This is a genomic window from Amycolatopsis sp. NPDC051758, from assembly GCF_044453095.1.
Taxonomy (GTDB): Bacteria; Actinomycetota; Actinomycetes; order Mycobacteriales; family Pseudonocardiaceae; genus Amycolatopsis.
The window spans coordinates 28793-84550 of record NZ_JBITCJ010000021.1 but is presented as its reverse complement, the minus strand read 5'-3'; the positions used below and the strand labels follow the sequence as shown (position 1 = coordinate 84550).

Here is a 55758-nt window from a genome sequence, read left to right as displayed (position 1 = left end):
CCGTCGGCGCCGGGCTCGGGCCGGCCGTCGCGGTAGAGGAACGCCCCGGAGATCACCCAGTCCGCGTGCGTCACCCCGCTGCCGAACTGCCAGCGGCCGGTGAGCCGGTAACCGCCGGGCACGATTTCCGCGCGGCCGTTGGGGAACAGCAGCCCCGCGGTCACCATGTCGAGGCTGGGGAACATCTTGTCGGCGACGGCCCGGTCCAGGAACGAGGCGTACAGCCCGGTGTCCGAGCCGATCATCGCGCACCAGCCGGCGCCGGTGTCCCCGTAGGCGAGGGCTTCGATCACCTCGGTCTGCTCGATCGAGGTGAGCTCGGGCCCGCCGCGGTCACGGGAGAACCCCATCCGGAACACCCCGGTGTCGCGCAGCAGCTCCACGACGTCCGCGGGCAGCCGCCGGGCCTGTTCGATCTCCTCGGCGCGGTCACGCAGCACCGGGGCGAGCGCACGGGCCCTGGCCAGGATCTCCCCGGCGGTCGAGGGCACGGCCAGGTCGTCGCCACCGGAGCGGGCGGGCAGTGGCTCAACGACGGTCATCACATCACTTCCTCACGGGCAGTCGAGCTGCTGGTCGCGGACTCGGACCGGCCGCGTGGAAGTCATTCAAGCCACCGGGTGGATTGGCAGAAACCCTTGTCCATGCTGGAAAATCAATAGCGCATGAATCCGGTTGACAGCGCGGTCGCACGCGCTGGACCTGGGGAAGGTGGCGGGCTCGGCGCGTGGTGAAGGGGACGTTCGGTGCGCGTGGTGGGAGGAAGGGTCCCGTCGGCTCGCGCCGGGCGGCGCGGCTTTGCTGGCGGCGCCGCTTCGCGCTCCCGGCGCGTTCGCTCCGCTCAGCCGGGTCGAGGTAGTGGTCCTGCCTCCGGCGCCGGACCGAGCCTGCCTCCCCTGCCAGGGCCAAGGCTTCTCAGCACACAAAAAAGAGCCGCGACGGACCCGGAGGTCTCGTCGCGGCTCTGCCGGCCCGCTGGGGGAAGGTCAGCGGGTGACGGCGCTGTTGACGGCGCCGAAGTCCAGCCCACCTTCCAGCGCGCCGTAGGTGCCCTTCTCGAGCAGTTCCGCGGCCGCGCGCTCGGCGACCGCGTAGGCGGCCTGGGCGATCGCCGTGCCGACGCTGATGCGCCGGACGCCGACCGCTTCGAGCTCGGCCACCGTCGGCGCGCCCGGCCACACCATCACGTTGACGGGCAGCGGGCTCTGCTCGACCAGGGTGCGCAGCGTGTCCAGGTCGATGAGCCCGGGCACGAACAGGCTGTCGGCGCCCGCGCCGACGTACGCGCCCGCGCGGGAGAGCACCTCGTCGAGGCGGCCTTCGGGCTCGCCGATCCCGAACAGGTAGACGTCGGTGCGGATGTTGATCCACAGCTCGGGCAGCCCGGCCTCGGTCGCCGCCTCGCGGGCGGCGCGGACGCGTTCGACCTGGGCGCCGACGTCGAAGAGCGGACCGCCCGGCGCGGTCGAGTCCTCGAGGTTGATCCCGACGGCGCCCGCCTCGACGACCGCGCGGACGGTCGCGGCGACGTCGGCGGCGGACGGGCCGTAGCCGCCCTCGATGTCCGCGGTCACCGGGACGTCCACGACCCGCACGATCCGGGCGACCAGGTCCGCCATCTCCTCGCGGGTGAGGCCGTGGCCGTCGGGCTTGCCCGCCGACCAGGCCACACCGCCGCTGGTGGTGGCGATCGCGGCCGCGCCGGCCTGCGCGATGATCGCCGCGCTGGCCGCGTCCCAGGCGTTCGGCAGCACCAGGGTGCGGTCGTGCAGGGAGCGCAGGTTCTCGGCGAGGCTGCGCTGGGTGCTGTGCATGAATCTCTCCTCGGGTTTTCTTCTTCGGTGCCGGGGTCAGGCGACCTGGACGGGCACGCCGGCCGCGACCAGGTGGGAGGCGGCGAACGCGCGCCAGGGCTGCCACCGGACGGCCAGGGCGACGCTGTCGTCGAGGATGCCGTTGTCCAGCAGTGCGGTGCAGAGCGTCCGGTCGGCGCCGGGGAAGGCGTCCGGGTAGCCGCGCCGCAGGGCGATCTGGTGGGCGGTGCTCTCGCCGAGCCCCGGCACGCCGGTGAGCGCGGTGACGAAGTCGGTGAGCGACGGGCCGGCGTCGAGCAGGGTTTCGTCCGCGGCGACGGCTTCGGCGAACGCGCGCAGCGTCCGGGCGGTGGTCGGCGGCAGCCCGGCGCCGGTCAGGTCGGCCGTGGCCAGGACGCTCGCGGCGGGGAAGAGGTGGGTCAGGCCGTCGTCGAGGCCGGGCACCGGCTTTCCGGCCGCGGTCACCAGGGCGGCCAGCTGCCGCCGGACCCGCGGGCGGGCGCTGTACTGGCTCAGCACCGCTTCGACGGCGACCTCGAACATGCCCCACGCGCCGGGCACCCGCAGCCCGGGCCGCGCTTCGAGCAGCGGTCCGACGACGGCGTCACCGGCCAGTGCGGCCCGCGCGGGCCGGGTGTCGGTGTCGACGCCGAACATCGTCCCGACCCGGTCGACGACGTGGATCAGACCTTCCCAGAACGGCAGGTGCGCCCGCAGGAGCAGGTGGTCGTCACCGCCGCGCTCGACCTCGATGACCCCCGCTTCGCCGTCGAGGCTGATCGTGCGCCGGTACACACCGTCGCGCACCGACTCGACCCCCGGGACGGCGTGGTCGTCGAGGTAGGCGGCCAGGGTGTCCCAGTCCAGCGGCGGCGCGAAGGGCAGCCGCATGGCCAGCCCGCCGTCCGCGGCGAGCCGGTCCGCCCGGCGCCGCCGGTTGCGGAGCTCGACCGGGGAGGCGCGGAAGACGAGCTTCATGTCGCGGTTGAACTGGCGCAGGCTGCCGAACCCGGACGCGAACGCGACGTCGGCGACCGTCAGGTCCGAGTCGTCGAGCAGCCGGCGGGCGAAGTGGGCCCGCCGCGACCGCGCGAGCTGGTCCGGCGTCACGCCGAGGTGGTCGTTGAACAACCGGCGCAGGTGCCGGGGCGAGACGGCGAGCCGCTCGCCCAGCCCGGCTTCGGTGCCGGTGTCGAGGGCGCCGGCGATGATCATCTGCACCGCGCGGCAGACCAGCTCGGGCGCGTCGGCGCCGACCGGGCCGGCCACCCGGTACGGGCGGCAGCGCAGGCACGCCCGGAACCCCGCCGCTTCGGCCTCGGCCGCCAGCTCGAAGGTCCGCACGTTCTCGGCGAGCGGCTTCGCGCCGCACCCCGGCCGGCAGTAGATGCCGGTCGTGACGACGGCCGAAAAAGTTGTCATGCCCCAGATTTAGGGGATCAGGCGCCGGGACGCTAGCCACATCCGGACATGACAGGAAGCAACTCGATCGGCCGGCTTCCGGTGACGAACTCCCGTGGGCATCGTGTCCGGATCTGGCCAGACCCGCCCGGCCCACCTCGGCCAAAGTTCCCCTCGACCCGCGGTGTGCTCCCACGCCGCACTACAGAGAGGCTTTCCCATGCTGGCGAAGGTGTTCCCCATCCCCCTCAAGCCCGGCAAGCAGGCCGAGGCCGAGCAGCTCGTGGAGGAGTTCGCGCCGCTGGGGCCCGGTCAGGAGGAGGGCACGGTGTCCTTCCGCGTGTACCGCGACCCCGCCAAGGCCGACTACCTGCTGTTCGTCGAGCACTTCGCCGACCAGGCCGCCTACGACGCCCACACCGGGTCTTCGGCCTACCAGAAGCTGATCGCCGGCCAGTTCGCCGACCTGATCCTCGAGTTCGTCGAGATCGACCACGAGCTCATCGTCAGCCTCTGACCCGGGCTTTCCCGCACCCCACGGCCGGACGCAGCAACCGCTGCGTCCGGCCGGTCGCTTGTGCAGTGGAATACGTGGCGTTTCTTACATGTTCTCCGGTATCCCGCAACTCGGAGCGGGTGGAATTTGATTTTCCGGTGGAGACAAGTCTCCCGGTCAACTCCCGGGGCGGCTGGAATGGGCAAGTCCGCACGACGGCGCCGCCGAATCCGTGCGGGACAACCCATCCGCTAGCCCTGGAGGCACGGCCGTGACCGAGACCATCGACAAACCCACCGGCGTGCTGGCGGTCCTCCGCCGCACCCCCACCCCGGTCCGCTACCTCCTCGCCGGCGTGCTGGTCAACCAGCTCGGTGCGTTCGTGCAGACCTTCATGGTGCTCTACCTGACCGTCCGCGGTTTCTCCGCGGGACAGGCCGGTGTCGTCATCGCCGCCTACAGCATCGGCTCGGTGCTCGGCGGCCTGGCCGGCGGCGAGCTGGTCCACCGCGTCGGGCCGCGCGCCACCATCACCACGGCCATGCTGGGATCGGCCGTCGTCCTCGCCCTGGTGCCGCTGTTCAGCCGGCCGGGGCTGTTCGGCCTGCTGCTCGTCGGCCTGCTGCTCGCCGGTCTCGCGACCCAGAGCTATCGGCCCGCGGCCGCGGTGCTGCTGAGCGAACTGATGCCCGCACCCGACCGGGTCATGGCGTTCTCGATGATGCGGATCGCCCTCAACCTCGGCGCGGCGCTGAGCCCGCTGCTCGCGGCCGCGCTGATCCTCATCGACTGGGACCTGTTGCTGTGGTTCGACGCCGTCACCGCGGTGGTCTACGGGCTGATGGCCTTCCGCCTGCTTCCCGCGCTCCGGATCGAGCGGGACCCGGTCGAGCCCGGTGAGCCGCGCCCGGGCGGCACGCGCACCGCGTACGGCACCCTGTTGCGGGACGGCCGGTTCTGGTTCTTCCTGGCCTCGGTGCTGCTCGGCTCGATCATCTACGTCCAGTACACCGTCGCCCTCCCGCTGAAGATCAGCGCCGAAGGCCACTCGACCGGCCTGTACAGCGCGGTGCTCGTCACCGCGTCGGTCGTGCTCATCGTGTGCGAGCTCAAGATCACCGCGTACGTGACGCGCTGGCCGGGGTACGTCGCCGCGACCGCCGGCACCGCGCTGATGGGCCTCGGCGTCGCCGGCTTCGGGATCAGCGGCGGCTCGGCCGTGGCGCTGGTCGCGTGCACGATCGTGTTCGTCTTCGGGATCATGGTCAACGGGCCGACGATGTTCGCGTACCCGTCGACATTCCCCACTGCGGTGAAAGCGCGATACATCAGTGCTCATCAGGCCACTTTCGGGCTGGGAATGGCGCTGGGGCCGTTGTTCGGGGTGGCCGCGTGGGTGACGTTGGGTAACGGCGTCTGGTGGTTGTGCGGAGTGCTGGGCGGCGTCGCGGCCCTCTGCGCGTTCCTCGGAATGACGGCATCGCGTACCCGGGTCGTCACCGCCTGACGCAGGGCCGATGCCCCGATGGAGTAACCGGGTCATCGGCCGAACGGGGGTGCCCGGCGGCCGGTGACCCGGATGGACTCCGTTCACCGCAACCATTCGGACGCAATTTTGGTCGCCCGATCAGGCAATTGTCGCTCGTTAATGAAGTATGAAATTGGCAACGTCTTAACTCTGCGTGGAAGTCGTTCACACGAAAAGCCTAACGTGACCCCCGAACGGCGGTAGAGACCAGGCACCGATTCGGAGACGCTGAGTGAGTTAGGGGAAGGAATCTCAATGGGCAGACCCGAAAAGCCGGTCAACGCAGCAGGTGGTGTCGCAAGCCAATTCGCACAGGAACTGAGGGCCTTGCGCGCACAAGCCGGAAATCCGACATACCGTGAAATGGCACGTTCGGCAATGTTCTCGTCGTCCGTCCTGTCGAGCGCAGCGAGTGGCAACCGGATGCCGTCGTTGCAGGTCGCGCTGGCCTTCGTGGCAGCGTGCGGCGGAGACGAGCAGACCTGGCGGCAGCACTGGTACGCCGCAACCGGAAGCTATCCGGAGCCCTCCTCGAGAGGGCGAAAGGAAAGACAGCCGTGGGTGCGGTGGCGCGGGGGCGCGCTGCCTCACCCGGCACAACTGCCGCAGCGGCCGCGCGGCTTCACCGGCCGCACGGCGGAGCTGGCCTGGCTGAGAACGCCCGGTGACACGCCCGTCGTCATCAGCGGGCCGGCCGGGGTGGGGAAGAGCGACCTGGCCCTGCACTACGCACACGCAGTGGCCGCGGAACGGCCCGACGGGCAGCTGTACGCCGACCTCGGCGGGCTCCGGCACGGCGGCACGGTGTCGCCGGCGCCGGCACTGGCGGACGTCCTCGACGGGCTGCTGCGTGCACTGGGGGTCCCGGACGAGCAGCTCGGCGGGAGCTTCGACCACCGCGCCGGGCTGTATCGCACACTCCTGGCGGAACGGCGGCTGCTGGTCCTGCTGGACAACGTCCGGGACGAGTGCCAGGTGCGGCCGCTGCTCGCGGAGACCGCCACCAGCACGACCCTGCTGGTCAGCCGCAACCGGCTGCTGGGCCTGCGGGACGTCCGGCGCCTGCAGCTGGCACCGTTGTCCCGTGGTGATTCGATCGCCATGATCACCGCGGCGGCGCCGCACTTCGCGATCGCCGGGGGAGCGGAGCGCGACCGTCTGGCCGGGTTCTGCGGGGACCTCCCGCTGGCCTTGGACATCGCGCTGCGCAAGCTCGCCTCCCGTCCGTACCTGACCTTGCGGGGGGTGGTCGAACGGTGGTGCGACCACCGGCAGGCACTGGACTGGCTGAGCATCGGCGACCTGTCGGTGCTCGAAACACTGCGCTCGGCGTACCACACCCTGAGTCCGGCGGCTCGCGAGATGCTGTGCTGCCTGGCCCGGTCGCCGATCACGGACCCGATACCCGTCGCGACCGATCGTGACGAGCAACTGGTCGAAGAGATAGCCGACGCCGGCTTGCTCGCCCACTGGCACCACGGCGCGGAGCGCCTGTTGTCGCCGCTGGTGCGGGCCTTCGTGCTCGGCGTCGTGGAAAGCGCCACGGATCACGGACTCACCGTCGCCGGCTCCGCGCCGGCGGCCTGACCACACGGGGGCTGGGGGCGGCCGGGCAAAGATGCCCGCCGCCCGACCTTCCGTTCCTTTTTTCGTCCGTGTCTTTTCTTTAATTGTCCTCCGTGGCCAAGGGTCGCTACCAAGGTGGCCGATGACCTGTAATTACCGGAAGAAGAACGGTGTTCCGCGATCCGCTCGCCGAACGCCCATGGGCTTCTCTTCCGGAAGGACATGGCCATGCTCGAGGATCGGATTCCGGTACGCGTGACCGAACCCGAACGGCTCGTTCCGCCCGGTGTGCCACACCGCCGGGGGCTCGCCTGGAAACGGGTCCGGGACTACTCGACCTACCTGGCCGCCGCGGCCGCGACCCTGTTGCTCGCCGTGGCGATCTGGCTCTCGGCGCACGTGGACCCGGGCCCCCGGTGGCACGAGATCGCGCTGTTCGCCCACCTCGCCTCCCTCGTCCTCGGGCTCGGCGCGGTGCTGGTGGCGGACTACTTCTTCGCCCTCTGGCTGTTCCGCCGCGTGACGTTCGCCGAGGCGGTGCAAAGCACTTCCCGGCTGCACCTGCTCGTCTGGTCCGGGCTGACCGGGCTCGTCGCGAGCGGGGTCCTGCTCCAGCCGGACCTGCGGTCGCCGGCCACCCTGCTGAAGCTGGGGTTCGTGCTGGGGCTCACCGTCAACGGCGTGCACACCGCGGTGCTCGGGCGCCGGATGGCCACGGTCGAGGGCACCCCCGGGATCCGCCTGCTCGTGCGGGGCGGCGTCGCCACGGCCATTTCCCAGATCTGCTGGTGGGGTGCCGTGCTCATCGGTTTCCTGAATGCGACCCGCTGAATCGTCCGTTGATTGTTCGTCTTTTGTTCCGTTCATCGTTTCCGGGTGCTCCGGAAACGCGACACCCCACCGGGATCGAACACGTGTTGTCCTCTATCGTTTCCGCCGCGCCCGCAGAGCTGTCCGGATCTGGCCAGACGAACGGCACCCGCGAACGCCACGCTGAGTTCACCCGGCCGCCCCAGCGGAATACGGCCGGGACATCCACGAAGGGAAGGAAAAATGATCACCAAGTTCTCGCGCGTCCTGGGACAGGCCCGGCGGGCCGCCAGTGCGCTCAACCGGTCCAGCACCATCGGCCAGCGGCTCGACGAAGCCCGCTCGAACGCGGACTACCTGCTGACCATCGAGCTGTTCCGGCTCCGCGGCATGGGCTGACCGGCGCGCCGTTCGCCGGGTTCACCCGGCCGTCTCCGGACGCCCGGCGCCGTGCGTTCGGACGCGGCGCGGCGGCGGAGCGGGCCACGACCGGCCGGGCCCCGCCCGCGGGGCCCGCCACCCGTCCCGCCCGCCCGACGAAAGAGCCACGATGACCAGCACCGTTCCCGCCGTCACCGCACCCGCCGCCGCCACCCGGGAGAAACAGTCCCACCGCCGGCTGCTGATGTGCTCGGCCAAGCACTTCCGGATCGACTACGAGATCAACCCCTACATGCACGCCGACGTCCAGCCCGATCCGGCGGCCGCGGCGGCCGAGCACGACGGCATCGTCGCCGCGCACCTCGCCGCGGGCCGCACGGTGGAGTTCGTCGACGCCGACCCCGCGTGCCCGGACATGACCTATACGGCCAACGCGGCCGCCGTGCGCGGCGACCGGGCCGTGCTCGCCACCCTCCCGCCGGAGCGGGCCGCGGAAACGCCCCACCACCGCGCCTGGCTGGAGGCCAACGGGTTCGACGTCGCTGATACGCCGTACGCGTTCAGCGGCCAGGGTGACGCCTTGGCGTGCGGCGACCTGCTGCTGGCCGCGCACGGCCAGCGCACCGACATCCGGGCGCACCGCACGCTCGCCCGGCACCTCGGTTACGAGGTCGTGGCCCTGCGCACCACGAGCACCCGGTGGTACGACCTGGACCTGGCGCTCGCGGTGATCCACCCCGGGCGCACGCTGGCGTACAACCCGGAAGCCCTCGACCGGGCCAGCCTGCGCACGGTGCGGGGGCTGGGGCTGGACCTGATCCCGGTCCGGCCGGCGGAAGCGGCGCACTTCGCGCTGAACCTGATCAGCGACGGCCGCACGGTCACCATGACGACCGGTGCGCCCCACCTGGCGGCGGACCTGCGGTCGCTGGGCCTGACGGTGGTCGAGCTCGACACGACGGAGCTGCGCAAGGGCGGCGGCGGCATCCGCTGCACGGCCCTGACGCTCGACAACCCGGCCTGACCCGGGCGCCGGCTCGGGGCACCCGGGTGCCCCGGGCCGGCGGCAGGCAGGCTCAGGTGGTCAGGCTGATGGCGGCGTCCGGTTCGGCGACCCGGAAGCTGAAGCTCTCCTCCAGGTACAGCGTCACGTTCTCGGCGTCGTGGTGGCTGTAGCCCACCGCGAGGTCCTGGCCCAGCTCGAGCAGGAAGTCCCCGCCGTCGAGGCTCAGCACGAGGGCGCCGTCGAGGCCGGGGGAGCGCACCACCTTGCCGCCGCCGAGGACCCGGCGGATGTGGTCGAACACCAGCTGCCCGCCGTGCTCGGTGCTCTCCACGATCCGCGTGTACCCCGCCGGGCCGATGGCCAGGCCGTACGGGCCCTTGATACCGGCCTGCCGCAGCTTGTCGACGGCACGGGCGACCACCCCGGGGTAGGCCTCGGGGTCGTCGCCGAGCGAGGTCGTGGGGTACGGGCAGGTCTCGGTGATCCCGGTGATTCCGGCGTCGGCCCAGCCGTGGAACACTGCCCGGTTCTCGATCAGCGCGATCTGCTTCGCCGCCCGGTCGAGGTCGTCGAACTCCAGGTCGTCGGCACCGCGCTCGGCGTCGTCCAGCTCGGCGCGCGACACCGTGAACGGCACCCGGACCTCGGTGAGCGGGAGGACGCGCCGCTGCCGCACGACGACCCCTTCGCCGGCGTCCGGCAGGGACGCCGACCCGAGCGTGGTGGTCCGGCCCAGGTCGGTGGCCGAGTGGCGCCAGCCGTGCGGGCCGGCGACGTCGACCAGGCGCCGGGCCGCCAGGTGGGTCTGCAGCCGCTCCCGGGCCTCGGCGTCGACCTCCCGCCAGCCCGCGTCGGAGATCGGGGCGAGGTCGCGCATCAGGTGGTTCATGTCAGTCCTGTTCCTTGAGGCTGCCGATGCCGAGCGAGCCGTCGGCCGGGCGGTCGCCGAGCTGCTCCTCGACGTACTCCTGCGGGTCGATGTCGCTGACGTCGAGGTCGCGAGCGCCTTCGTGCTGCAGCTTGAACGCGGTGAACCGGCGGCCGAGCTCTTCGCGCAGGCCGGGGTCGGCGTGGCGCCGGAAGTCGGCCAGCCCGTCGTCCTCCTCCTCGGCCATGTGCTCGCTGTTGGCCATCCGGGCCTTGCGCACGGCGGCGAACCACGCGGTGCTGCCGACCGGGTGCAGCGCGGCCTCGTGCACCCCGTCGCGGATGTCGTTGTGGTCGCCGATCGCGTCGAGCGTCTCCGCTTCGGCGTCGTCACCGCGGCGCAGCAGGTGGGGGTAGAAGATCTCCTCCTCGGCGCGCGCGTGCACGTCGAGCAGGTCGGCGAGCGGCTGCCAGACCTCGGCCAGCTCGGCCGCGTCGGTGAGGTCGTCGAGCCGGGCGAACTGGCGGCGGAACCAGTCGTGGTCGTCCAGGATCAGGCTGGTGATGTCGGCCATCCGCGCTCAGCCCCGGGGCGGGGCCGGCCGGGGGCCCGCTGTGGTGGTAGGTGCCATGCCGCTTTTTACCCCAACCCCGGCCCCGGAAAACACCACGAAGCCGCGCCGACCTCGGCGCATGTCACCCGGACGGGTGCCCGGCCGTCGGGGTCAGCCGGACTCGGTGAGGTCGGTGGTGGCGGCCAGCTCGGTGACCACCTTCAGCAGCGCGCGCAGCGCCGGGGACTCGGTGCCGGGCAACCAGACCATCTCGGTGGACACGCGCTCTCCGGCCAGCGGCACAAAAACCACCCCGGTGCGGCGCAGGCTGCTCGCCGACCGGGCCAGCCGCGTCACCCCGACCCCGGCGGCGACCAGGCCGAGCAGCCCCTGGACGCTCGCGTCCCGGTGGACCACGTCGGGGGTGAAGCCGGCCGCGTGGAAGGAGTCGTCGAACGCCCGGTGCCACGGCTCCCACGAGCTGCGCGGGGTCAGCACCCAGTGCGCATCGGCCAGTTCGGCGAGCTTCAGCTCGGAGCGGTCCGCGAGCGGGTGTCCTTCGGGGAGGACAGCGCACACGGGCTCACTGGTCAGGGTCCGGCTTTCCAGTCCGTCCACCAGCGGCGGCCGGGTGAACGCGACGTCGTAGCGCTGTTCGCGCAGGCCCTCGACGAGGGGCGCGATCGTCGTCTCCTCGGTCGTCAGCCGCAGGTCGGGCAGCTCCCGGCGGACGGTGCGCACCACCGGCGGGAGCACGGGGTTCGTCGTGGTGGCGAGGAAGGCGAGGCGGAGGCGGCCGACCTCGCCGCGCGCGGCCCTTGCCACGACCTCGAGCGCTTCGTCGGCCCGGGCCAGCACCGCGCGGGCTTCCGGGAGGAACAGCTCGCCGACCGCGGTCAGCCTGGTGCCCCGGGTGTCGCGGTCGAGCAGCTGCACGCCCAGCATCCGTTCCAGGAGGGTCATCTGCTGGGACAGCGCCTGCTGGCTGATCACGAGCCGTTCGGCGGCGCGCGTGTAGCTGGATTCCTCCGCGACGGCGACGAAGTACCGCAGCTGCCGCAGATCGGGGGTCACAAGAAAACCTTACAACCACGACAGGGAACCGGTGTTGGACGCCGCCGGGCCGGCGGGACGACGATCGAAGTCGTTCACCACCAACAAGAAAGGTCAGGAATGACGAACGACACACCGGGCCGGGTCTGGCTCGTCACGGGCTGCTCGACCGGGTTCGGCCGGGAGATCGTGCTGGCCGCGCTGGCCGCCGGCGACCGGGTCATGGCCACCGCCCGCCGCCCGGAAACGCTGTCCGGCCTGGCGAAGGCCGGCGGCGACCGGATCGGCACCGCGGCCCTCGACGTCACGGACCCGGCGTCGGTCCGCGCGGCGGTCGAGGCGACGCTGGCCGAGTTCGGCCGCATCGACGTCCTGGTGAACAACGCCGGGTACAGCGTGCTCGGCGCGGTCGAGGAGACGTCGATGGAGCAGTTCCGCTCCATGATGGACGTCAACTTCTTCGGCGCCACGGAGCTCACCAAGGCCGTTGTGCCGGTGCTGCGCGAGCAAGCGAGCGGCACGATCGTGCAGATGAGCTCGCTCGGCGGCCTGATCACCTATCCGGGCCTGGGCGGCTACAACGCCACGAAGCACGCGCTCGAAGGTCTCAGCGAGTCGCTGGCGACCGAGCTGGCGCCGCTCGGTATCCGGGTGCTGCTGGTGGAACCGGGCATGTTCCGGACCCGGTTCAGCACCAGCGTGCAGTTCACCCCCGAGAACCCGGCCTACCGGGCGACGTCGGGAGAGCTCCGGCGGATGGTCGAGGGTGTGGTCGGCCAGGAGCCGAACGACCCCGTGAAGGGCGCCGCGGCCATCCTGAAGGCGCTCGACGCCGAACCGCTGCCCCTGCGCCTGCTGCTCGGCGACGACGCCGTCGACGGATTGCGGGAGCACCACGAGGCCCTGCTGGCCGAAGTGTCCACATGGGAGGAGCTGAGCCGGTCGACGGCGGTGTAGCTCAGCGCAGCCGCGGCAGGAGGGCGAGCCAGGTTTCGGCGTCGGCCCGGTCGGGGTGGATCGGCAGCACGCGGTCGAGCCGCAGGAGCCGGATCGGGCGCAGCACACTGCGGTGCGTGGCGATGATGGCGCAGGGCAGCCCGCGGGCGTGCGCGGTGGTGACGGTGTCGAGCAGGACGGCCAGGCCGCCCGAAGAGCAGAACTCGACGCCGGTGAGGTCGATGATCAGCGCGCCGGGGCTCAACGTCAGTTCGTCCCGCAGGCGGTCCTGCAGGTGCGCGGTGACCGACAGGTCGATCTCACCGGCGACGGCGACGGTGGTGTGCTCGCAGGTCGTGGTCACCGTGACGGTCGTCGGGCCGCGGTGCCCGGAAACGACGTCGCGGGGGCCTCTGGTGGTGGCGGTTTGGAGCATGCGGTGGCCTCCTCGGGGACGGGAAGCCGGACAGCTGTGGCCTCCCGCAGTGCCGGTTCGCCTCGGTGCGGGCGGAACCGTGCGGGTGGCGGCTGTGGATTCAACCGCGGCGTCGCCGACCGGTGGGGACGTCCGGCGCCTGGCCCGGCGATCCTGCGCCGGGCACAACCGTCTACTGCCCAGCCGGCCGCCGGCTCAACCCTCCCCGGGGCCCGCGGCTAAACGTGGGCGGTCTTCCGGTCCGACTTGCCGACGACGTCGAAGTCGCGGGCCTTGCCCGTCGTGTTGAGGTGCGCGATGTCGGCCTGCTCGAAGTCGACGTCCATCACCGGTGTGTCCTTCTCGAGGTCACGCCGGTGCTCGCTCGGGATGCCCCAGTCGTAGCGCTTCTGGATCTCGACGTGGTACTCGACCTGGTCACCGTGCTTCTCGCCGACCAGCCGGTACTGGAAGTGGTTGAACGAGTAGTACCAGTCCTGGCCGCCCTTGCCGTCCCGCGCGAGGTCCGGCGCGGTCGTCTTCCAGCCGGTGGTGAACGGCCCGTCCGGGCCCTTCCCGGCCGCGGCCACGTCCTTGTCGACCTGCTCCTGGAAGGAGGGCAGGTCGTCCAGCATGTCCTGCACCGGCGCCTCGACCGTCGTGCCGTCGCCGTCGAGGTAGTGCTGCAGCAGCCAGGCCGCGTGGTCGTTGCCCTGCTTGACCAGGCCGAGCAGGACGACGTTGTGCAGCTGGTTCCAGACCCGGCGGTCGTGCTCGGTGGGCGGGAGGACGCCGTAGCGGCGGTCCTCGGTCTCGAAGTTGTCCTGGGTGCCGAAGACGACCTTGAGGTTGCGGGCGAGCTCCTGGTCGATTTCGGTGGCCTGCTCGAGATGTGCCTCGATCTTCTTCGTCAGGCCGTCCGCGATCTCGGCCTGCTCGCCGAGCGCGTCGAAGTACCCCGGCGACACCCCCGGCGTGTCGTCCCAGGTGACCTTGCCCTCGGCGGTGACGGTCATGCCCTGTTCCCGCGCCTGGCGCTGCAGGTCGAGCACGGCCCGCTGGTGGCCTTCCAGGCCCTTGAGCCCGGCGGTGCCCTCGGCCCCGTCGGCTTCGACGTCGATGTACTTGCGCAGTGCCTTGACCTCGGCGTCGATCGCGTCGAAGTCCCAGCGGACGCGGGCGCAGTACTTCGTCGCCGCGTCACCGCCTTTGCCCGCCCAGTCGCCGTCTTCCAGCGGTGTCACGACGGCGGTTTCGTAGCTGTCGCGGATCCGGTGGAGCTTCTCGTGGACCATCGCCCACTGCTCGGCGAACTCTTCCAGCCCGGCGACGTCCAGTTCGGTCAGCTGCTTGAAGTCAACCACGGGGCTGCTCCCCACCCACGGCGTAAGCGCCGGCGGAGTCGGTCTTCGTGTAGGCGCCGGCGCTCAGCCGGAAGTTCTCCGCGCCTTCGGTGAGCCGGCGGCGGAGCAGGCCGCCCAGACCGTCCCAACGGGACTGCATGTCGTCGACGCTGCCGGCGAACTCCCAGCCGGGTGCCGCCCGCCGCAACGGTTCGAAGGTGTCGTCGGCCGCACCGCGCAGCGCGTCGACGGCCACCGCGGTCTCGTCACACGCATCGGCGCGCTGCCGCAGCCACGACGGCGTCACCCCGATGTCCGGCCCGCCACCCCACGGCGGCGCCGGTTTCGGCGACGGCCCGGGAGAAGGTGACGGCGTCGGTCCGGGTCCGGGCTTCGAGCCGTCGTCCCCTGGGGACGGTGGTGGGGGTGTCAGCCCGGGTTCCGGGGTGGGCTCGGACAAAACTCGCCAACCACCCGATTCCACCGCCACCACAGGACTCCCTCCAGAAGACCTTCCCCAGGTTACGACGTGGATCTTCGTGGTCCGGTTCCCGGGGAGCGGGGGGGTTCAGCCCGGGGGAAGGACGTCGGTGACCGCGGTGCTCAAGGTGGCCGCCGTGTCGCACGGTTTCGTCCCGGGCTTCGGCGCCGAGACCGCCACGTGGATCAGTTCCACGATCGTCCCGCCGCGGCTCAGGGGGTAAGACCGGAAGACCACCTGGACCGCGCACCACCGTTCGCCGTTTTCCCCGGTCACGAACCGCGGGTGGCCGGAGCCGGGTGGCAGCGGGGTGCCGGTGGGTGGCTGGTCGATCCGGTCGAACCGGACGGTCACCGTGCTGCCCGACTCGCCCGGCCACTGGCACGACCAGTTGCCGAACCCGGGCTGCGGGGGGCCGGAGAGCGTGCCCGCCGGTGCTCCGGACAACAGCCGACAGGCGTCCGCGTCGATGAGGGAGAGCCCGGGTGGATGGCTGGTCCGCGTCGGAAGTCTTCCCTGCCGGAGAACCGCCGCCGCGTGCGTCGCCAGGGTCTCGGCGAGGCGGCAGCGATCCGCGGCCTGGCCGACGACGGAGATCCGGGCCGAGACCTCGTCGGGTGGTGTGGTGCGTTCGCAGGTCCAGGCCCCCCCTGTGCGAGCTGCCTCGCGGTCTGGTTGCCCGACGAGCAAGGTGAGCCCGATCGTGGTCACCCGGTGGTCCCGGTCCATGAGGGTCGCGGTGCACCGGTCGAAGGGGCCAGTAGTGTTGTCGAGCTCGGTCCGGCCGAGCGCGTCCAGGGCCGCGGTGTCGAGCAGTCCGCAGGGGTCCGGTTCGGCGTGGTCGATGGCGGCACTGCCGGACAGGCCGGAGGTGGAGAGGCTCGGCTGTACTCCGTTGAGCGCGAAGAATCCCGCACCCAGGATGGTCAAAGTGGCGGCCGACAGGGCGGCGACGAGCCCTTTTCCCCATCGGTGCGACCCGGTTCGCCTACGGGCCGGCCGCGGGGCCCGGGCGACGTAGGAGTCGGCGAATTCCCGGGGCTCGGACGCAGGGGACAGGTCGGCCAGCGCGCCGAGCAGGGGGAATCGGTGGGCGGTGAGTTCCCGATCCGGCGGTGAAGTGTCGGCGAGCGCGTACAGCAGGCGCCTGAGTGGTGAGGTGGGCACGATCTCACTCGCCTCCGACGATTTCCCGTGCGGGCTCCGGCGGCTCCGGGGGCAGCAAGCGAATCGCGTACTGCGAGGCTTTTTTCACCACGACCGGCGCGCCGACGCCGAACCCGAACGCGGTCAACCCGTTCGAAATGATCGCCGTGGTCGCGAGCGCGGCGGTCGAAGCGGTGGCGATGCCGAGGTGCAGGGCGATCGAGGCGGCGTAGATGCCGCCGCCCGGCCCGTCGGGCGGGGTCCACGGCCACTTCTTCACCCGTTCGCTGACTTCGAGAATCAGCAGGGCCCGGTTCGCCGCCGCGCCGATCAGGCCCCACAGGGCGTACTGCCACATGGTGGCCAACATAGTGTCGGAACTGCGCGCCTATCGCGGCGAATCGGTGAGCGGATCGTTTCCGGCGTCGGGTGGAAACGACGATAAATCGTCGAATATTCGGTTGTCTGTGGAACTTGTGCCGGTGAATATCCGCCAGCCGGGTCACGTGCGCAGGGGTGTCACCGCAACAACCGGGCGAGCCACACCACTTCACCGGCGGCCTCGGTGGAAACGTGGTCCCGCTCGAACCCCAGCTTCTCGAGGACACGCAACGACGGAGTGTTCCACGCGCCGACCGTCGCCCAAAGCCGTTCCCGCCCGGTCGCCTTGGCGGCCTCGAGCACCGCGCCGGCCGCCTCGGTCGCGTAACCGCGCCCGTGCACACGCCGGAACAACTCGAACGCGATCTCGGGCTCCTCGACGGTCGAACGGCCGATGACCAACCCGCAGTAGCCGATGAAGTCGCCTTCGTCGCGGCGCTCGATGGGCAACAGGGCGATCCCGGTTTTTGTCGTTGCGGTGAGCTGTTTGGTGATGAGTTCCCGGATGTGCTCGGCCGTAGGTGTCCCGTTGCCGCGCTCGGTGTGCAGGGCACGAAGGCCCTCGGTGTCCGATTCGGCCCACGGTCGCAGGAGCAGCCGCTCGGTCTCGAGGTGGCAGGACATCGTCTGGTACGGGGACATGCCCCCACTTTGTAGTAACGTGAGCCGCGATGACCACCGGGACGGCCTCGCGCCACACACGGATCGGTGACCCGGTGCGCTTCTGAACGCCGCGCGGGCGCCGCCCCCGTCGTGTTGATCACACGCTCGACCGATCAACCACGACAGGAGAAACCCATGCCCGGCAAGACCTTGCAGATTCCCACCCCCGACGGCCAGGCCGACGCCTTCGCCGTCTTCCCCGACGACGGCGAGCGGCACCCCGGCGTGCTGCTCTACACCGACGCCTTCGGGATCCGGCCCGAGATCGAGGCCAAGGCCCGCGAACTGGCGGGGCACGGGTACGCCGTGCTCGTCCCCAACCTCTATTACCGGCACGGCCCGGCGCCGGTGCTCGACCTCCCCGCGCACATCGGCGAGGACGTCCGGCCCGCGGTCATCGGCCGGCTGATGCCGTTGATCGAGGCGCACACCACCGAACGGATCCTGCGGGACGCCGATGCCTACCTCGAGTTCCTCACCACCCGGCCCGAGGTCGGCGCCGGGCCGGTGGCCGTGCTCGGTTACTGCATCGGCGGCGCCCTGGCGATGCGCACCGCGGCGGCCCACCCCGGCCGGGTGGCCGCCGTTGCCGGGTTCCACCCCGGTTTCCTGGTCACCGATGCACCCGACAGCCCGCACCGCCTCGTTGCCGGGATCACCGCCCAGGTCCACCTCGGCCTCTCCGAGAACGACATGTCGGCCGACGCCCTCGGCGAGCTCACCCGGGCCCTCGACGCCGCGGACGTCCGCCACACCACCGAGATCTACCCCGGAACGGTGCACGGCTACTCGATGTCCGACACCGACGCCTTCAACCCCGTCGCGCTGAAGCGCCACTGGGATCGCCTGCTCGCGCTGCTCGACAGCACGCTGGGTTGACCGGGCTCAGGCCTGCAGGCTCCGGATCGCCAGCGCCGCGAACCGCCGTGAAGCCGCGAGGCGGGCGGGGGCCGAGGTCGCCTGGATGCCGCTGTTGGCCATGAGCACGAGGAGCACGTCGTCCGGGACGACGTCGGCGCGCAGGTGACCGGCGTCCTTGGCGCGGTAGGTCAGCTCCGCGAGGGACTTCGCCCCCTGCGCACGGTCGGCGGCGAAGTCCATCGCGCGGGGGAAGGCCGCCATGAAGGCCGCGGTGAAACCCCGGTCGTGGGCGTGGAGCTCGAAGAGCTTCTCGATCACCACGCGGAAGCCGCGCCACGGGTCGGGGTCGGCCAGCCCCTCGTCGACGATCGTGTAGCAGGCGCGCATCTGGTCGGCGAATGCCGCGGTGACCAGCACTTCCTTGGTCGGGAAGTGGCGGTAGAGGGTGGCGGGGCCGACGTCGGCGCGGCGGGCGATCTCGCGCATGGGCACGTCGAGGCCGTCGACGGCGAACACCGCGCGGGCCGCGTCGAGGATGCGCTCGCGGTTGTCCTGCGCGTCGGAGCGCAGGATCCGGGGCAACTGGTCGGGCACTCTCTCACTTTAGCCAACCGGACGCCCCCGTCCGTTACGGTGCGCTGGTGAAAGCGGTTGCGGTGCAGACGTTCGGAGGCCCCGAGGGCCTCGCCATCATCGATCTCCCGGCCCCGGAGCCCGGCGCCGGGCAGGTCCTGGTCACCACCGAGGCCATCGGCGTCGGCGGTGTCGACACCCTGATCAGGAGCGGCGCACTCGCCGCGTACGGCTTCAAGGACGGTCACGTCCTCGGCGGCGAGGTGGCGGGCACGGTGGCCGCGGTCGGCGACGGCGTCGACCCGTCGTGGCTCGGCCGCCGGGTGTGGGCGTTCGCCGGCGTCGGCGGCGGTTACGCGGAGCAGGCGATCGCCCCGGGGGAGACGCTCGTGCCACTCCCCGCGACGACGTCGGCCGTCGACGCGGTGACGCTCGGCAGTTCCGGCATGGTCGCCCACTTCGGCCTCCGCCACGCCCATTTCGCCCCCGGCGAGTCGGTGCTGGTGCGCGGCGCGGCGGGCGGCATCGGAATCATGACGGTCCAGCTCGCGGCCCGGGCCGGCGCCACCGCGATCGCGGTCACGACGTCCTCGCCCGAACGCGGTGCCCGCCTGCGCAAGCTCGGCGCAACCCACGTGCTCGACCGCGAAGGAGCGGGGGAGGGGCCCGCGGGTTACGACATCATCATCGATATCGTCGCCGGCGCGGACCTGCCGTCGTTCTTCACCAGGCTCAACCCCAACGGCCGCCTGGTCGCCGTCGGCGCGCTGGCGGGCGACCCCCCGGCGGACTTCGCGACGAAGCTGTTCACGGCGTTCCAGAAGTCGCTGTCGTTCGCGACGTTCAGCGCGAACACGGTGCCCCAGTCCGATCGCCAGGTGGCTACGGCGGAACTGTTCGCCACGGCCGGCCGCGGCGAGCTGGACGCGGTGGTGCACGAAGTGCTGCCGCTGGAGCAAGCCGCACTGGCACACCGGAAAATGGACGCCGGCGAAGTGTTCGGGAGAATCGTGCTCGTGCCCTCCTGAAGGCGGCGTACGTTCAGTCGATCTTCCCGGTCTCGCCCTCTTTGATCAAGATCGCCTCGTCGGCACCTTCGGTGCGCACGTAGTAGCCGTTCCCCGATTCCAGGACGAGACTGAACACCGGCTCGCCGGTGGTGCCTTCCTGGAGCTCGAGTGAAGAGACGACGAGCTGCTTCCCCTGCTCGCTCGCCAACCCTTGGGACAGCATCAATTCCTCGGCGGCGACGTACCTGCCCTCGCAGAAGACCTGCTGACCTTCGGTGACCCGGATCCGGCCGTTGATCCGCACGAACCTCGTCGCTTCTCCTTTGATGACTTCCGAGACCGGTTCCTGGAGAACTACGTGCTTCCTCGAGTCGTAGGCGAGGATCATTTCTCCTGGCGTGATGTCTTGTACCGGCTTGATCGTGTTGTCACACATGAGGATCATGCTGTTGTGAGGAACACAAAATGCTTGCAGGTCTTCTCTTGAGATCTTGTGGACATCCCCTTGTCTTGTCGGCGGCTGGAGGATGACGCCGCCTTTGCGCAGCTGACTCAAGACGCTCTTCGCTCCTTGTGCGTCACTCTGTGCTGCTTCGCGTAGCTCGTCGAGCAGCCACTTGCGACGATCGTCGGCTTCTTCGAACCTGCGCTGCTCCCGGGTTCTTCGTGACGTGAGCCAGTGGGTGACCACGGCCCCGATGATGATTCCCAGTAAGGCAATCCCGCCTCCGGTCAGCGTCGCCAGTAGTTGGGATTGCATCGTTCCCCTCTCGAGGTCGCCGGGCGGGGCAGCAACCGCGAGCACGGTGGGTCACGACGCAGCCCGCCTCTCCGGTGGTCACCAGGTAGTCGTGCGCGCTGACCTGGATGTAACGCCGCGAACGGTCCGAATCTCCCGGGCCGGCCGACGGAGCTGCTGACGCGCGCACTGACGCTCGTGGAACCCGCACCGGCCTGCAGGGCGGTCGCCTCGTCATCGTCCCCGGCCGATCCCGGTGACCTCCGTCGCGACCCGCGTCAGGAGGTCGCGCAGGTAGTGGTGCTCGGGATCGTGGTCGTACATCGGGTGCCACCAGAACGCCTCGACCAGCGGGCCGGCTTCGAACGGGCACGGCAGGGCCCGGACGCCGGCCGGGAGGCGTTCGGCGAGGCGGCGCTGCAGCAGGGCCACCCGGTCCGTGCCGGCGACCAGGCCGGGCACGGTCAGGAAGTTCTCGGTGACGACCTGGACGTGCGGCTCGATGCCGAGCATCCGCATCTGCCGCGCCGCCGGGGTGGACGCCGTCGGGCCGTGGTAGGTGACGACCCACGGCATCGTGCGCAGCTGCTCGACCGTCAGCCCGGCTTCGGCCGCGGGATGGGCGGCGTCGACCACGCAGACCCAGTCGTCGCGGTAGAGGTCCTGGTGCGGGAGGCCGTCGACAAACCCGTGCGGCAGCACCAAAAGGTCGATGCCGGTCAGCGCCTGGCGTGCGTTGTCGACCACCGCCGGGGTGTTGGCGATGAACCGCACGCGTGCGCCGGGCGCCTCCCGTCCGAGGGTGTTCGCGAGGTCGGGGCCGAGCACCGCGACGCCGTAGTCGCTCATCACCAACGAGAATTCGCGTGACGTCGTCGCCGGGTCGAAGTCCGGCTCGGCGGCGAACACCCGCTCGACGCCGGTCACCGCGGTCCGGACGCGGCCCCGCAGGTGCCCGGCCAGCGGCGTGAGCCGGTACTGGTTGCCGAAGCGGGCCAGGAGATCGTCGCCGAAATGCCGGCGCAACCTCGCCAGCTGGGCGGACACCGCGGGCTGGCTGAGGCCCAGCTGCTCGGCGGCCCGGCTGACGCTGCGGTGTTCGAGCAGCGCGTCGAGCGTCACCAGCAGGTTCAGGTCCAGGTTCGCCAGGTTCACCGGCTCAGCGTATCCACCGCGTGGATATCGTGCATCGGCGATTTCGTCTTCCTGATCCGCCGTGGATGCCGGAGCGTGGGGTGCGTCGCTCGAGGAGGAACCGGCATGCACCTGGATCGCACCGACCCGGAAGGGGCCATCGCGGCCGCGGCGAAGCGCTGCTCGAACTGGGGACGCTGGGGCGCCGACGACGTCCTGGGCACCCTGAACTTCCTGGACGAGGCCAAGCGCCGCGAAGGCGCCGCGCTGATCCGGCGCGGAGCGAGCTTCTCGCTGGCGCAGCGCTTCGACGCCGACGGGCCGCAGAAGGGCTGGCGGCGCCGCACGAACCCGGTGCACACCATGCTCGACACCGGCCTGGACGCCGAGCGCGGCACCCAGGGGTTCCCGCACGGCCTCGGCGGCGCCGACGACGTGGTGTTCATGCCGCTGCAGGCGTCGACACAGTGGGACGGTCTCGGGCACATCTTCGACCACGGCGTGGCGTGGAACGGCCGCCGCGCGGGCGACGTCGTGACCAGCGAAGGGGACCGGGTCACCGGAATCGAAACCGCGTCGGGCCGGATCGCCGGGCGCGGGGTGCTGCTCGACGTCGGCCGGGTGATCGGCACGGACGGCGAGCTGCCGGACGGGTTCGCGATCACCGCCGGCCACCTCGAAGAAACCATGGCCGCGCACGGGGAAACCGCTCGGGTCGGCCGCGGTGACCTGCTCCTGGTGCGGACCGGCCGGCTCGCCCGGGCACGCCGCGAGGGCTGGGGTGACTACGTCGGCGGCCCCGCGCCCGGGCTGTCGTTCACCACCGCGGACTGGCTGCACCGCACCGAAATCGCCGCGATCGCCACGGACACCTGGGGTTTCGAGGTCCGGCCCAACGAGTTCGACGACGCGTTCCAGCCGCTGCACCAGGTCGCCATCCCGCACCTCGGGCTGTTCCTCGGCGAGATGTGGGACCTCGACGTCCTCGCCGCGGACTGCGCCGCCGACCGCCGGTACGAGTTCTGGCTGACCGCCGACCCGCTGCCGGTCACCGGCGCGGTCGGCGCGCCGGTCGCGCCCATCGCCGTCAAGTAAGCCCGGACGAAGGAGTCCCATGCCCGCCGTGCACACCGTCCTCGTGGTCGGCAGCGGCCTCGCCGGCACCGCCACCGCGATCCACCTCGCCGACGGCGGGGTCGCGGTCGAGCTGGCCGAGCTCGAACCCGCCGTCACCACCCTCGGCTCCGGCATCACCCTGCAGGGCAACGCGCTGCGCGAGCTGCGCGCGCTCGGCGTCTGGGAGTCCGTGCGGGAGAAGGGATACAGCTTCGACAGCCTGGGCCTGCGCGCCCCCGACCGCGAGGGCACTCTCCTCGCCGAGATCCCCGACGCGCGCACGGGCGGCCCGGACCTGCCGGCCGCCCTGGGCATGCCGCGGCCGGACCTGGCGCGGATCCTGCACGAGCGGGCGGCCGCGGCCGGGGCGAAGATCCGGTTCGGGCGCACCGTCACCGCGCTGGACCAGGACGCCGGCGGGGTCGGCGTCACCTTCTCCGACGGCACCACCGGCCGCTACGACCTCGTGGTCGGGGCGGACGGGATCCGCTCGTCGATCCGTGGCCTGCTGGGCATCGAGGCGGCGACCCGCGCGACCGGGATGGGCATCTGGCGCGCGTTCGGCCCCCGCCCTGCGTCGGTCACGCGCACGGACCTGTTCTACGGCGGGCCGTCCTACATCGCCGGGTACTGCCCGACCGGCGAGGACTCGCTCTACGCCTACGTGGTCGAGGACGCGCAGGACCGCAGCGGGCTGTCCCGCGAGGAGCGGCTGGCGACCCTGCGTGAGCTGGCGTCGGCCTACCACGGCCCGTGGGACGACATCCGCGCCACGCTCACCGACCCGTCGCGGGTCAACTACACGTGGTTCGAGACCCACCTGCTGCCCGCGCCGTGGCACCGCGGCCGGGTGGTGCTGATCGGTGACGCCGCGCATTCCTGCCCACCGACTCTCGCCCAGGGCGGCGCCCAGGCACTCGAAGACGCCGCGGTGCTGACGGAGCTGCTGCTCGCGGCGGACACCCTCGGCGACGGCGTCTGGACCGCCTTCACCGACCGCCGCTGCGCCCGCGCGGCCGCGGTGGTCGAAGCATCCGTCCAACTCGGACAGTGGTTGCTCGACCACGTCCAGGGTGATGTGCCCGGGTTGATGGGACGCATCGCCGCCCTCGTCGCCCAGCCCGCCTGAACCCCCGGAGGAGACCGTGATGACCGATCGCCTGATCACCCACCTGCGGCACGTCGACCTCGCCGTGCCGGACCTCGCCCGCCAGCGCGACTTCTACACCGGTGCCTGGGGCCTGACCACCGAGCACACCGACACCGGTGTTGCGTTCCTCGCCGCGGAAGGTTCGCCCGAGCAGTACGTCGTCCGGCTGCGCCAGGCCGCCGACAAGCGGATCGACCTCATCGCCTTCGGCACCGCCACACCCGCCGACGTCGACACCCTCGCCGCGCGCCTGGCCACCGCCGGTGTCACCCTGGTCCACGAACCACGCGTGCTGCAGACCCCCGGCGGCGGGTACGGGTTCCGGTTCTTCGACAACGAGGGCCGCACCGTCGAGGTCAGCGCCGACGTCGCGGTCCGCGCCCACCGCGCGGTCGAGGCGGGGGAGTCGATCCCGGTCCGGCTGTCCCACGTCGTGCTCAACTCGGCCGATCCCGCCGGCACCCGCGCCTTCTACGAGCGTCACCTCGGCTTCCGCCTGTCCGACACGCTGACGCACCCGCGGATGGGCGAGATGATGTGGTTCCTGCGGATCAATGCCTGGCACCACAGCGTGGCCATCGCCCGCGGGCCGCACCCGTCGCTGCACCACGCGTCGTTCGAGCTGCGCGGGCTCGACGAGTACATGCGCGGCACCGGGCGGCTGCTGCGCGCGGGGGTGGAGAAGATCTGGGGGCCCGGGCGGCACCTGGCGGGCAACAACACCTTCAGCTACTTCCTCGACCCGCACGGGAACACCGTCGAGTACACCACCGAGCTGGAGCTGGTCGACGAGGACAGCTGGCACCCGCACCTCTACGACTTCACCCGGCCCGAGGTGTCCGACCAGTGGGGGACGGCCAACGCGATGAACGAGTTCGTGGCGTCCCGGTCGTTCAACGACGTCGACAAGGGCCTCTTCGTGGCCCCGCCGCTCTGATGCGCTTCGCTACCTACGAGCAGGCCGGCGAGGTCCACGCCGGCGTGGTGTCCCCGGCCGGAGTGCATGTGCTGGCCGGCACCGTGCTCGAACTGGTGCGCGGCGGGCTCCCCGCGGCGCTGGACACCGGAGCGGCGGCGCTGGCCGGACCCGCCGTGCCGCTCGACGAGGTCCGGTTGCTGCCGCCGCTGGAACCGCCGTCGGTGCGGGACTTCGTCGCGTTCGAGGAGCACGTGGAGGGCGTGGTCGCTTCCGTCGGCGACGGCGGCGGGGTGGTGCCGGAGTGGTACGAAGCACCGGCGTTCTACTTCACCAACCCCTGCGCGCTGGTCGGCGCGCACGACGACGTCCCGGTCCCGCCGGGCTCGCAGCTGTTCGACTTCGAGCTTGAGGTCGCCTGCGTGGTCGGCCGGGACGCCGAGTCGCCGACGCCGGAGGAGGTGGAGATCTTCGGGTACACCGTCCTCAACGACTGGTCGGCGCGCGACCTGCAGCGCCGCGAGATGAAGGTGAACCTCGGCCCGGCCAAGGGAAAGGACTCCGCCACCACGCTCGGCCCGTGGCTGGTCACTGCCGACGAACTGGAGTCCGCTCGGGACGATGACGGGTTCCTCGCGCTCGACATGCGCGTTTCGGTGAACGGCGTCGAGATCGGCCGGGACGTGTTGTCCGGCATGGGCTGGCCGTTCGAAGAGCTCGTCGCCTACGCCGGCCGCGGCACCCGGGTCCGTGCCGGGGACGTCCTGGGTTCGGGGACGTGCGGTCACGGCGGCTGCCTCGCCGAGCTGTGGGGCCGGCGAGGCGCGCTGGACCCGCCGCCGCTGCGCCCCGGCGACGTCGTCGAGATGACGGTCGAAGGGATCGGGACGATCCGGAACACGGTCGTCCCGGGCCGCACCCTGCCCCCGGTCCGCCCGGCGCGTCCGCGCCGGATCCGCTGACGAGCAAAGGACAAGCTCTTGTTCGAATACTTCCCCGGCAACTACGTCTGGAACCTCGGTGTGGTCGCCGCGCTCAACTCCGGCGGCCTGATCGACGAGGTCGACCGCGCCTGCCGCCCCATCCGCGAAGCCGCCGCCCGCGGCTCCGACGCCGGCACCCCGGACTTCCTGCGGGCCTGGACCGCGTTGACGGACCAGCTCGTCACCCAGGCCGAAGCCGCCGAGAAGGCGGGGCACACCCGCACCGCCGGGCAGCTGTACTTCCGCGCCACCAACTACCTCTGCCAGGCCGAGCGCATGCTCGCCCACTCGGACCCGAACCGGCTCCCCACCTACCGCCGCGTGCTGGAGCTGGCGCAGAAGTCGTTCGACCTGCGTGATCCCCGCATCTCGCGCGTCGCGATCCCCTACGAGGGAACAACTTTGCCCGCCTACTTCAGCGCGGCCCCGGCCACCGGCGCCGGGCCGGCGCCGGTGATCGTGCTCGTCAACGGGCTCGACTCCACGAAGGAGCACATGTACGGCTCCTCGCACTGGGAGGAGCTGGCCGCACGCGGCATTTCCTGCCTGATGCTCGACCAGCCCGGCACGGGGGAAGCCCTGCGCCTGCAAGAGCTCACGGCCCGCATCGACAGCGAAGCCTGGGCCGGCGCCGCGGTCGACTGGCTGGAGCAGCGCGCCGACGTCGACCCCACCCGGATCGGCATCGTCGGCTGGTCACTCGGCGGTTACTACGCACCCCGGGCCGCGGCGTTCGAGAAGCGGTTCGCCCTCTGCGTCGCCTGGGGCGCCAACCACAACTGGGGCGCGGTGCAGCGCCGCCGCCTCGAGCGCGAGGGTGAGCGCCCGGTGCCGCACTACTGGGAGCACGTGCTCTGGGTCTGGGGTCACGACGACCTCGACACCTTCATCAAGTTCGCCGACGGTGTGCACCTCGACGGTGTGGTCGAGAAGATCACCGTCCCGTTCCTCGTCGCGCACGGCGCCCAGGACCGGCAGATCCCGCTGGAGTACGCGCACCGCTCGTACGACCAGGCGGTCAACTCGCCCCGGCGCGAGCTGCGCGTGTTCACCCCGGAGGAAGGCGCGACCGAGCACATCGGACTCGACCACCTTCCGCACGTGAGCACCTACATCGCCGACTGGGTGGCCGGCGTGTTCACCGCCTAGAAATTCGGTGGAGCAGTGGCACGGTGCGTCGTTACCGTGCTGCTGACCCGAGCTGTCCAGTCGAAGGCCTGCCGTTGTACATCCTGTGAGACCTCCCGAGCGCTGATCTTGTCGCGCGTCGCGCCTCGGCGCCGCGCTCCTTTCTGCTGCGGATTTCTCACTGAACAGGTGTACTTCTGTGCTCGAAAACTGGGCCGTCGTGCCCATCTGCCTGCCGCTCGTCCGCCGCCGGTGCCACGTGTGCGCCGCCGAGCGCTTCCGGGCCGGCGGCAAATTCCGGGTCAACGCCAACCACAAACTCATCGACGTCTGGCTTCTCGTGCTCTGCACCGAGTGCGGGGAAACGGTGAAGCTCACGGTCCTGGAGCGGGTGAAGGTGCGTTCCGTCCGGCCCGAGCTGCTGGACCGGCTGCACGACAACGACCCCGGCCTGACGGCTGAACTGCTCCAGGATCCGTTCGTGCAGCGCCGCAACCGCATCACCCTCGACTGGGACGACGCTTGGCGCCTCGAAACCGGCGGACCGGATCACCGGCACCACGAGGTGATCGACGTGTCGGTCCGCTTCGCGGCGCGGATCCCGGTCCGGCCGGTGCGACTCATCGCCGAAGGGTGCGGTCTTTCGCGTGGTGAGGTCGAGCGGCTGATCATGGCGGGGAAGCTCGTTTCGGCGATCCGGTTGAGCGGCAAGCTCTCCGGCGACTTCACCTTTACGCTCAAGCGCGGTGAACCCCGGTGAGCCGCGTCTGGATCAGCTCGATCCGGACGCGGCCGGCAGTCTGCACAACAGCGGTCCGGACGCCGGCCTCGGGCACCTCGAACTGCTCGACGACCTCGGTGAAGCCGAGCGTCGTCGGCGACGACCCCGACCGGGTGGTGATGGCCGTGCTCGCCGTCCTGCGGTGACAACCTGGGCGGCCAGGCAAGCCGCCGGTGCCGCGACGGCGCGCATCCCGCACCTCTATACGCACCAAAGCGAAACCGGCGACTCAATGGTGCAGCAGCACGTCGCGGGTCAGCTCGAGCTGGCCGTGGTGCTGGGCCAGCTCCTCGTACACGTGCTGCAGCGCGCCACCCTGGGAACGCCCGGCCGGCGTCTCCCGGTACTTGGCCGGCGCCGGCGCGCGCAGCGGCTCGGTGGGTGCGGCTGCGGCCAGGTCGGCGCGGAGCTGCTCCTTGGCGGCGGTGACGCGTTCGACGAGCCCGGCCACCGGGCCCGCCGCGGTGAACTCGGCGTCCCGGTCGCGGACCACGGGGCGGCCGGCGACCAGCGCGCCCGCCCAGAAGTCGAGTACTCCCAGGCAGTGCGTGACGATCGCGAACGGCGTGTTCGCGCCGGGCAGGGGTGGTTGCCGGTTGGCGTGCTCGTCGCCGAGCTCCGTGAGGACCGCCGCCATCCCGTCGAGGGCCCGGCCGGCGAACCAGAGGTAGTCCTCGTCGCTGATCACCACGGTCAGCTCGCCGTACCGACGCGGGTGACCAGTTCGCGCACGGTCGCGAGGACTTCGTCGGGGTGGTCGAGGTGCACGCTGTGCGTGGCGCCCGGCCAGTTCACCACGGTGCCGCCGAACGCGGTGGCGAGCCGGTCGTGGGCGCGCCGGACGGCGTGGTCCGGCTTGCGGTCGGCGGTCACCACCACGGCCGGGAGCCGCGGGAGGTCGGACTCCCGCAGGCCGCGGGCGAGCTCGGTGGTGCCGCGGACCGCGCGGGCCAGCGTCGTGATGTCGAGCTCCGCGGTGCGCGCGAGCGCGGCCGCGCAGTCGGGCCGCAGCTCACGCCCTCGTCCGCTCCGCAGGGCGGCGGAGCGGACGGCCTTGGCCAGCAGACGGCGCAGCCCGGGCACGGCGGCCAGCGTCCCGAGCACGCCCATCACGCGTTCCAGGCGGGCGCACGTGCGGGCGTCGTTGATCGGAGTCGGATCGAGCAGGACCAGGCCCGCGACCTGCTCGGGGTGATCCCGGGCGAGCAGCACGGCGACGGCGCCGCCGAGGCTCTGCCCGACCACGACGGCCGGGCCGTGGCCCAAGCGGTCGAGCACCGAGCTCAGGTGGTCCGCCGCGCCGGCCAGCGAGCCGTCCACAGTGGACGCCCCGGTGCCCGGGCGGTCGTGCACGATCACCCGCGCGCCGGGGTCGGCGATGAGGCCCTCGACCAGGCCGGGGAAGAAGCCGTCGCAGGCCTCGGCCCCGCCGGGCAGGAGCAGCACGGGCGGACCGGACTCGCCGTGGACCCGAACTCCCTCGATCTGCATGTGCGCCCCTCATCGTGGTCCGACTGTCTCCGATATTGTGACACAATCTGGCCGTGTACTGTGACCGGATCGCCGAACCGAAGGGGAGCCATGGATGGGGCCGCCGCGCCTGAGCGGATTGCCGCCGCGGTGCGCGACGAGCTGCTCGACGGCGCGCACCCGGTCGGCACCCGGTTCCGCGAGGAGGACCTGGCGGAACGCTTCGACGTCGGCCGGCACACGGTCCGCTCGGCACTGCGGCTGCTCGTCGAGCGCGGTCTGGTCGTCCACGAACGCCATCGCGGAGCGGTGGTCGCGCCGCTGACCAAGGCGCGCATCGACGAGGTCTTCGACTACCGCAAGGTGCTCGAGCTCGGCGCGTTGCGGATGGCGCTGGACGCGGGCGCGGACCTGGGACCGGTGCTCACCGAGGTGGAACGCCTCGAAGCACTGGCCGAACGGACGCCGCGGCCGTCGTGGCGGGAGCTGACCGGGGTGCACAGCGCCATCCACCAGGCGATCGTCGCGGCCGCCGGCAACCAGCGCCTGCTGGACAGCTACCGCCACTGCGAGGACGAGGTGCGGCTGCTGCTCACCTTCGTCCGGCCGGACTTCGACGCCGCGAGCCTGGCCGCGGTCCACCGTGGACTGGTCGAGAAGCTCCGGCTGGGCGGGGAAGCCGCGACGGACGCGTTGACCGAGGACATCGACTACACCGGCCGGGCCGCGTTGCTGACCGCGCTCCACCGCGCCGAGGAGAGCGCGCGCCTGCTCGGCCACTGACCGTCGTTCTGGCGGGATCGGCTCCGCCGGGCTCGCTCCGGGCATGTCGTGCGCGCCGGGCGCCCGGCCGTCGGTCACCATGGAGCCGTGTCTCAGCCCGTACCTTCCCCGAGCCCGGCCGGGCCCGGCCTGCTCTACCTGGTCAAGCAGCTCGAGCTCGCCGTGCGCGCCCGGCTGGACGAAGTGCTGCGTCCCGTCTCGCTGACGCCGTTGCAGTACACCGCGCTCACCGTGCTGGAGCGGCGGTCCGGCCTCACCACCGCGGAGCTGGCGCGGAACTCGTTCGTCACCGACCAGGCGATGGCCGACATGGTGGTCGCGCTCGAGCGGCGCGGCTTCATCGTCCGCGAAGGCGATCCGCGGGACCGGCGGCGGCGCGTGATCGGGTTGACCGGCCCCGGCTCGGCGGTCCTCGACCAGGTCCGCGACGACGTCGCCGCGCTCGAAGAGCGGATGGTCGCCCGGCTGAACCCGCGGGACGCGGCCCGGTTCCGCGAATACGTCGTCACCTGCCACGCGGCCCTGGCGGACCGGCCGTCCCACTGAATAAGTACAGGAAACCTGTACATCTCCGGGAGGGCGTGGCACCCTGCTCGCATGAGCATGCGCTGGTGGTACGGCCGCGTGATGGCGCTGGCCGGAGTGATCGTGATGGCGATCGGCCTGACCTCAGGGGTCGCGGCCGCGAGTGAGCACCACACCGGGCAGCTGCCGGACGGCGCCACCTGGGTCGCCGACGTGCCGGCCGCCTGGAACGGCACGACCATCCTGTACAGCCACGGTTTCGGCCCGCTCGCCGCCCAGAACGCGCCGAACGAAGAAACCCGCCAGGCGCTGCTCGGCAGCGGGTACGCGCTGGTCGGCTCGTCCTACAGCGGCCCGTCGTGGTGGGCACTCGCCTCGGCCGTCCACGACCAGTTCGGCGCCCTGGCGGCGCTCGAGCGGCTGACCGGCCCGCCACGGCGCACGATCGCGTGGGGCACGTCGATGGGCGGCCTCGTCAGCGCGCTGGAAGCCGAGGACGGCGGCCGCCGGCTCGACGGTGTGCTGAGCACGTGCGGGCTCGTCGCCGGCGGCCTCAACCTGAACAACTACCAGCTGGACGGCGAATACGCGCTCGCCCACCTGCTCGCGCCCGCGCAGAACGTCAAGCTGGTCCGGTTCGCCAACCCGGACGAAGGCAGCGCCTCCGCCGCGGCGCTGACGAAGATCACCACCGACGCCCAGGCCACCCCCGCCGGGCGGGCCCGGATCGCGCTGGCGGCGGCCCTGATGAACGGACCCGGGTGGTTCACCGGTGCGACGCCGCCGGCGCCGGCCGACTACGCGGGCCAGGAAATCCAGCAACAGCAAGAACTCGCGCAGCTCGTGCTCGGGTTCGTCGTGGCCGGCCGGTACCAGATCGAGCTGGCGGCGGGCGGGAACAGCGCGTCCACCGCGGGGGTCGACTACCGCGCGCTGCTGACCGGCAGCAGCCACGCCCGCCAGGTCCGCGCCCTCTACCGGACGGCGGGTCTCGACCTGGACGCCGACCTCGCGGCGCTGACCCGCGACGCCGACATCCGGCCGGACCCGCAGGCCGTCCGCACGCTCGCGCGCACGTCGATGGTGACGGGCCGCCTGCGGGTGCCGACGCTGAACATCCACACCACGGCCGACCAGCTCGTGCCGGTGGAGCAGGAGGACTGGTACGGCGGGCGGGTGCACCGCGCCGGCGCCGGACCGCTGCTGCGCCAGGCCTACGTCGGCGCGACGGGCCATTGCGCGTTCCGGCCATCGGAGTCGATCGCGGCGCTGCACGCGCTGGAGTCGCGCATCACGACCGGCCGGTGGGGAAGGGTCGCGGAGCCGGATCGGCTCAACCAGGCCGCGGAAGGACTCGGTGGGGGAGGGCGGTACGTGCGGTTCGACCCGCCGCGGCTGACGGGCGGGCTCGGTGAGCCGGGACGTCCGTGATCACCGGACGATCGCGGTGGCGGCCTGACGTCCGGCCGCCACCGCCTCGCGGATGTTCCGTGGCGTTCCGGTGGTCACCGTCGCATCGGCCAGCCGGGCGGCCGGTGCCGTGCGGTCCGAGACCAGCACCGGGCCGGGTGCGTCGAGCCACCCGCGATCCGTGCGGATCCGGTCGGCGGTGATCTCGAGGACCTCGACACCCAACCGGACTTGCACCTTCGGCTGGTTCAGCAGTCTCGGCACGGCCAGGATCTTCGCCCGCCGCCCGGACTCCGGCGCGATCTCCGTCTCGGCACCGAGGAGGAGAACGGCCACGCCTCGAGCCGCGAGGGTGTCGGCGACGGCCATCCCCGCGGTGTCCGCGCCCCAGATGACGCACTCGCGCGGATCCGGCAAGTCCGAGCGCAGCCACGTGCGCAGGCTGTGCACCCGCGCCAAGTCTTTGCCTTCGACGTCCGGGATCACCGGCACACCGCCGGTCGCGTTGACCACCGGCGTGCTCGCTCCCGGTTCGTATCGCGTCCCGAGCTTCAGCGTGACACCGAGGCGGTCCAGCTCGGCGGCCGACCAGTCGAGGAACCGGCTGAACTCCGGCGTCGACTTCATCTTCGCGGCCAGGCGCATCGCTCCGCCGAGTTCGCGGTGCTCGTCGACCAGCGTCACGCGAGCGCCTTCGAGGGCGAGCTCCCGGGCCGCGGTCAGCCCGGCCGGTCCGGCCCCGACCACCGTCACCTCCGGGACCGCCGGCACCGGCGGCAGGGGTTCGCCGGCGGCCGGGTTGACCGAACACCCGACCGGGCCCTGGCCGAGGTTGTCGATGCAGACGTTGCACGCGATGCACGGCCGGTAGGAACGGCCGGATCCCAGGGCGGCCGCGGCGAAGGCCGGGTCGGCGTGCAGCGCGCGAGCCAGGCTGACGAAGTCGGCCGTCCCGTCCGCCACCAGCCCGGCCGCGGCTTCGGGTGAGGCGATGCGGCCGGCCAGGCCCAGCGGCAGCCCGAACGCGCGATACGGCTTCGCCAGCTCACGCAGGAATCCCGGCTCCCACTCGCCGGACTGGACGATCCACTCGCCCGCCTCGTAACTGCCGGCGGAGATGTCGAGGAAGTCGAGCCGGTCCAGCGACACCCGCTCGATCAGCGCGAAGGTGGCGGCGGCGTCGAGCCCGTCTTCGACGCCTTCCACGGCCGAGAAGCGGATTCCCAGGGTGGTGTCCGGAACCCGTTCGCGGATCGCGGCGAGCACCAGGTTGAGGAACCGCACGGGGTCGGCGAACTCGTCCGTGCGGTGGTTGCAGCGTGGTGACAGGAACTGGTGCACCAGGTAGCCGTGTCCGGAGTGGACGGACAGGACGTCGACACCGGCCGCGGCACACCGGGCCGCCGCGTCGGCGAACGACGTCACCAATCGGTGGACGTCGTCGGTGGTGAGTTCGTGGGGCAGCTCTCCGCCGGCGACTTCGCACGGCACCGGCGACGGGGCCACACAAGGGTGTCCGCTGACGCGGCTCTGCGCGGTGCGCCCGCCGTGGTTCAGCTCGCAGCCGACGAGCGCGCCCTCGGCGTGCATGCGCGCCACGAACTCCGCCAGCGGCGGGACGCACGAGTCGTCGTGGGCGCCGAGCTGGTTCGTCCGCCCCTTCCCGTCGGCGCGGACGTAGGTGGCTTCGGTGAACACGAGGCCGACCCCGGCGCGGGCGCGTTCGAGCAGGTAGTCGGCGTACCGGGCGGTCAGGTGTCCGTCGGTGTCGCCGTAGTTGCGTTCCATGGGCGCGGACACGAGCCGGTTGGGCAGCGTGCTCCCGCCGAGGCGGAGGGGCTGTCCGAGCAAGGGCGCTCCTCGAGGCTTGACACCGCCGCCGGCGGCGCTCAGGATCTCCGGTACTAACCGGATAGTTCATAACGCTGGGCGCGACGCGGAGGAGGTGCCGGTGGCCGTCCGCGTCGCGCTGCCGCGCTCAGGTGACGACGATCTTCCCGGTGCTCTGCGGGTAGATCGGGTCGTTGTAGAAGAACTCGCCCTTCTTCGTGAAGGTGTGCTTGAAGGACTGCCCCGGCATCAGCGTGCCGCTGTCGAACTCGTACTCGAAGAACGACACCGCGCCGTGGGCGGAGGCGTTGCCCGCCGGGTTGACGAAGGTGATCTCCGTGCCCAGGGGAACGCTCAGGTTCTGGGGCGCCATGGCCGTCTGCGCGACGGTGTTCTCCTGCGCGCCCGGCGCCCCGGCGGTGGTGTCCCAGACGCGGCCGAGCGTGACGGTGTTGTGGGCGGCCGCCGCGGTGACCGCCGCGGCGCGGATCTGGTTGCGCTTCGACGGGGGAGTCGGCGCCGCGGCCGGCGGGACCTTGCCGCCGAGCTTGAACGCCCAGAGGTGGTCACCCTTCGGGATGTCGGGGTAGGGGAGGCCGTTGCCGCCGGCGAAGACCGCGAGGTACTGCTGGCCGTCGACCTCGTAGCTGATCGGGCTGGTGTGCACACCCGCGCCGCACTGGAAGTGCCACAGTTCCCGCGCGTCGGTGTCGTCCATGCCGATGAGGACGCCGTCCGGGCCGCCCTGGAACATCACCCCGCCGCCGGTGGTGAGGATGCCGTTGCCGTGGGCCAGCGACCACTGGCTGTCCTTGCGCCACACCAGTTTGTTGGTGCGTGGGTCGACCGCGGCGAGCCCGCCCGCGAAGTATTCGCCGTAGGGCCGTGCGGTGTTGACCCGGCCGCCGGTCGTGTTGGAGTAGGCGGAGTTGATCAGGCCGTAGCCCACGTAGACCCAGCCGGTGCCGGGGTTGAAGGAGACGTGCGACCAGTCGGCGCCGCCGCCGGCCCCGGGGAAGATGATCGTCGCGCGGTCCCAGTGTGTCGCGAACAGGCCGCCGGTCGGGTAGAAGGGCACCGGGCGGGTCGAATTGTCCAGCCGCGGCTCCTGCGGGACGAACGGGTCGCCCTTCGGGAACGGCTGTGTCGGCGCGGTCTTGTGCCGCGGGTCCTGGGGGACCGGGCGTTCTTCGATGCCCTGCACCGGTTTTCCGTCGGTGCGGTCGAGGATGTAGTACATGCCGACCTTGCTGCCGTACACGAGGACCTTGCGCAGCCGGCCGTCGATCCGGAGGTCGATCAGGACCGGGGACATCACGTTGTCGTAGTCCCAGATGTCGTGGTGCACCGACTGGAAGTGCCAGCGGCGCTTGCCGGTCTTGGCGTCCAGCGCCACCAGGGAGTTGGCGAACAGGTTGTCACCGCCGCGGGTGGAGCCGTTCGTGCGGGGGTAGGGGTTGCCGAAGGTCCAGTAGACGGTCTTGAGCTCGGGGTCGATCGCCGGGTGGATCCAGCAGACCGCGCCGCCGGTCTTCCAGCTGTCGCCTTCCCAGGTGTCACCGCCGAACTGGTCCGGACCGGGCACCGCCCAGAACGTCCACGCGATCTTGCCGGTGGCCGCGTCGAGCGCGTACGCCCGCCCGCGCGCGCCGGACGTGCTGCCCTGCATGCCGACGTAGATCAGGCCGTCCCAGTAGACGACCGCGCCCGCGAGCGTCCCGGTCGTGCCGCCGCACTGCCCGTTGGCCGGGTCGCACGGCTCCGGCGTGCCCTGGCCGGGATCCTCGGTCAGCAGCTGGGTCTTCCACACCACCGCGCCGGTCTTCTGGTCCAGCGCGTGGAGGATGTTGGCGCCGGAGGTGGAGAACACCTTGCCCTGTCCCAGTGCGACCCCACGCATGTTGGTGCGTTCGGCGCCGACGTTCGTCTTCCACTTGACCGCGCCGGTCCGGCCGTCGACGGCGAACACGTTCTGCTGGGTGGTCTGGACGTACAGGACGCCGTCCTGCGCCACGATCGTGCTCTGCTGCGCGCTGGAGGTGTCGCCGCCCTCGAGGTTGACGTGCCACGCGCCGCCGAGCCGGTCGAGCGTGCGCCGGTTGATCTGGTTCAGCGGGGTGTGGTTCTGGTTGCCGAGATCGCCGCCCACCTTCGGGAAGTTCGCCCCCGGCGCGCCGAACGAAGCGGGCTGCTTCGGGGTGTCCGCCGCCGCGGGCTGGGAGCCGAGCACGGTGCCCAGCACGGTCGCTCCCGCCGCACCGGTCAGGAATTTCCGACGATCCATCGAATTGCCCTCTCTTCATTGAGGAACAGCGCTGCGAGGAGTGATCGAGGCGAAGTCAAATGGTCCGCCTGGTGGTACTCATGACCCGAGAGACGGTTGAGCTTAAAACGCCTGGCCGGTCTCTTGCAAGGGTTCGCGGATTGTGTTCCGCCTCTTGTCCGCCACCGGGGCCGGGGGTACTGTCCGGAACACCAGGCGGGTCGATCGGTCCGCTAGGTGGACCTGTCGGTCTCTCTGTCCCGTTGCCGTGAAGAGGAGCGTCAGCATGTCGTCGGTACTGGAATCCGTTGCCACCGAAGAACTCGTGCCCGTTTTGCCGAGCTGGTCGGAACCCGTCGTCGAGTGTTACGAAACCCGCCCGGAGGTGACGGCCTACGCCGCTGACGGTGGGCCGTGGAACGCCCGCTGACCGAGGCGGAGTTCACCGACACCCTGCTCGGCCTGCAGAAGCGCTACTGGGCGCACCACCCGTTCCACCTCCGGCTGCACGAAGGTGGTTGTGAGCCGGCCGAGCTCCGCCGCTGGGTGGCCAACCGCTGGTACTACCAGAAGTGCCTGCCGCAGAAGAACGCCGCGATCGTCGCGGCCTGCCCGCTGCCCGAGGTGCGGCGCGAATGGGTGGGCCGCATCGTCTTCCACGACGGCGAGCGTGACGGTGAAGGCGGGATGCAGCAATGGTTGCGTTTGGCCGAAGCGGTCGGGCTGAGCCGGGCCGAGGTGCTCGACGAGCGGCACGTGCTGCCCGGCGTGCGCTTCGCCGTCGACCGGTACCTGGACTTCTGCCGCACCAAGCCGTGGATCGAAAGTGTGGCCGCGGCGCTGACCGAACTGTTCTCGCCGGACCACATGGCCGACCGGGTGACGGCGTGGCGCACGCACTACGGCTGGATCGAGCCCGCCGGGTTCGCCTACTTCGACCGGCGGATCCCCGCCGCCCGGGAGGACAGCAGCCGCACCCTCGACCTCGTGCTCACCCACTGCGTGAGCCGTGCCGAGCAGGAGGCGGCGATCCGCGCGCTGGCGTTCAAGTGCGACGTGCTGTGGGCCGTGCTCGACGCGGTGGACTACGCGGGGCGCTCATGAGCGTCACGACCGGCGACCGGCCGGGCCTGCGCCGGGGTGTCCGGCTGGGGTTCGACTCCGTGCGCGGCCGGCCGGTGCTGCTGTTCCCCGAAGGGGTGCTGCTGCTCAACAAAACCGCCGTCGCCGTGGTCGAACGGTGTGACACCCTCCGCACGGCCGGGGAGATCGTCGAGGACCTCGGCGCGTCGTACGCGGGTGTCACCGCGGGGTCGGTGCTGCGGACCCTGGCGGATCTCGAGGCACGCGGCCTGATCGGCACCGGGTCCGGCGTCTTCCCGGCGCGACCGGCTTCCGTGGTGACGGGGGAGACCCCGCCGTCACCCCGAGCGCCGGTTCCGCTGGGCCTGCTCGCCGAGCTCACCTACCGCTGTCCGCTGCAGTGCGGCTACTGCGCCAACCCGCTCAACCTCGGCGACTACCACGACGAACTGGACACCGGGACCTGGACGAGGGTGTTCGAGCAGGCCCGCGAACTGGGCGTGCTGCAGGTGCACCTGTCCGGGGGCGAGCCGGGCCTGCGCCGCGACCTGCCCGACCTGGTCGCGGCCGCGCATCGGCTGGGGATGTACACCAACCTCGTCACCAGTGGTCTTTCGTTGTCCGGCAAGCGGATCGCGCAGCTCGCCGAGGCCGGGCTCGACCATTTCCAACTGTCCCTTCAGGACGCCGAAGCCGCGCCCGCGGACGTCATCGCCGGCCGCCGGGCGCACGAACGCAAGCTGGCCGTGGCCGGGGCGGTGCGGGCAGCCGGCCTGCCGCTGACGATCAACGTGGTGCTGCACCGGGCCAATGTGGACCACATCCCGGCGATCGCCGGCCTCGCCGCGCGGCTGGGCGCGGACCGTCTCGAACTCGCGCACACGCAGTTCTACGGCTGGGCCCTGCGCAACCGCGCCGCGCTCATGCCCGGCCGCGACCAGGTGGACCGCGCGACCGCCGCCGTCGCCCGGGCACGGGAAGAACACCCTTTCGAGATCGTGCACGTTGCGGCCGACTACTACGACCCGCGCCCGAAACCGTGCAACTACGGGTGGGGCGCCCGGCAGCTGGTTGTCACCCCGACCGGCGGTGTGCTGCCGTGCCTGGCCGCGGAAACCCTGCCGGAGCTGGAGATCCCGTCGGTTCGCACCCGGTCGCTGTTGTCGATCTGGTACGAGTCGAGTGCGTTCCGGCGGTTCCGCGGCATCGACTGGCTCCCGGACCCGTGCCACAGCTGCGCGCTCAAGGAGATCGACTTCGGCGGGTGCCGGTGCCAGGCGTTCCAGCTGACCGGGGACGCCGGGGTCACCGACCCGGTCTGCGAGCTTTCCGAGCACCACCAGCTTGTCCTGGACCAGGCCGGCGCTCCGGCGCCCGGACCGGTCGTACCCCGGCGGATGTCGTGAAGGTCCGCAAGTACTCGAGATCCAAGGATGGCAAACCCATGAAGAGACGATCGGCGACGGTCTTGACCGCGCTCGCCAGCGCGACGGCGGCGGCACTGACCACCATGCTCGCGTTCGGCCTGCCCGCGTCCGCCCACGACGGCGACAGCGCGAAGACCGGTGCGACCGCCCTCGGTGACCCGGATTACGGCGTGTGCCGCGGCCTGGATGCCCGGTGTTACCACAACTGGGGCAACTTCGACCTCAGCAAGGGCGTCAAGGTGCTGGTGTACACCCGCACCCCGGGACCGCGGCACGCCAACCTGGGCCCGGCCCTCGCGCCCGGGCTGAACCCGCCGCTCACCGACGCGAACGTCGCGCAGAAGGCGATGGTACGGCTCGGGCAGGAGAACGGGTTCACCGTCGACTGGACCGAGGACGTCACGCAGCTGGCCACCCCGAACGCGTTGTTCAAGTACAACGCGGTGGTCTTCCTCAGCACCAGCCGCGACACGCTCGACGACGCGGCGCAGACGTCGCTGCGGCAGTACGTCCGCGGTGGCGGCGGGTTCGTCGCGATCCACAACGCGTTCGGCACCGAGTACAACTTCCCGTGGTACGAAGGCCTGCTCGGCGGGGCCAACTACTACGACCACGGCCCGGCCCAGCCCGGGGTGGTGCAGACGGCCGACCGCAACGACGTCTCGACGAAGGGGCTGCCGAACCGGTGGGCCTTCACCGACGAGTGGTACAACCTGGTGCCGTTCCCCACGAACGTCCGGATCCTGGCCAAGGTCGACGAGAAGAGCCTCGCGAAGGGCGTCAAGGGCTCGATGGGCCACCCGGGCCACGGTGACAACCACCCGGTGGCGTGGTGCCAGTACTACGACGGCGGCCGCTCCTGGGTGACAACGCTGGGCCACGAGGCCTGGGCGTTCACCAACACGACCACGGCGGACGGGGCGGCGTACTTCCAGTCGCTGATCGTCAACGGCATCAAGTCCGCGGCCGGCGCTTCGCCGTTCTGCCGCTGACGCGCCGGGTCCTACCGCAAGTCCTGCTCGCGCTTGACACCGACGCCGCCGAAGGCCAGGTGCTGCGCGGGCAGCGGCTTGCGGAGGACCGGGCCGTCGGGCCACCACTCGTCGAGGCGCGCCACCCCCGGTTCGAGCAGGTCGAGCCCGGTGAAGAAGCGCCGGACGTCGGTGTCGGTGCGCACGCGGATCGGGCGGTGGCAGAGCGATTCCCAGGTGTGCTCGATCTGCCGGGCGAGGGCCCGGTGCCCGCCGGGAGCGTCGGGATGGGACCAGCAGCTGAGCGCGAGGGCCGATCCCGGGGGCAGAAGCTCCCGGTAGCCGGCCAGCGCCGTGGCCAGGTGCTCGTCGTGCGGCTCGTGGTGCACGCCGGCGGTCATCAGCAGCGCGACGGGCCGGCTGAGGTCGAGCGCCGAGCGCACCGCTTCGTGGGTGAGCAGCCGGTGCGGATCCAGGTGGTCGGCGTGCACGACGTCGGTGTTGTCGTTGTCGTCGAGCAGGGCTCGCCCGTAGGTGACGACGAGGCGGTCGGTGTCGGTGTAGACGACCTTCGCCTCGCGGTTCTGCCGCTGCGCGGTCTGGTGCGTGTTCTCCCGGGCGGTGGGCAGTCCGGCGGCGCAGTCCAGGAACTGGTCGAACCCCCGGGCGGCCAGCAGCCGCACGACGCGCACGTGCCACGCCCGGACGGTGCGGAGCAGATCGGTGAAGCCGGGGGCGGCGTCTTCGAGCTCGCTCAGTGCGAGGCGCTCGGCGGAGTAGTTGTCCTTGCCGCCGAGCGCCGCATCGCGGATGCGGGCGGGCGACGCGACCGTGTGGTCCCACGAGTATTCGGCGAGCAGGTCGCAGTCGGGCGCGAGAGTCATGCGACCTCCGGGGGACAAGGGGGACAGGGCCGGACCGACTGGCAGTCTAATGACTCTGGTAACAGTCATGACCAGAAGGCGCGTCCACGAAAGAATGGTTCGTCTTCGCGTGACTACGACACAAAGTGGTCCTGTCTCCCGGGCTCCGGCGGGTTGCCGCCAACATTGGGCCGTTGGGGCAAAAGGTGCGGTCACCGCTCGTGTTCCTGCTGCGGATGTCACCGGGGCGCACGATCGGCAAACCGGCGTCATACGGTCTTGTGAGTCCTTTCCCGATCGGGGCCGGTGGTCCCCGGAAACCGTGGGCGTCCGGCTGCGGAGGGTGGTGATCACCGTTCTCGTGCGAGGACGGGGCGGCTGGCTAGCGTGACGCGCTGCCAGCTCTTCCCGAACGAAAGGACTTCGATGTCCCAGGATCTCCTCGAACGCAAGTGGTCGAACTTCTTCCGGCACTTCGACGCCGACGGCAACGGCTTCATCGAGCACGACGACTTCGTGCTGCGGGGTGCTCAGGTGGCCGCCGCGTTCGGGTACGCGACCGAGACGCCGGCGGCGCAGGCCGTCACCTCGGGGTTCCGGCGCGTGTGGGAGTCCCTGGCCGGCAACCTCGACACCGATGGTGACGGCCGGGTGTCGCGCGAAGAGTTCACCGGCGGTATGACCGTTTTCGCCGATGGCGACCGGTACCAGGACCTGTTCCAGCCGGCGATCGACGCGCTGCTGGCAATGGGTGACGCCGACGGCGACGGGCAGCTGAGCCAGGCGGAGTGGGTGCGCCTGCAGGTCGGTTACGGCACGGCGCAGGCCGACGCCGAGTACACGTTCGGCCTGCTCGACACCGACGGCAGCGGCTTCCTGACCCGCGACGAGATCTCGGCCGCCACCCGGCAGTACTTCACCAGCGCCGACCCGGAGGCGCCGGGCAACGGCCTGTACGGCCCGCTGGCCTGACCCACCGCCGCCACCGGCCGTCCCCGCGGCGGCCGGTGGCGGCCCGAATCAGAGCCCGAGGTAGATCTGCCGCACCAGCGGGTCGTGACTGAGGTCCGCCGAGCTGCCGGTCATCGCGATCCGGCCGTTCTCCATCACCAGGCAGCTCTCGGTCGCCTCGAACGTCAGCTTCGCGTTCTGCTCCACCAGCAACAACCCGAGCCCCGCCGCGCTCAGCCGTTGCAGGGTCGCCAGGATCTCCTCCACGAGCTTGGGGGACAGGCCCATCGACGGCTCGTCGAGCAGCACCAGCTTCGGCTCCGACATCAGCGCGCGGCCGATGGCCAGCATCTGCTGCTGACCACCGGACAGCGCACCGGCCAGCCGGTGCTGCATCTCGCCCAGCACCGGGAACATCTCGTACACCTCACGCAGCGTCTCCTGCGTCTTTCCCTTCCACGAGCGCAGGTACGCGCCCAGCAGCAGGTTCTTCTCGACCGTCAGCCCGTCGAAGACGTGCCGGCCTTCGGGGACGTAACCGATGCCGTGCCGCACGATGTCCTGGGGCTTGACCTTCGTCAGGTCGTGTTCGCCGAGCCGCAACGCGCCCACCGACCGCGGCACCAGCCCCATCAACGCCTTGAGCGTCGACGTCTTCCCGGCACCGTTGGCGCCGATGATGCCCACGCACTTTCCCGCCCCGACGGAGAACCCGACGGAGCTGACCGCCTGGACCCCGCCGTACCGCACCGACAGATCCTCGACGACCAGGTCGCCCACTTCCGTGACAGTTTTCACGACATGGTCTCCGTTTCCACCGCACGCACCACCTCGGCGGTGCTGAACGAGTCACCCAGGTACGCCTCGATGACTTCGGGCCGGACGGCGACCTCGGCCGGCGTCCCCTCGGCGATCACCCCGCCGCTGGCCAGCACGGTGATCCGGTCGCACAGCGACATGACCAGGCCCATGTTGTGCTCGATGAGCACCACGGTGACGCCACTGTCGCGAATGGACCGGACGATCTCCTGCAGCTGCCCGACCTCCTGCCCGTTGAGCCCGGCCGCTGGCTCGTCGAGCAGCAGCAGCTTCGGCCCGGACGCCATCGCCCGCGCCAGCTCGACCCGCCGCTGGATCCCGTAGGGCAGCGACTTCGGCGCCGCGGCCCGGTAGTCCTCGAGCCCGAACCGCTCCAGCAGTTGCGCGGCGTCGTGCCGCAGCCGGCGTTCGAAGCGCCAGATCCCGACCGGCCACAGGACGTACCGCCACAGCGACCGCATCGCCGACCGGTCGAGCGCAACCAGGAGGTTCTCCTCGACGGTCATCTCGCCGAACAGCCGCAGGTTCTGGAACGTCCGGGCGAGCCCGAGCTGCGACAGCTGGTACGGCCGCTGCCCGGTGAGCACCTCGGTGCCGAAGGTCGCGGTGCCCGACGACGCGGTGTAGATGCCGCTGATCACGTTGAACAGCGTCGTCTTCCCCGAGCCGTTGGGACCGACGATGCCGCGGATCTCGCCCGGCGCCACCGACAACGAGACGTCCTTGAGCGCCTTGACCCCCCGGAAGTTCTTGCTGATCCCCGCGATCTCCAGTGGTGGGCCCTGCCCGGCCGGTTCGGCCGGGGCGTAGGGCCGGAACGGCTTGAGCACCGCCCGGTCGCCGGAGCGCCGCCGCCGGACCGCGTGGTGGATCCGGCCCGGCAGGCCCGCGAGGCCCGTCGGCGCGAAGACGACCATCAGCACGACGACCGAGCCGTAACCCAGCTGCGCGTACACCGAGAAGTCGACCAGCGCCTCCCGAACCAGCGACAACGCGACCGCGCCGATCACGCAGCCGAGGATGCTCTGCCGGCCGCCGATGATCACCATCGCCAGCAGCAGGAACATGTTGGCCACGCTGAACGTCTCGGGCGCGATGTAGCGGATCAGGCCCGCGTAGAGCACGCCCGCCGCTCCGCCGTAGACGCTGGCGGTGAGGAACGCCGTCATCCGCAGCAGCGGCACCGGCGCCCCGACCGCGCCCGCGGCCAGGGAGTCGTCGCGCATCGCCCGCAGCCGCCGGCCCAGCGCCGTCCGCACGAGGAACACCGCGAAGGCGATGGCCAGCGCGAACACGATCAGCTCGAGGTAGTAGTACAGGTACTCGTTGGACAGGTCGATGCCGAACAGCGGCGGCACCGGGATGCCGTTGAGCCCGGAAGCGCCGCCCGCGATCTGCGCGTTGGTCACCCAGTTGGTGAAGGCCAGCGCCAGACCGAGGGTGACGATCCCGAGGTAGTGCGACTGCACCCGCAGCGCCGGGATCCCGACGAACAGCCCGGCCAGCGCGGTGGCGAGCATCGCGAGCACCGCCGAGACCCAGAACCCCAGGCCGGACGTCGTCGTGAAGATCGCCAGGGCGTAGGAGCCGACGCCGAAGAACGCGACCTGGGCGAGGTTGATCTGGCCGGCGACACCCATCGCCAGCCCGAGCCCGACCGCCAGCAGCGCGAACACGATCGCGATGTTGACCACGTGGATGCCGTAACCGTCGAGGCCGTAGGGCAGGAACCACGCGCACACCGCGACGACCACCACCGCGATGAGCTGGGCGCTCCGGAGCCGGTTGCGCAGCAGCGGGTTCATGCGCGGCTCACCGTCCGCTCGCCGAACAGGCCGGTCGGCTTCACCATGACGATCACCGTGAAGACCAGGAACACGACCAGGTCCGAGTAACCCTGGAACTGCCCGGAGGCGAACGAGTCGAGCACCCCGATGGCCAGCCCGCCGACGATCGCCCCGGTGATGTTGCCGAAGCCGCCGAGGATCGCCGCGGCGAAACCCTTGATGCCCAGCGTCCCGCCCAGCGTGGGACTCACGTACAGCAGCGGGCCGACCAGCCCGCCGGCGAGCGCGGCCAGCCCCGCGCCGACGGCGAAGGCGATGGCGTTGCTGCGGCCGACGTGGATGCCGACCGCGGTGGCGGCCTCGTGGTCCATCGCGACGGCCTGCATCGCCGCGCCCCGCTTGGTGCGCTGCAGGAACAGCAGCAGGAGCACGGTGGCCACCGCGGCGATGCCGAGGACCACGAGACTGTAGGTGCGGATGCGGACGCCGAACACGTCGAGCGGCTCGGCCGCGACCGGCGTCGGCACGGCGTGCCCGGTGGCGCCCCAGATGATCGTCGCGAGGGACTCCAGCACCACCCCGAAGCCGATGGTGCCGATCAGCATGAGGTCGAAGTCCTTGTTCTCCAACGGCCGCAGCACGCGTTCCATCACCAGCGCGATGGCCCCGGTGACCAGCATCGCGACGACGATCGCCAGGATGAACGGCAGCCGGGAGGACATGTAGAACGTCGACGCCGCGTAGGCCCCGACCATCACCACCTGGCCGTGGGCGAAGTTCACCAGGCCCATCGTGCGGTAGACGATCGAGAAGCCCATCGCGACGAGGGCGTAGACGGCGCCGAAACTGAGCCCGCCGACGAGGGTCTGGAGAAAGACTTGCATTGAGGTCCTTTCACCGACGCGCGGGCCGCGCGCCCATCACGCGCGGCCCGGGCGTGATCAGCTGGCGGCCGCCACGAGCTTGCCGGCGGTGATGACGCCGATGGCCGTGGCGTGGATGCCGACCCCGGTCTGGTCGAACGTGAAGGTGCCGAGCAGCCCCGGGTACTTCGTGCCGCGGATCGTGTCGGCGAGCTGCTGGCCGGTGGCGGCGTTGCTGCTCTTGAGCGCGGTCAGGAAGATGTTGGTGCCGTCGAACGCCTTGGCGCCGTGCAGCTCGGCCTCTTCGTTGTAGGCGGCCTTGTAGGCCTGGGCGAACGCGCGGGACGCGTCGTTGATCTCGTTGCTCAGGTACGGGCTGCTGACGACGGTGCCTTCGGCGTTCGCGGCGCCCGCGGTGCTGAGGTAGACGGTGGTGCCCATCGGAGCCGCGCCGGCGACCACCGCGGTGATGCCCAGTTCACGGGCCTGCTTCACGATCAGCCCGGCTTCGACCTCTTCGGTGCCCACGAAGAGCACCTGCGGGTTCTTCTGCCGGATCGAGGTGAGCGCGGCGCTGAAGTCCTTCTGGTCGGTGGTGACGACCTGGTCGTCGACCGGCTTGACCCCGCGATTCGCCAGCGCCTTGCCGAACGCGTCGTGCTCACCCTTGCCGTAGGAGCCGTTGTTGGTGATGAAGGCGATGCTCTTCAGGCCCTTCTGGTCGACGAGGTGCTTGGCCAGCGTCTCGTCGTAGGTGGTGCTGGTCGGGCCGTTGAGGAACTGGAACGGGCTCTTGACCGCGGTGATCGACGGCGACTGCCCGGAGGTGATGCTCGGGATCTTCGCCTGCTGCAGCACCGGTGCCATCGCCACGGTGACGGCGCTCTCCGCGGTGCCGATCATCGCGACGTACCCCTCGCTGGCGATCTTGCGCGCCAGGTTGGTGCCGACCGTCGGGTCGCCGGCGTCGTCGAAGACGTCGAGCTGGACCTTGCGGCCGTTGACACCGCCCTTGGCGTTCCACTGGTCGACCGCCAGCTTCGCGCCCTTGGACTCCCAGGCGCCCAGCGAGCTGAGCTGCCCGCTCTGCGCGTCGACCACCGCGATCTTGATCGGGCCGCTCGTGTCGGCGGGGGTGGACGACGAGCTGCCGGGTGCGCTGCAGGCACCTATCGTGAGGACTGCCGTCGCGCACGCCAGCACGCGCCCGATGCCGAACCGGGTCATGATTGCCACCTCGTTGTGTCAGGGGGGAGTGGGGGAGTTATTCGAAGACGCCTTGGTAGATGTCCTTGATGTTCCAGTGCCCGGGGGTCGGCACCGGCTCGTTGACCATCGGGACGTCGAGCACCGCCGGTCGGCGGCGGTCGATCGCCTCGCGCAGCGCCGCGGCGAGCCCTTCCGGGTTCTCGACGAGGTAGCCGTCGGCGCCGCAGGCGCGGCCGAACGCCGCGAAGTCCGGTGAGGACGGGTTGCCGTCCCGGTCGCGGAACTCGCAGCCGAAACTGCGGCCGAAGTTCGCGGCCTGCAGGTCGGCGATGGTGCCGTGGGCACGGTTGTTCATCACCACGAAGATCACCGGCAGCCCGCGCTCGACGGCGAGCGGCACGGCCGGCAGCTGGGAGCTCATCCCGCCGTCACCGACGAGCGCGACCACCACCCGGTCGGGCTCGGCGATCTGCACCCCGACCGCGGCGGCCGGCCCGAAGCCCATGGTCGACGCGCCGCCCGGCGTGATGAACCGGCCTTCGTCGGGCAGGGCGTAGCACTGCGCGACACCGTTCTTGTTCCAGCCGACGTCGGTGACCAGGACGGCGTCGGCGGGCAAAGTGGTGCGGAGGTCCTCGAGGATCCGTTCCGGCCGCAGCGGGAAGTCGTTGCCGCGGCCGCGTTCCTGGCTCGCGGCGAACAGCTCCGACCGGGCGGTCGTGATGGTCTCGCGCAGGCCCGGCCGTTCGGTGGCGGCCGGCACCAGGGCCTTCACCGCGGCGGTGATCGCGGGCACCGCGTGCGCTACGTCCGCGACCGCGCCGATCTCGACGGGGTAGTTGCGGCCGATCTCGGCGGCGTCGATGTCGATCTGGATCAGCCGTCCCGGCGGGAACGCCCAGGTGTACTCGGTGTCCCACGAGCTGGCGTCGGTCTCGGCGAAGCGGGTGGCCAGCGCGAGGACGACGTCGGCCTTGCGGGTGTACTCGTTGGTCAGCTCCAGGCCCCAGAACCCGGTCATGCCCATGACGAGCGGGTGCCGGTCCGGGAGCGTGCCCTTGGCCATCAGCGAGTGGGCGACCGGGATGTCGAGGTGTTCGGCGAGCTCGAGCAGCGCCGCGCGCCCGGCCGGGGTGCGCAGGCCGCCGCCGAGGTAGATCAGCGGACGCTCGGCGGTGGTCAGCACCTCGGCGATCCGGCGTGCGTCCACATCGGACAGTCCCGGTGTGGTGACCTGCTGCGGCAATGGATAGCTCGCGGGATCCACCGGGCGCGAGAAGTGGTCCATCGGCACGCTCAGCAGCACCGCGCCGGGCCGTCCCGAGGTCGCCGTCCAGAAGGCCCGTTCGGTGAACCGGGCAAGGTCCTCGACCCGGTGCACCTGCCAGGCGCGCTTGACGAACGGCCGGTAGATGGCGGTCTGGTCGGCGTCGGCGTGGAGGTTGACCTCCTGGTGCGGGTGCCGGCCGTAGAAGTACGACGGGATGTCGCCGGTGATCGTGACGAGCGGCACCGAGTCCATCGCGGCGGTGGCGACGCCGGTGATCGCGTTCATCATCCCCGGTCCGACGTGGACGAGCAGCACGCCGGGTTTGCCGGACGCGCGGGCGTACCCGTCGGCGGCGTGCGCGGCGGCCTGCTCGTGGCGAGCCATCACGAACTCGATGCTGCTGCGGCTCAAGGCGTCCAGGAGGGCGATGTTCGTGTGGCCGCACAGCCCGAAGACGTATTCGACGCCGTAGGACTCGAGCTGGCGCACCAAGGCTTCGGCGGCGGTGATCGCGGGGGCGGGGGAGGTCATGGCCGGCTGGCTCCTTCGGTCGGCGAGGTCGGTCATCGGTCGCCCCAGACGGACATGCCGCGCAGGATCAGGGTTTTGACCACGGTGTAGTCGTCGATCATGGGGGCCGGTGACTCGCGGCCGAAGCCGGAGTCCTTCACCCCGCCGAAGGGGATGTGGTCGAGCCGGTAGTTCGACGAGCCGTTGACAACGAGGCCGCCGACCTGCAGGTCGCGCCAGGCGTTGATGATCGTGCGGACGTCGTGGGTGAAGAGACCGGCCTGGAGGCCGAACCGGCTGCGGTTGCAGGCTTCGATCGCTTCGCCGAGGTCGTCGAACGGCAGCACCGCGACAAGCGCGCCGAAGACCTCCTGGACGACGATCGTCGCGTCGGGCGCGGGTTCCGCCACGATGGTCGGGTGCAGGGTGGCGCCGTCGCGGGTGCCGCCGAGCACGACCCGGGCGCCCTGGGCGGCGGCTTCGGCGGTCCACTTCTCGACGCGGGTCGCGGCGTCTTCGTCGACCATCGACCCGACGTCCGTGGTGGGATCGAGCGGGTCACCCACTTTCAGTGTGGCGACTTCGGCGCGCAGGACGTCCAGGAACTCGTCGAACCGGCTGCGGTGCACGTAGATCCGCTGCACGGAGATGCAGCTCTGGCCGGAGTTGCTGTACCCGGTGCGGGCGCAGATCTTGGCCGCGTGGGTGACGTCGGCGTCCGCGCAGACCAGGGTGGCGGCGTTGCCCCCGAGCTCGAGGACCAGCCGCTTGGCCCCGGCCGCGCGGGCGACCGCGGCGCCGGTCTCCGCGCTGCCGGTGAAGCTGATGACGGCGACTTCGCCGGCGGCGCACAGCTTCGCGCCGACGTCACCACCGCCGTGCAGGAGCTGCACTGCTTCGGGTGGCATCCCGGCTTCGAGCAGGAGCGCCACGATCGCGGTGGTGGTGGCGGGCGCCTGCGGCGGCGCCTTCACCAGCGTCGTGTTGCCCGCGGCGAAGGAGGCGCCGAGCTTGTGGGCGAGCAGGTTCGCCGGGGCGTTGAACGGCGTGATGGCCAGGGCCACCCCGGCCGGGGCGCGGTAGGTCATGGCGGTGTTGCCGGTGCCGCGGGCCCAGCCGGCGACGGGGAGCACGTCGCCGCCGATGTGGCGGGTTTCCCCGGCGCAGACGGCGAAGGTGTCGGCGACCCGGTCGAGCTCACCGCGGCCGTCCTTGAGCGGTTTCCCGAGTTCGCGGGCGATCATCCGGGCGAGGTCGTCCCGGTGCTCGGCGGCCAGCTTCGCGGCCCGTTCGAGGATCGTGGCCCGGCTCGCCGGGGCCAGGTCCGCGACGGCTTTGGTGTTGCGCGCGGCGAACTCCACCGCCCGCGTCACCTGGCCGTCGGTGGCGGAAGCGAAGCGGGTGACCACTTTCCTCAGGTGGGGACCGATCCGCTCGGCGGGCGTCCCGTCCCGCGACCACTGGCCGGCGATGAACGCGGGGGCCGCCATCGGGTTGTCGGATCTTGCGGGTTCGAGCACTTCCTGCAGCACCGCCACGCTCCCTTGCGAACCATTGAACGGTACGTATGGACCACTCTGCGGCCCGTCGTGTAACGTACGTTCAGCCGCCCGTCGCTGGCAAGACCTCCGGCCGAAGTATTCACCAACCGGTTCATTAGCGAAGCTGCAAGGAGTGTGTGGGTCATGAAGCGTTCCGGTGCGAACGAGATCACCGAGCATCGGGACGGCGCGGGCGAGGGCACCGAGTCGCAGGGCGTGCGCAGTGTCCAGCGCGCGCTCGACATCCTCGGCCTGCTGACCGAGACCCAGCCGACCGTGTCCATCTCCGACATCGTCAAGGCCACCGGCCTGGCGAAGACGACGGCCGTCCGCCTGACGCAGACCCTCGAGCAGAACGGCCTGCTCTGGGCGACGAACAAGGGCTACATGGCCGGCCCGGGACTGTGGCGGTGGGCGCACCTCGCGCGCCAGACCTGGGAAATCCCCGACGAGATGAAACAGCTCATGCGGGACCTCGGCAACCGGCGGCGGGAGACCGTCAACCTGTACGTCCTGCGCGACATGTACCGGGTTTGTGTGGCCCAGCAGGAAAGCCCGCAGCCGCTGCGCCACGTCGTCCGCGTGGGTGACGAACTTCCCTTGTGGGGCGGGGCTTCCTCGAAGGTCTTGCTCCGCGACGCCAAGCCTGCTTTGCTGACGAGGATCGCGCGAAGCTCGCCCCACGGATCCGAGCACGTGCAGGTGCTGCAGTCGGGGCTCAGCGAAGCCGCCGACCAAGGGTTCGCCGTGAGCCACGGAGAACGCGAAGCGGGCCTGTCGGCCGTGGCCGTTCCGCTGATCGGCCGCGGGGGCACCGTCGTCGCGGCGCTTTCGCTCAGCGGCCCCACCATCCGCTTCCCCGAGGACGAGATCCCCGGGTTCGTCACCGACCTGCAGGAGACCGCCACGCGGATGACGGAGCGGGGCTTCGACCACCCCTTCATCGGCTGAGGTCCGTCCCGGTTCCGCGGGCCGTTCCGAAAGCCGTGTTCGCCCAAGGAGAGGGAATGCAGAGAAAGCCGCTTCGCGGTATCCGGGTGCTGGACCTGACCAACGTCCTCGCCGGTCCCTACTGCAGCTACCAGCTGATGCTCTTCGGGGCCGAGGTCGTGAAGATCGAGCTCCCCGGCTCCGGCGACCTGGCGCGGCACCTGGGCCCGGACGCCGACCTGAACCGCGAAGGGAACGGAACCTCGTTCCTGGCGCAGAACGCGGGGAAGAAGTCGATCGAGCTGAACCTGAAGGACGCGGGGGAGCGGCGCCTGTTCGAGGACCTCGTCCGCGGCGCCGACGTGGTGCTCGAGAACTACCGGGCCGGTGTGCTCGACCGGCTCGGCCTGGGCTGGGATCGGTTGCGCAGCATCAATCCCGGCCTCGTCTACTGCGCCATCTCCGGTTTCGGGCAGACCGGCCCGATGAGCCAGGCGCCGGCCTACGACCAGATCATCCAGGGCCTGTCCGGCATGATGAGCGTGACCGGCACCGAGGAGACCGCGCCGCTGCGGGTCGGGTTCCCGGTGTCCGACACCGTCGGCGGGCTGATGGCGGCACTGTCCATTTCGGCCGCTCTGGTCGGCCGGGAACGTTCGGGTGAAGGCTGTTTCCTCGATCTGTCCATGTTGGAGGCATCCCTTTCGGCGATGGGCTGGGTCGTGTCGAACTACGTGATCAGCGGTGTCCCGCCGGTGCCGATGGGCCGGGAGAACGCCACCGCCGCGCCGTCGGGCACGTTCTTCGCCGCGGACGGCCCGCTCAACATCGCGGCGAACCGGCAGACCCAGTTCGTCAGCCTGTGCACCCTGGTCGGGCGCGAGGACCTGGTGTCCGATCCTCGCTTCGCCGACCGCGAAGACCGCAAGACCCACCGTGCCGAGCTCACCGCCGAGCTCAACACCGCGCTGGGCCGGCGTCCCGCGCTCGAATGGGAGCGGATCCTTTCGGAAGCGGGTGTGCCGGCCGCGCGGATCCTCACCGTGCCCCAGGCGATCGAGTCCGACCAGCTGGCCCACCGCGGGTTCTTCACCGAGGTCGGGTTCCCGGGTGATCCACAACGGACACTCCGGGCGAGCGGGAACGGCGTCCACCTCGACGGTGCGCCGCTGCGGCCGCCGGGCCCGCCGCCGGTGCTCGGGGAGCACAACGCCGAGGCCGCCGAGCTGGCGCGCCGCTGGCTCGTCGCGGACATCCCGCGCCCGGCCGGAGCCTCTCTGGTACCGACGGACAAGGACTGACATGGACACCGAACCCCGGGACGCGACCGCCGGCGAAGTGGCGGACTGGTGGGCCACGAGCATCAGCCGGATGGAGCCCGGCGTGCTGGAGCTGCGCGGGATCCCGGTGCAGGAGCTGATCGGATCACACGGCTTCGTCGCGACGATCTGGTTGCTGGTGCGGGGAAGCAGCCCCACCCCGCAGGAGGCGGCGCTCCTGGAGGCGGCGATGGTCGCGTCGGTGGACCACGGCCCGCAGGCCCCGTCGATCGCGATCGCCCGGATGACCGTGACGTGCGGAGTGGGCATCAACAACGCGATGGCTTCGGGGGTCAACGCACTGGGCGACTCCCACGGCGGCGCGGGCCAGCAGTGCGTCGAACTGCTCTCGGAGATCGTCGCGCGGGAGTCCGGCGGGCTCGACCTCACGGAGGCGACCACGCAGGTCGTCGCCGAACACCGGGCCCGCAGCCGGTACCTGCCCGGGTTCGGGCACCGCTTCCACCCGGTCGACCCCCGCCGTGCGCCGCTCCTGGCCCTGGTGGACGCCGCGGTCGAGAACGGTGTGGTCGCGGGCCGGCACCTCCGGGCGGCTCGGGAGGTGGAGCGTCTCCTCAACGAGGGGCGGACGAAGCCGGTGCCGATGAACATCGACGGTGCGACGGCGGTGATCTACGCCGAACTCGGGTTCGCGCCGCCACTGGCCCGCGGGCTGTTCGTGCTGAGCCGCAGTGTCGGGATCCTCGCGCACGCGTGGGAGGAGAGCACCCAGGGGAGGCGCAACAAGGGCCCGATGCCGACGTCGATCCTGCCGGCCCACCGCTGACGCGAAACTCGCCCTTGACAACTCCGCGGGCGCCGTTCAATCTCTCTAATTAACCGTACGGTACATACCTGACCGGTTAGTTGGCGGACTGCGACGGCGCACCCACGGAGGAGATTGACGTGACCGATCGTCCGAATGGCGCAGCGCCGCCCGTGGGCCGGCCCGCCAAGGCAGCCTTGGCCGCGTGGATCGGCAGTGCGCTCGAGTACTACGACTTCTTCATCTACGGCACGGCCGCCGCCCTGGTGTTCAACAAGATCTTCTTCCCGGCCTCGTCGCCGGCGACCGGCACGCTGCTGGCGCTGTCGACCTTCGGCGTCGGGTACGTGTCGCGGCCGCTCGGGGCGCTGCTGCTGGGGCACCTGGGGGACAAGTTCGGCCGCAAACGTGTGCTGCTGGCGACCCTGCTGCTGATGGGGGTGTCCACCGTGCTCGTCGGCTGCCTGCCCGGCTACGGCACGCTGGGCGTGGCCGCGCCGATCCTGCTGGTCGCGCTGCGGCTGCTGCAAGGCCTGTCCGCCGGTGGTGAGCAGGCCAGCGCGAACTCGATGAGCCTCGAACACTCGCCGGAAAACCGCCGCGCCTACTACACGAGCTTCACGCTCAGCGGCACCCAAGCCGGTCAGATCCTGGCCACGGCGGTGTTCCTGCCGGTCGCCGCGCTGCCGGAGGAGCAGCTGCTGTCCTGGGGCTGGCGGGTGCCGTTCTGGCTGAGCGCCGTTGTGGTGCTGGTCGGCTACTACATCCGCCGTTCGCTGGACGAGACGCCGGTGTTCCAGCAGGAGGTCGCGAGCGGCGAGGTGGCCAAGCTGCCCTTGGCCGTGCTGCTGCGCGACCACTGGGCCGACGTCCTGCGCGTGGTCGTGGCGGCGCTGATCGCGTCGGTCAGCACGATCTTCACCGTCTACGCGCTCAGCTACGCCGTGAACACCGTCGGGTTGAGCAAGACACCCATGCTGTGGGTCGGGGTGCTGGCCAACGTCGCCGCCGTGCTCTCGATCCCGCTGTGGGCGAAGCTCTCCGACCGCGTCGGCCGCAAGCGGATCTTCATCGCGGGGTCACTGGGCTGCGCGGTCCTGATCTTCGCGTACCTGGGCGCCATCGCGGCCGGCAGCTACCCCTGGATCTTCGTGGTCGGCATCGGGATGTTCGGGATCGTCTACACCGCCACGAGCGCGGTGTGGCCGTCGTTCTACGGCGAGATGTTCCCCGCCCGGGTGCGCCTTTCGGGCACCGCGATCGGGACGCAGATCGGGTTCGCGATCAGCGGGTTCCTGCCCAGCATCGCGGTGGGGGTGACGGGGACGAGCCGGGGCGCGTGGCTGGGCGTCGCGATCTTCACCGCCGCGCTGTGCCTGGTGAACGTGATCGCGGTGGCCACCGGGCGGGAGACCTACCGGGTGCCGACCGACCAGCTGGGCCTCAAGGAACCGGCGCCGGCCCGGAACGAGGTCAGCGCCCCGAAGTGAGCGAGTTCGAGGTCTACGCGCTGTGCTACGGCCGGCGGACGGGTTTCCGCGGTGAGCATTTCCTCGGCTACGGCAAGGATTCCGCGGAACCCCATCCGACCGCGTACTACGTCTGGCTCGCGGTGTCGCCGGAGCACACGGTTCTGGTCGACGCGGGCATCCGGGCGGCGCGAGCACGGGAGATCGACGGGCTGGACTACGTCGAGCCCGTCCGGCTGCTCGCCGAACTCGGTGTCGAGCCGGACGCGGTCGACCAGGTCGTCCTCACGCACCTCCACTACGACCACTGCGGCACGGTGGCCGACTTTCCGCGGGCGCGCTTCGTGGTCCAGCAGTCCGAAATGGACTACTGGACGGGCCCGTGGGCGAAGCGGATCGAGCGGGAACGGTGGCTGCTCGACGAAGTGGCCCTCGAACGCGTGCGGGCCGGGGTGCACCTCGTCGACGGGGACGCCGAGGTGGTGCCGGGGCTCGGTGTCCACCTGGTCGGCGGGCACACCGCCGGGATGCAGGTCGTCCGGGTCGAGACCGCCGCCGGCCCGGTGGTGCTGGCCTCGGACGCCAGTCACTTCCACGAGAACATCGACAACGACCACCCGGCGCCGCTGCTGCACTCGATGACCGGCGTTTACGGCGCCTTCGACCGGGTCAAGGAGCTGGCCGGCGCCGGTCCGGTGGTGCCGGGGCACGATCCGGAGGTGCTCACCCGGTACCCGGTGGTCGCCGACCGGATCGTGCGGCTCAGCGGGTCGTCAGGTAGCTGACCAGCATGTCGGCGACCATCCGCCGGTGGTGGTCGCGGTGGGCCGGATCGAGCATGTCGCGGTCGAAGATGGCGTTGAACGTGTAGCGGTTCGCCGTGCGGAACACGCAGAACGCGCTGATGGCCATGTGCACGTCGAGCGCGTCGACGTCGTCGCGGAACTGCCCGGCTTCGCGGCCGCGGGCGAGGATGCGGGTGAGCACGTCGAGCGCGGGGTTGGCCAGGTTGGACAGCGCGTTCGAGCGGGCGATGTGCTCGGCGCGGTGGATGTTCTCGATGCTGACCAGCCGCACGAAGTCCGGGTGGGACTCGTGGTGGTCGAAGGTGAGCCCGGCGAGCTGCCGGATCGCCTCGGCGGGGTCGAGGTGGTCGACGTCGAGGTTCTGCTCGAGGGAGCGGATGACGGTGTAGGCGCGTTCGAGCACCTCGACGAACAGCTGGTCCTTGTTGGTGAAGTAGTAGTAGATCATCCGCTTGGTGGTGCGGGTCTTCGCGGCGATCTCGTCCACCCGCGCGCCGTCGAAGCCCTTTTCGGCGAATTCGCGGGCGGCGGTGTCGAGGATCTCGGCGCGGGTGCGGTCCGCGTCGCGAATGCGCTCGGGCCCGCCCTTCGCGGCGACCTTCGACACCTCATCCGACGATGGTGCTGCCACGGGCTTCCTTCCTCGCTTCGGCTGGTGGTGCCCACTCTAGGACGTCGCGGCGGATCGCAGCCCCTTCACGGCGCCGACACCATGAGGTACAAATAACGTACTGGTTCGTACATTACGGGAGTGCTGGTGTCGTTGTCTTCAGCCGTCGAGGCGATCCGTGACTGCGCAGCGCGGGCGACCCCGGGCACGGTGCTCACGGGGCTGATCGGCGCGGGCATCGGGCCGTCGCTGAGCCCGCCGCTGCACGAGACCGAGGCGCGCCGCCTCGGTCTGGCGCTGGTCTACACCCGCTTCGACCTCGACGACCACAACGTGCCGGCCACCGCGGTCGGCCCGATGCTGGCCGCGGCCCGCGACGCCGGGTACCGCGGGCTGAACATCACCCACCCCTGCAAGCAGGTGGTGCTGGAGCACCTGGACGAGCTGTCTCCCGACGCGGCCGCGCTGGCCGCGGTGAACACGGTCGTGTTCCGCGACGGCAGCGCGATCGGCCACAACACCGACTGGTCCGGCTTCGCCCGCGGCCTCCAGACTGGATTGCCCGACGCCGAACTCGGCTCGGTGGTGCTGCTCGGCGCAGGCGGAGCGGGGGCGGCGGTGGCCCATGGCCTCCTGACGGCCGGAGCCGGGCACGTCCAGGTCTTCGACCTCGACACCGGGCGGGCCGCGGAGCTCGCTGCCGCGCTTGCCGGTCGCTTCGGGACGGACCGCGCGTCGGCCGGGGTGAGTCTTGCGCCGCTGGGGGCGGTCGGCGGCGAGGTTGAGGCGGACGGCGCGCCAGTGGGATCGGACCGCGCGTCGGTGGGACCGGACCTTGCGCCGGTGGGGTCGGACCGCGGCGGGGTTGGGGTGGACCGCGAGCCGGAAGGACCGGACCGTGCGTCGGCGAGCGCGGACCACGCGTCGGTGGGGCCGGGCCTCGCGCCGCTGGGAGCGGACCGTGCGTCGGCGAGCGCGGACCACGCGTCGGTGGGGCCGGGCCTCGCGCCGCTGGGAGCGGACCGTGCGTCGGCGAGCGCGGACCACGCGT

General features: G+C 71.2%; 57 protein-coding genes and 1 pseudogene (1 of these 58 running past the window's edge). 31 read left to right on the top strand and 27 right to left on the bottom strand.

The features are described 5' to 3' along the window. The 3 genes from ACIA5G_RS50895 to ACIA5G_RS50885 all read right to left on the bottom strand — a co-directional run. Nucleotides 1-542, bottom strand: the 5' portion of a protein-coding gene (locus ACIA5G_RS50895) for an acyl-CoA dehydrogenase family protein (RefSeq protein WP_395937292.1). It extends 676 nt beyond the left edge of the window; only the first 542 of its 1218 coding nucleotides appear in the window; the start codon lies at nt 540-542; its stop codon lies off the left edge, out of view. 444 nt (nt 543-986) lie between these two features. Then, complete coding sequence (locus tag ACIA5G_RS50890) at nt 987-1814, bottom strand: isocitrate lyase/phosphoenolpyruvate mutase family protein (protein ID WP_395937290.1); 828 nt, start codon at nt 1812-1814, stop codon at nt 987-989. A gap of 36 nt (nt 1815-1850) precedes the next feature. Beyond that, nucleotides 1851-3236: an AlkA N-terminal domain-containing protein gene (locus ACIA5G_RS50885; protein ID WP_395937288.1), complete on the bottom strand. Its 1386-nt coding sequence runs from the start codon at nt 3234-3236 to the stop codon at nt 1851-1853. 211 nt (nt 3237-3447) lie between these two features. Here ACIA5G_RS50885 and ACIA5G_RS50880 point away from each other — a divergent pair, with 211 nt between their 5' ends. From ACIA5G_RS50880 to ACIA5G_RS50850, 7 genes and pseudogenes are all read left to right on the top strand, one after another. Next, nucleotides 3448-3732 (top strand): putative quinol monooxygenase, encoded by a 285-nt coding sequence (locus tag ACIA5G_RS50880; protein ID WP_395937286.1) that lies wholly within the window; start codon nt 3448-3450, stop codon nt 3730-3732. 250 nt (nt 3733-3982) lie between these two features. After that, entirely contained in the window at nt 3983-5218 is a 1236-nt protein-coding gene (locus tag ACIA5G_RS50875; RefSeq protein ID WP_395937284.1) for an MFS transporter, read from the top strand. A 276-nt stretch (nt 5219-5494) separates the two neighbouring features. After that, nucleotides 5495-5710 (top strand): annotated as a pseudogene (locus ACIA5G_RS50870) (helix-turn-helix domain-containing protein); the annotation flags it as partial. Between the two features lie 90 nt (nt 5711-5800). Next, a complete protein-coding gene (locus ACIA5G_RS50865) occupies nt 5801-6826 on the top strand; it encodes a hypothetical protein (RefSeq protein WP_395937297.1) in 1026 nt (341 codons plus the stop codon). A gap of 207 nt (nt 6827-7033) precedes the next feature. Further along, nucleotides 7034-7636, top strand: coding sequence for a hypothetical protein (locus tag ACIA5G_RS50860; RefSeq protein WP_395937282.1), 603 nt, complete (start codon nt 7034-7036; stop codon nt 7634-7636). 222 nt (nt 7637-7858) lie between these two features. Then, on the top strand, nt 7859-8014 hold the full coding sequence (locus ACIA5G_RS50855) for a hypothetical protein (protein WP_395937280.1): 156 nt from the start codon (nt 7859-7861) through the stop codon (nt 8012-8014). A 151-nt stretch (nt 8015-8165) separates the two neighbouring features. Then, nucleotides 8166-9020, top strand: coding sequence for a dimethylarginine dimethylaminohydrolase family protein (locus tag ACIA5G_RS50850; protein WP_395937278.1), 855 nt, complete (start codon nt 8166-8168; stop codon nt 9018-9020). A gap of 52 nt (nt 9021-9072) precedes the next feature. Here ACIA5G_RS50850 and ACIA5G_RS50845 read toward each other — a convergent pair whose 3' ends face one another. From ACIA5G_RS50845 to ACIA5G_RS50835, 3 genes are all read right to left on the bottom strand, one after another. After that, the gene (locus ACIA5G_RS50845; RefSeq protein ID WP_395937276.1) at nt 9073-9891 is read right to left on the bottom strand and encodes a family 1 encapsulin nanocompartment shell protein; all 819 of its coding nucleotides are present in this window, start codon (nt 9889-9891) and stop codon (nt 9073-9075) included. Nucleotide 9892: 1 nt separating this feature from the next. Continuing rightward, nucleotides 9893-10444, bottom strand: coding sequence for a hemerythrin domain-containing protein (locus ACIA5G_RS50840; protein WP_395937274.1), 552 nt, complete (start codon nt 10442-10444; stop codon nt 9893-9895). A gap of 150 nt (nt 10445-10594) precedes the next feature. Beyond that, nucleotides 10595-11497, bottom strand: a complete 903-nt coding sequence (locus ACIA5G_RS50835; protein WP_395937272.1) for a LysR family transcriptional regulator — start codon at nt 11495-11497, stop codon at nt 10595-10597. Between the two features lie 99 nt (nt 11498-11596). On the opposite strand from ACIA5G_RS50835, the gene ACIA5G_RS50830 reads away from it, so the two are divergent. Next, the gene (locus tag ACIA5G_RS50830) at nt 11597-12433 is read left to right on the top strand and encodes an SDR family NAD(P)-dependent oxidoreductase (protein ID WP_395937270.1); all 837 of its coding nucleotides are present in this window, start codon (nt 11597-11599) and stop codon (nt 12431-12433) included. Between the two features lies 1 nt (nt 12434). On the opposite strand, the gene ACIA5G_RS50825 is transcribed toward ACIA5G_RS50830, so the two are convergent. From ACIA5G_RS50825 to ACIA5G_RS50800, 6 genes are all read right to left on the bottom strand, one after another. Beyond that, nucleotides 12435-12848 carry an STAS domain-containing protein gene (locus tag ACIA5G_RS50825; RefSeq protein ID WP_395937268.1) on the bottom strand — a complete coding sequence of 138 codons (414 nt, stop codon included), beginning with the start codon at nt 12846-12848 and terminating at the stop codon, nt 12435-12437. 218 nt (nt 12849-13066) lie between these two features. After that, nucleotides 13067-14191: a hypothetical protein gene (locus tag ACIA5G_RS50820; protein WP_395937266.1), complete on the bottom strand. Its 1125-nt coding sequence runs from the start codon at nt 14189-14191 to the stop codon at nt 13067-13069. Beyond that, nucleotides 14184-14660, bottom strand: a complete 477-nt coding sequence (locus tag ACIA5G_RS50815) for a type VII secretion target (RefSeq protein WP_395937264.1) — start codon at nt 14658-14660, stop codon at nt 14184-14186. Before ACIA5G_RS50815 ends, ACIA5G_RS50820 begins: the two co-directional genes overlap by 8 nt. A gap of 78 nt (nt 14661-14738) precedes the next feature. Next, a complete protein-coding gene (locus tag ACIA5G_RS50810) occupies nt 14739-15818 on the bottom strand; it encodes a hypothetical protein (protein WP_395937262.1) in 1080 nt (359 codons plus the stop codon). Nucleotides 15819-15822: 4 nt separating this feature from the next. Beyond that, a complete protein-coding gene (locus tag ACIA5G_RS50805) occupies nt 15823-16155 on the bottom strand; it encodes a hypothetical protein (protein WP_395937260.1) in 333 nt (110 codons plus the stop codon). 161 nt (nt 16156-16316) lie between these two features. Next, nucleotides 16317-16820 (bottom strand): GNAT family N-acetyltransferase, encoded by a 504-nt coding sequence (locus ACIA5G_RS50800; protein WP_395937258.1) that lies wholly within the window; start codon nt 16818-16820, stop codon nt 16317-16319. 156 nt (nt 16821-16976) lie between these two features. Here ACIA5G_RS50800 and ACIA5G_RS50795 point away from each other — a divergent pair, with 156 nt between their 5' ends. After that, nucleotides 16977-17720: a dienelactone hydrolase family protein gene (locus tag ACIA5G_RS50795; RefSeq protein ID WP_395937256.1), complete on the top strand. Its 744-nt coding sequence runs from the start codon at nt 16977-16979 to the stop codon at nt 17718-17720. 6 nt (nt 17721-17726) lie between these two features. Here the strand turns inward: ACIA5G_RS50795 and ACIA5G_RS50790 are convergent, their stop codons facing one another. Continuing rightward, the gene (locus ACIA5G_RS50790; RefSeq protein ID WP_395937254.1) at nt 17727-18296 is read right to left on the bottom strand and encodes a TetR/AcrR family transcriptional regulator; all 570 of its coding nucleotides are present in this window, start codon (nt 18294-18296) and stop codon (nt 17727-17729) included. Nucleotides 18297-18343: 47 nt separating this feature from the next. On the opposite strand from ACIA5G_RS50790, the gene ACIA5G_RS50785 reads away from it, so the two are divergent. Then, a complete protein-coding gene (locus tag ACIA5G_RS50785) occupies nt 18344-19303 on the top strand; it encodes a zinc-binding dehydrogenase (RefSeq protein WP_395937252.1) in 960 nt (319 codons plus the stop codon). 13 nt (nt 19304-19316) lie between these two features. Here ACIA5G_RS50785 and ACIA5G_RS50780 read toward each other — a convergent pair whose 3' ends face one another. Beyond that, nucleotides 19317-20090: a hypothetical protein gene (locus ACIA5G_RS50780; RefSeq protein ID WP_395937250.1), complete on the bottom strand. Its 774-nt coding sequence runs from the start codon at nt 20088-20090 to the stop codon at nt 19317-19319. Nucleotides 20091-20258: 168 nt separating this feature from the next. Continuing rightward, a complete protein-coding gene (locus ACIA5G_RS50775) occupies nt 20259-21179 on the bottom strand; it encodes a LysR family transcriptional regulator (RefSeq protein ID WP_395937246.1) in 921 nt (306 codons plus the stop codon). A 105-nt stretch (nt 21180-21284) separates the two neighbouring features. Here ACIA5G_RS50775 and ACIA5G_RS50770 point away from each other — a divergent pair, with 105 nt between their 5' ends. The 7 genes from ACIA5G_RS50770 to ACIA5G_RS50740 all read left to right on the top strand — a co-directional run bounded on the left by ACIA5G_RS50770 (nt 21285) and on the right by ACIA5G_RS50740 (nt 27378). Next, nucleotides 21285-22253 (top strand): cyclase family protein, encoded by a 969-nt coding sequence (locus ACIA5G_RS50770; protein ID WP_395937244.1) that lies wholly within the window; start codon nt 21285-21287, stop codon nt 22251-22253. Between the two features lie 19 nt (nt 22254-22272). Then, nucleotides 22273-23403: an FAD-dependent oxidoreductase gene (locus ACIA5G_RS50765; RefSeq protein ID WP_395937242.1), complete on the top strand. Its 1131-nt coding sequence runs from the start codon at nt 22273-22275 to the stop codon at nt 23401-23403. Nucleotides 23404-23422: 19 nt separating this feature from the next. Continuing rightward, nucleotides 23423-24361, top strand: a complete 939-nt coding sequence (locus ACIA5G_RS50760) for a VOC family protein (protein WP_395937240.1) — start codon at nt 23423-23425, stop codon at nt 24359-24361. After that, nucleotides 24361-25302, top strand: coding sequence for a fumarylacetoacetate hydrolase family protein (locus ACIA5G_RS50755; RefSeq protein ID WP_395937238.1), 942 nt, complete (start codon nt 24361-24363; stop codon nt 25300-25302). Before ACIA5G_RS50760 ends, ACIA5G_RS50755 begins: the two co-directional genes overlap by 1 nt. A gap of 18 nt (nt 25303-25320) precedes the next feature. Continuing rightward, nucleotides 25321-26472, top strand: a complete 1152-nt coding sequence (locus tag ACIA5G_RS50750; RefSeq protein ID WP_395937236.1) for an alpha/beta hydrolase family protein — start codon at nt 25321-25323, stop codon at nt 26470-26472. 178 nt (nt 26473-26650) lie between these two features. Then, complete coding sequence (locus tag ACIA5G_RS50745) at nt 26651-27211, top strand: DUF1062 domain-containing protein (RefSeq protein WP_395937234.1); 561 nt, start codon at nt 26651-26653, stop codon at nt 27209-27211. Continuing rightward, nucleotides 27208-27378, top strand: coding sequence for a hypothetical protein (locus ACIA5G_RS50740; RefSeq protein ID WP_395937232.1), 171 nt, complete (start codon nt 27208-27210; stop codon nt 27376-27378). The genes ACIA5G_RS50745 and ACIA5G_RS50740 overlap by 4 nt, the downstream gene beginning before the upstream one ends. Nucleotides 27379-27461: 83 nt before the next feature. Here ACIA5G_RS50740 and ACIA5G_RS50735 read toward each other — a convergent pair whose 3' ends face one another. Then, nucleotides 27462-27920: a DinB family protein gene (locus ACIA5G_RS50735; RefSeq protein WP_395937230.1), complete on the bottom strand. Its 459-nt coding sequence runs from the start codon at nt 27918-27920 to the stop codon at nt 27462-27464. Between the two features lie 5 nt (nt 27921-27925). After that, nucleotides 27926-28723 (bottom strand): alpha/beta fold hydrolase, encoded by a 798-nt coding sequence (locus tag ACIA5G_RS50730; protein ID WP_395937228.1) that lies wholly within the window; start codon nt 28721-28723, stop codon nt 27926-27928. Nucleotides 28724-28813: 90 nt separating this feature from the next. Between ACIA5G_RS50730 and ACIA5G_RS50725 the strand changes: the two genes are divergently transcribed. The 3 genes from ACIA5G_RS50725 (at nt 28814) to ACIA5G_RS50715 (ending at nt 31441) form a co-directional block, all read left to right on the top strand. After that, the gene (locus ACIA5G_RS50725) at nt 28814-29485 is read left to right on the top strand and encodes a GntR family transcriptional regulator (protein ID WP_395937226.1); all 672 of its coding nucleotides are present in this window, start codon (nt 28814-28816) and stop codon (nt 29483-29485) included. 87 nt (nt 29486-29572) lie between these two features. After that, complete coding sequence (locus ACIA5G_RS50720) at nt 29573-30031, top strand: MarR family winged helix-turn-helix transcriptional regulator (RefSeq protein ID WP_395937224.1); 459 nt, start codon at nt 29573-29575, stop codon at nt 30029-30031. A 51-nt stretch (nt 30032-30082) separates the two neighbouring features. Further along, nucleotides 30083-31441: an alpha/beta hydrolase gene (locus ACIA5G_RS50715; protein ID WP_395937222.1), complete on the top strand. Its 1359-nt coding sequence runs from the start codon at nt 30083-30085 to the stop codon at nt 31439-31441. On the opposite strand, the gene ACIA5G_RS50710 is transcribed toward ACIA5G_RS50715, so the two are convergent. Beyond that, complete coding sequence (locus ACIA5G_RS50710; RefSeq protein WP_395937220.1) at nt 31442-33271, bottom strand: FAD-dependent oxidoreductase; 1830 nt, start codon at nt 33269-33271, stop codon at nt 31442-31444. Nucleotides 33272-33398: 127 nt separating this feature from the next. Next, nucleotides 33399-35534 carry a PQQ-binding-like beta-propeller repeat protein gene (locus ACIA5G_RS50705; RefSeq protein WP_395937218.1) on the bottom strand — a complete coding sequence of 712 codons (2136 nt, stop codon included), beginning with the start codon at nt 35532-35534 and terminating at the stop codon, nt 33399-33401. Nucleotides 35535-35799: 265 nt separating this feature from the next. Between ACIA5G_RS50705 and ACIA5G_RS50700 the strand changes: the two genes are divergently transcribed. The 4 genes from ACIA5G_RS50700 to ACIA5G_RS50685 are packed head-to-tail and all read left to right on the top strand — an operon-like array spanning nt 35800 to nt 39015. After that, complete coding sequence (locus tag ACIA5G_RS50700) at nt 35800-35943, top strand: hypothetical protein (protein ID WP_395937216.1); 144 nt, start codon at nt 35800-35802, stop codon at nt 35941-35943. Beyond that, nucleotides 35928-36617 (top strand): pyrroloquinoline-quinone synthase PqqC, encoded by a 690-nt coding sequence (pqqC, locus tag ACIA5G_RS50695; RefSeq protein ID WP_395937214.1) that lies wholly within the window; start codon nt 35928-35930, stop codon nt 36615-36617. Before ACIA5G_RS50700 ends, pqqC begins: the two co-directional genes overlap by 16 nt. Continuing rightward, nucleotides 36614-38002 carry a pyrroloquinoline quinone biosynthesis protein PqqE gene (gene pqqE / locus ACIA5G_RS50690; protein ID WP_395937212.1) on the top strand — a complete coding sequence of 463 codons (1389 nt, stop codon included), beginning with the start codon at nt 36614-36616 and terminating at the stop codon, nt 38000-38002. Before pqqC ends, pqqE begins: the two co-directional genes overlap by 4 nt. Nucleotides 38003-38040: 38 nt before the next feature. Next, nucleotides 38041-39015: a ThuA domain-containing protein gene (locus ACIA5G_RS50685; protein ID WP_395937210.1), complete on the top strand. Its 975-nt coding sequence runs from the start codon at nt 38041-38043 to the stop codon at nt 39013-39015. A gap of 11 nt (nt 39016-39026) precedes the next feature. On the opposite strand, the gene ACIA5G_RS50680 is transcribed toward ACIA5G_RS50685, so the two are convergent. Then, nucleotides 39027-39878, bottom strand: coding sequence for an SAM-dependent methyltransferase (locus ACIA5G_RS50680; RefSeq protein WP_395937208.1), 852 nt, complete (start codon nt 39876-39878; stop codon nt 39027-39029). 405 nt (nt 39879-40283) lie between these two features. Here ACIA5G_RS50680 and ACIA5G_RS50675 point away from each other — a divergent pair, with 405 nt between their 5' ends. Next, nucleotides 40284-40829, top strand: coding sequence for an EF-hand domain-containing protein (locus ACIA5G_RS50675; protein ID WP_395937206.1), 546 nt, complete (start codon nt 40284-40286; stop codon nt 40827-40829). A gap of 48 nt (nt 40830-40877) precedes the next feature. Here the strand turns inward: ACIA5G_RS50675 and ACIA5G_RS50670 are convergent, their stop codons facing one another. The 6 genes from ACIA5G_RS50670 to ACIA5G_RS50645 are packed head-to-tail and all read right to left on the bottom strand — an operon-like array spanning nt 40878 to nt 48798. Then, a complete protein-coding gene (locus ACIA5G_RS50670; RefSeq protein ID WP_395937204.1) occupies nt 40878-41606 on the bottom strand; it encodes an ABC transporter ATP-binding protein in 729 nt (242 codons plus the stop codon). Further along, a complete protein-coding gene (locus tag ACIA5G_RS50665) occupies nt 41603-43432 on the bottom strand; it encodes an ATP-binding cassette domain-containing protein (RefSeq protein WP_395937202.1) in 1830 nt (609 codons plus the stop codon). Before ACIA5G_RS50665 ends, ACIA5G_RS50670 begins: the two co-directional genes overlap by 4 nt. Next, entirely contained in the window at nt 43429-44298 is an 870-nt protein-coding gene (locus ACIA5G_RS50660; RefSeq protein WP_395937199.1) for a branched-chain amino acid ABC transporter permease, read from the bottom strand. Before ACIA5G_RS50660 ends, ACIA5G_RS50665 begins: the two co-directional genes overlap by 4 nt. 57 nt (nt 44299-44355) lie before the next feature. Then, a complete protein-coding gene (locus ACIA5G_RS50655) occupies nt 44356-45504 on the bottom strand; it encodes an ABC transporter substrate-binding protein (RefSeq protein ID WP_395937197.1) in 1149 nt (382 codons plus the stop codon). A 37-nt stretch (nt 45505-45541) separates the two neighbouring features. Then, a complete protein-coding gene (locus ACIA5G_RS50650; RefSeq protein WP_395937195.1) occupies nt 45542-47287 on the bottom strand; it encodes a thiamine pyrophosphate-binding protein in 1746 nt (581 codons plus the stop codon). Nucleotides 47288-47319: 32 nt separating this feature from the next. Next, the gene (locus ACIA5G_RS50645; RefSeq protein ID WP_395937193.1) at nt 47320-48798 is read right to left on the bottom strand and encodes an aldehyde dehydrogenase family protein; all 1479 of its coding nucleotides are present in this window, start codon (nt 48796-48798) and stop codon (nt 47320-47322) included. 153 nt (nt 48799-48951) lie between these two features. On the opposite strand from ACIA5G_RS50645, the gene ACIA5G_RS50640 reads away from it, so the two are divergent. From ACIA5G_RS50640 to ACIA5G_RS50620, 5 genes are all read left to right on the top strand, one after another. Beyond that, entirely contained in the window at nt 48952-49758 is an 807-nt protein-coding gene (locus tag ACIA5G_RS50640) for an IclR family transcriptional regulator (RefSeq protein WP_395937191.1), read from the top strand. A 56-nt stretch (nt 49759-49814) separates the two neighbouring features. Then, nucleotides 49815-51038, top strand: coding sequence for a CaiB/BaiF CoA transferase family protein (locus ACIA5G_RS50635; RefSeq protein ID WP_395937189.1), 1224 nt, complete (start codon nt 49815-49817; stop codon nt 51036-51038). A 1-nt stretch (nt 51039) separates the two neighbouring features. Beyond that, nucleotides 51040-51843 (top strand): citryl-CoA lyase, encoded by an 804-nt coding sequence (locus tag ACIA5G_RS50630; RefSeq protein ID WP_395937187.1) that lies wholly within the window; start codon nt 51040-51042, stop codon nt 51841-51843. Nucleotides 51844-51962: 119 nt separating this feature from the next. Then, a complete protein-coding gene (locus ACIA5G_RS50625; RefSeq protein WP_395937184.1) occupies nt 51963-53312 on the top strand; it encodes an MFS transporter in 1350 nt (449 codons plus the stop codon). Continuing rightward, nucleotides 53309-54076: an N-acyl homoserine lactonase family protein gene (locus ACIA5G_RS50620; protein ID WP_395937182.1), complete on the top strand. Its 768-nt coding sequence runs from the start codon at nt 53309-53311 to the stop codon at nt 54074-54076. Before ACIA5G_RS50625 ends, ACIA5G_RS50620 begins: the two co-directional genes overlap by 4 nt. Here the strand turns inward: ACIA5G_RS50620 and ACIA5G_RS50615 are convergent. Beyond that, nucleotides 54054-54728: a TetR/AcrR family transcriptional regulator gene (locus ACIA5G_RS50615; protein WP_395937180.1), complete on the bottom strand. Its 675-nt coding sequence runs from the start codon at nt 54726-54728 to the stop codon at nt 54054-54056. The two genes, ACIA5G_RS50620 and ACIA5G_RS50615, sit on opposite strands and share 23 nt — an antisense overlap. A 126-nt stretch (nt 54729-54854) precedes the next feature. Here ACIA5G_RS50615 and ACIA5G_RS50610 point away from each other — a divergent pair. Then, a partial coding sequence (locus ACIA5G_RS50610; protein WP_395937178.1) for a shikimate dehydrogenase occupies nt 54855-55758 on the top strand: 904 nt, incomplete at its 3' end.

What these genes read in the sequence shown, in the direction of transcription:
- ACIA5G_RS50890 (WP_395937290.1), bottom strand. Translation starts at nt 1,814, where the DNA reads ATGCACAGCACCCAGCGCAGCCTCGCCGAGAACCTGCGCTCCCTGCAC.
- ACIA5G_RS50885 (WP_395937288.1), bottom strand. Translation starts at nt 3,236, where the DNA reads ATGACAACTTTTTCGGCCGTCGTCACGACCGGCATCTACTGCCGGCCG.
- ACIA5G_RS50860 (WP_395937282.1), top strand. Translation starts at nt 7,034, where the DNA reads ATGCTCGAGGATCGGATTCCGGTACGCGTGACCGAACCCGAACGGCTC.
- ACIA5G_RS50855 (WP_395937280.1), top strand. Translation starts at nt 7,859, where the DNA reads ATGATCACCAAGTTCTCGCGCGTCCTGGGACAGGCCCGGCGGGCCGCC.
- ACIA5G_RS50850 (WP_395937278.1), top strand. Translation starts at nt 8,166, where the DNA reads ATGACCAGCACCGTTCCCGCCGTCACCGCACCCGCCGCCGCCACCCGG.
- ACIA5G_RS50845 (WP_395937276.1), bottom strand. Translation starts at nt 9,891, where the DNA reads ATGAACCACCTGATGCGCGACCTCGCCCCGATCTCCGACGCGGGCTGG.
- ACIA5G_RS50840 (WP_395937274.1), bottom strand. Translation starts at nt 10,444, where the DNA reads ATGGCCGACATCACCAGCCTGATCCTGGACGACCACGACTGGTTCCGC.
- ACIA5G_RS50830 (WP_395937270.1), top strand. Translation starts at nt 11,597, where the DNA reads ATGACGAACGACACACCGGGCCGGGTCTGGCTCGTCACGGGCTGCTCG.
- ACIA5G_RS50825 (WP_395937268.1), bottom strand. Translation starts at nt 12,848, where the DNA reads ATGCTCCAAACCGCCACCACCAGAGGCCCCCGCGACGTCGTTTCCGGG.
- ACIA5G_RS50805 (WP_395937260.1), bottom strand. Translation starts at nt 16,155, where the DNA reads ATGTGGCAGTACGCCCTGTGGGGCCTGATCGGCGCGGCGGCGAACCGG.
- ACIA5G_RS50800 (WP_395937258.1), bottom strand. Translation starts at nt 16,820, where the DNA reads ATGTCCCCGTACCAGACGATGTCCTGCCACCTCGAGACCGAGCGGCTG.
- ACIA5G_RS50795 (WP_395937256.1), top strand. Translation starts at nt 16,977, where the DNA reads ATGCCCGGCAAGACCTTGCAGATTCCCACCCCCGACGGCCAGGCCGAC.
- ACIA5G_RS50770 (WP_395937244.1), top strand. Translation starts at nt 21,285, where the DNA reads ATGCACCTGGATCGCACCGACCCGGAAGGGGCCATCGCGGCCGCGGCG.
- ACIA5G_RS50765 (WP_395937242.1), top strand. Translation starts at nt 22,273, where the DNA reads ATGCCCGCCGTGCACACCGTCCTCGTGGTCGGCAGCGGCCTCGCCGGC.
- ACIA5G_RS50760 (WP_395937240.1), top strand. Translation starts at nt 23,423, where the DNA reads ATGACCGATCGCCTGATCACCCACCTGCGGCACGTCGACCTCGCCGTG.
- ACIA5G_RS50755 (WP_395937238.1), top strand. Translation starts at nt 24,361, where the DNA reads ATGCGCTTCGCTACCTACGAGCAGGCCGGCGAGGTCCACGCCGGCGTG.
- ACIA5G_RS50730 (WP_395937228.1), bottom strand. Translation starts at nt 28,723, where the DNA reads ATGCAGATCGAGGGAGTTCGGGTCCACGGCGAGTCCGGTCCGCCCGTG.
- ACIA5G_RS50725 (WP_395937226.1), top strand. Translation starts at nt 28,814, where the DNA reads ATGGATGGGGCCGCCGCGCCTGAGCGGATTGCCGCCGCGGTGCGCGAC.
- ACIA5G_RS50715 (WP_395937222.1), top strand. Translation starts at nt 30,083, where the DNA reads ATGAGCATGCGCTGGTGGTACGGCCGCGTGATGGCGCTGGCCGGAGTG.
- ACIA5G_RS50705 (WP_395937218.1), bottom strand. Translation starts at nt 35,534, where the DNA reads ATGGATCGTCGGAAATTCCTGACCGGTGCGGCGGGAGCGACCGTGCTG.
- ACIA5G_RS50700 (WP_395937216.1), top strand. Translation starts at nt 35,800, where the DNA reads ATGTCGTCGGTACTGGAATCCGTTGCCACCGAAGAACTCGTGCCCGTT.
- pqqE (WP_395937212.1), top strand. Translation starts at nt 36,614, where the DNA reads ATGAGCGTCACGACCGGCGACCGGCCGGGCCTGCGCCGGGGTGTCCGG.
- ACIA5G_RS50685 (WP_395937210.1), top strand. Translation starts at nt 38,041, where the DNA reads ATGAAGAGACGATCGGCGACGGTCTTGACCGCGCTCGCCAGCGCGACG.
- ACIA5G_RS50680 (WP_395937208.1), bottom strand. Translation starts at nt 39,878, where the DNA reads ATGACTCTCGCGCCCGACTGCGACCTGCTCGCCGAATACTCGTGGGAC.
- ACIA5G_RS50675 (WP_395937206.1), top strand. Translation starts at nt 40,284, where the DNA reads ATGTCCCAGGATCTCCTCGAACGCAAGTGGTCGAACTTCTTCCGGCAC.
- ACIA5G_RS50665 (WP_395937202.1), bottom strand. Translation starts at nt 43,432, where the DNA reads ATGAACCCGCTGCTGCGCAACCGGCTCCGGAGCGCCCAGCTCATCGCG.
- ACIA5G_RS50660 (WP_395937199.1), bottom strand. Translation starts at nt 44,298, where the DNA reads ATGCAAGTCTTTCTCCAGACCCTCGTCGGCGGGCTCAGTTTCGGCGCC.
- ACIA5G_RS50655 (WP_395937197.1), bottom strand. Translation starts at nt 45,504, where the DNA reads ATGACCCGGTTCGGCATCGGGCGCGTGCTGGCGTGCGCGACGGCAGTC.
- ACIA5G_RS50650 (WP_395937195.1), bottom strand. Translation starts at nt 47,287, where the DNA reads ATGACCTCCCCCGCCCCCGCGATCACCGCCGCCGAAGCCTTGGTGCGC.
- ACIA5G_RS50640 (WP_395937191.1), top strand. Translation starts at nt 48,952, where the DNA reads ATGAAGCGTTCCGGTGCGAACGAGATCACCGAGCATCGGGACGGCGCG.
- ACIA5G_RS50635 (WP_395937189.1), top strand. Translation starts at nt 49,815, where the DNA reads ATGCAGAGAAAGCCGCTTCGCGGTATCCGGGTGCTGGACCTGACCAAC.
- ACIA5G_RS50630 (WP_395937187.1), top strand. Translation starts at nt 51,040, where the DNA reads ATGGACACCGAACCCCGGGACGCGACCGCCGGCGAAGTGGCGGACTGG.